Raw genomic sequence first — 57,671 nt, 5'->3', positions numbered from 1 at the left:
TCATTAAATAATTGATTGGATACAAATTGCGCTATTTCTTCTTCTGAGAACTTTTTCATACATATCCATCCTCTACGAGGTTGTGAGATACATTAGTCCTTCATAACGGTATCACAGACATTATACCACGCTTCACGCCACAACTTCATATTGAATACATCTTCGATGCATTTAACTTGTTTTTCCTGGTAGTAATTGTACCTATCGAGCACTTCATTGACGGCATTTGACATATGCTCAGGATCATTTTTAGTTTTTATTGTCGGTAAATCAGATAACCCGCCGACATCCGTTGAAACAACAGGTGTGCCGCATGCCATTGACTCTAGAGCGCTCAGTGACGTCCCCTCTCTTTCAATAGAAGGAATAAGTGTAACTTTCGTCTTCCTGTATAAAGACACCATTTCATCAGGATGTATAAATCCTAAAAATACTATATTATCTTCCAATTCATATTTTTTAACTAAATCAAAACATTCTTGATAATAATCACCCTCAAGAGGTCCTCCCGCAATATACATCTTAAAATTATTATTCTTTCTATGAAAAACATTAAAAAACTCTATGGCACTATGTATTCCCCGTGCATGACCAATATTTCTTGGAACAAGAATGCTATCTTCCTTGGAAACACTGTTATCAGGGCAAAATACTCCCGTATCCACACAATTTGGAATAAACCATACATTTTTATCTATTTGTTGATAATTCTTATCTTTAATTTTTGTCTTGTTGTATCCAAGATATGTTAGAAATGCTGAATCGTTTGCGACCAGAGGGATACTGTTTTCTCTACACATTCGTGCAGTTTTCATTCTATATCTATCTGCATACGTTACCTGCGGATGATGCCAATCAATACCATGGGACAACACTATAACACGAGGATGCCAGCTTACCGCTGGATAATGAAAGGGGTAATGAACAATAAGTATATCACTTTGTTTTAGATACTTCTTATTACACATTAAATCAATATTAAAAAGAAACCAACCGGCATCAGAAAAGCATTTATTAAATCGTGAAGTATACGGAAGAGTTATTACATTTTTTTCTTTAACGCCTTTTCTGTATATTTGTACAATTGACGTATTATCGTAACGTTCAGCCATTATTTTATCAATGTTTTCCGCGTAGGTCTCCTGCCCCCCCACTGTCCCCTTACAAAACATTGTCACTTGCGTTATTTTCATACTTAAATTTTCTATTTAAAGATGTTTCTTAACCTTGCAATATTAAGCGTATTGACAATTAATCGTACATTGTTTCTTGATTGCTTAAATAAACCTATGGATAATACTGCTATCCCATATGATATAACTGTAGCTACTGCCGCACCGATACCGCCATACAAGGGAATTAATATGAGATTTAGCGCCACATTACTTATTGCACCTAATCCGGTTCTATAGAAAACAATTTTTGTCATATTCTCAGTAAGTAAATAATGATACGTACCAACTCCTAGGAATATAAAAACAGCAGCCCATATATGAACCGCGAGTATTGGGCCCGCCCCAAAATATTTAGCACCATACAAAGCATGAATTATATCATAGGAAAAAAAGCTAACAATGACGGCGATCAAAATAGACGCCCACATTAAAATGTCGTATATTCTTTGAACCCTTTTCATATAGAGCGTTTTATCCCTGCTTTTCAACTTAATTATGGAAGGATAAACAGAACTTGTCAGAGCAACCGGAATAAAATAACATGCCTCCGAAATACGAACCGCAGCGGAAAATTTTCCAACAGCGGTATTGCCGATCATATGTCCAAGCATAATTTGATCTATCCGCATGTATATAACGACAAACAATCCAGAAAAGACAAGAGGCCAGCTGTCTTTTAAAAGCGAGTATGCAATATTCAGAGATGGCTTCCAATCAATTTTCTTCTTTTGCTCTTTTCTATATGCCCATACAAGAAAAACACTAAATAGGACTGTTTCTGCAAGAAACAACCACGCAAAAACAATAAGTGACGCATGGAGAAGTATAAGTATGATTTTTCCTGCGCTTACCGCAAGGAAAGATCCTGTAATACAATACACCGTATATTTAGACTGTACCTGAGACTGAAAATAAAAATCTATAACCTCAAAAGATTTAAAAATGAAGCCTGCTGCAATTATTATTATAATGAGTTTAACAATTCCTGTATGAGGCAACAAAACGGTAATAGCATAAACCGTAGCGGTAAAAACCAAGATACCCGCTATAAACTTTAGCAGAAAAGCAGTACTCAACACTTCTTCGCGGTTATAGTTATTCTTTACAAGTTCTCTCACCACGATACTGTCAAGCCCAAGAGTTGTCAACGCTCCGCAAATAACTATACAGGCAAGCGCATAATTTAAAATGCCGTATTCCGTAGGCCCCAAATAACGCGCGACCCATACACCGACGAAAAGACCTACAATAGAACGAATAACTCTTTGCGCTGACAGCCACATAGTGTTAGTAAAAACTTTTTGCAGCCCTTTATGATTTATTAATTCTGATAAACGTTCTATCACTACCAATAACTCCTCATACATAGGTTAAAACAAAAAGGTGTCCCGATTTTGATCGGGACACCTCATTATTACTTCGCAACGTTTTAACAATGTCTCACTCTTCTTTTTTAACAGGTTTCTCTGCCTCATCAACAAGCATAATGGGTATACCGTCGCGTATAGGATACTTCAGTCCACAATCGGGATTCGTACAGACTATCTTCTCACCTTCAAGCTTTACATCTGATTTACACTCAGGACATGCCATAATATCTAACAGTTCTTTATCTACCATATTACCCCCCCATAATTTACAGACAATATACCAAATATACTGTATAAAATCTATATAAAAGGCTAGAATAGAATTTGTTTCAATTCGAGATGCGAGATACTAAGTACGAAACACAAATGCAGAAATTATGCGGCTATATCGAGTGCCTGTGCGGCCTTCATTGTTTGGCTGAATGTAGCGCTGTTATAATTAACAGGCGGAAATATTTCTAATTTGCCGTCTTTAACCAATTCATTTATCCTGGGATCAATATTTACCAGAAGTTCAATTTCATCTTTACTCAGGTCTATCATCGTACCATCCGTACGAAAGACAAGCAAAGACAGAAGTTTCCCAACCCAATTTCTGAAATATTTATAATCATAGGTATGTGCGACCATACTTAAATTATCAGGGGTGATACTCTTCTTTAATTTCTGGTTAAATGACTCAACTATATACTTAACAATGTCTGTCTCTTTCTTTTCTCTAACAACAGAAATAACATTATTTTTCCTATTGATCATTAATGAATTTAATTCATTATCGATTTCAGGAATTGCCGGCAAAAGGATATTATCTTTAAAACTATCATAAACAACAACACCAGCTCCTTTGCCCGCATAAAAATCAAGCATCCTAATGTAAACATCGATTACAGCTGGAGGCTTGGCAATAAGATTGTTGTTCTTTAATTCATAGAAATTCCTCTTACTAAAGCCTACTAGACTTCCCCTCTCCACGGACTCTCCAAGTAAGACAAAATACCTTAGAAACTCAGGGGAACTTATTGTTGCCCTTTGTTCATCAGTCAACTTGTTTAAATCTTTTCCATACAACCCCAAGGCAACCGCATTAGAAGTTGCTTCATTAACAGTAGGAACTAAAACAGCCGCCGTTTCCATATCAACTGTATTGATCCTATTTTCAATCACATTTCTGTAAATATCGATATGTTTATCAGAGATTTTCCCGCCGTATGTTTCCGTTAAAAAATCATCGTAGATATCATCAACACTCACAGATTGATTCCTCATTTTTTGCATCTTATATTCACTGATAAATTTATTCCTATTTCTTAGTGCATTTGCGATATATTCTCTCGGCTGTGCCTCTGAAATGAATTCTTCCAGTATTTTATTATTCATAGCAAGCAAACCGTCTAGCATTATCGGTGCAAGCTCTTCTGAAACCATGCGCTTATTGCCTTCTTTTGGTATGTTCTTTAATGCTTCTTCTCTTTCAAATTCTGTAATATAAGACATCAATGGTTCATATAGCATACGAGCGATCGACGGATAATTATCAGGCGCAAGATAATCTTTTTGGAGATAATATTCCAATGTATTTTTTACAACATCGATTGAAAGGGTACTACCCTGCCGGCGATCGGATCCACCACCATCATCACGGCCACCCCATCCCTTAATCGTATCAATACTATTTAACTTTTGAGGCACATTGATAATTGACGGCATTTCACGGTAGTCTTCCTTGTAAAAAAGACTTATTACATACTTATTCGTCCCTTTTGCGCCAGCCGGAGGGGCCCGGGCAGAGATAATAGCTATTGGTTCTTTTTTACTTACAAAGTATTTTCTTTCTTTTAAGTATGCAATAACATTTGGATTATAAATCATTGGCCCTTCATCAGGAAATTCTACTGTAACGATACCGCTTTTCTCATCATATATAACCTTTCCTTCATTAATAGCTTTATCTACCATTTCTGCGGTATCCACAAGCTCTTTAAATCTGTTTTTGCTCATTTCTTCATAATCACTGAGACCTAATGGCAATACATTTGGATTATCTATCTTCAAGCCCTGCACACTGATCTTTTTGAGAAGGTCAGGTATCTTATCGGCATATATTTCAAATGCATTTTCCTTTGCTGGCCCTTGTTTATATATATCTTTTTGCATACCAAACAATATATTCGCAAACAACTTCATCTTATTTATAAATTCAGCCGATAAGACATCCTTCACCAATAGACCAAAATCAGTGTAGTAAGCAGTTTCATTAATCAGAGTAAGTAAAACATCATTATTTTTTATCTCATTCCAGTTTTTGAGCACATAATAGGCAAGCATACTGTCTGGATCAACGTGGCTGGTAATATAGCTCAATGATTTGTAATCGTCGAAAGGTATTTTCCCTGTCGATGGATCAGTATTCTTCTCTAAAAATTCAATCATCTGAGATGTCGCTGTTTCTCTCCGTAAATCTGGGTCAGCATAGTGGTGATCAGCGGTAATGATAGACTTGTTAAATATTTTTAGTATGGCCTTATTATTTTCGCCGCTGTCATCATAAAGATGGCAATCACTGATAAATACGGTATCTCGTCCTGCATATTTAATATACAAGTTATACAAACGTTCATTTCCTATAAATATATTCTTGGAAAGATCAAAGACTTTCGTCTTCTCGACAAAGGCACCAAAAAAAACAGACTCAACTGAATACAAACCCTGTAAATCGATAAGATAATCTTTAATATCTATCTTCTCTTTCGAAAGCAAACGCAGTGATAGCTGAACGCTTTCTTCCGATACCGCTTCCTCTATCTCGAGTCCTTTCATCTCGGATTCGTGGCGTAGTTCGTGAAATATACCTACTCCAAGAACAGTTCTTAAAATATTCTCTTTTTTCCCAAAAACATCAAATACGGCCTTATTAATACCGATAAAACCGTCTCCTATATGGTCCTCAAACACATTTGGTGATTTATCAAGAAGTGCGATCGATATATTTTTACCGCTGAGATTTTTAAGACGATCACGCCAATCCGGGTACAAATTTTTATAGTCTTCGAAAACGTCTGTAATTATTCCCAAGATATCAACTCCTTCAGGAACGATTTCGTTTAGACGCTTATCAATATTGAGAGAAAATATCACATCTTCAAAATGAATGGGGGTTGGTTCTGCCGTTTCACTTTTGATCATATCCCGCAACCCGCTAATTGTCTCTAAGGTATATTCTTTTCCACGCGCAACATAGGTGTTTGAAGAATATTCTCTATCTAAGCTTTCATTAAGACGTGCAGGAAAAGCCGCAACCGCAACAGCTTCCTTTATCGGCGTATCGACAATGTCTATGGGCGTATAGATAATGTCCTGTTCAAGTTGCTTGAGCTTCTTTATTCGCGGATCATTAATAAACACGCTATCGAGATGTGCAACATAAAGATTGTTTGATATCTCATCAAGCGCCGTACTCTCTTGCGGCAACGTGCTTTCATCATACATACCTGCGATCTTAAGAAATTCAATATAATCAATATCCCATTTTTTAAACGGTATTCGCTCAGCAATCTCACCCATTGTTTCGGAAGCATTTTTAATGCTCTCTCTGTAAGTATTCATCCTTTTCCATACAGCTTCTTTATAATCCTTAAATCGTCCATCCTGCAAAACCTTATAACGATCCCCCAACTGCTCTATTTTTGATTGCACCATTCTTTTCATATTCTCTTTAAGCAAGATAAATTCTTTTACATCTCCAAGCGTGAGTTGATTAGCGAGAAATGTGATATATGATATTTCTTCAACGCTGATATGAGGAAGAAAAAATAGATATGCCTGAGCGTTATCAACCATATGTTTCTTAATTATTTCATACGCAGGTTTCATATCATTCACTTTCAATTCTTTATCGCGGAAGGCAAGTGTCAGTTCATTGAGAAGTATTGATTGCGCCAGTGGCATATCAACTAAATGCGCACCTCTGACAACATCTATTTTGTTTAAATACTCATACAAATTTATCTGTAATATATTCTGACCTGCACGTTCTACTATGTCGGTATCCTTATCCACATACTTATCGTAAATAAACTCCCACTTCATATCAGGAACGGAAGAGTTTTCCAGAAAAGCATTAATAATTTTCTTTAAAGACGTGAGCCGAGATGTAATATCAGTAAATGACATACCGCTAGCGGCAATATCAGCTGCGAAACGCTTTTCTGGATTCTTTCTTAAATCAGGTTTTGGAGCATCATCCCACACAAGGTGCAAAGGATATGATTTCTGTAGTTTTGCGAACTTTTCTTTAGTGAGTTTTTTATTACGACTTTGGGAGTTATTCCACATGGATATTTTATTAAAATCATACTTATACTCTTCGGCCTTTTCTTTTGCGACTACAGGGTCAATGCCATAATACTTTGAAATCATAGCAGCAAATTTATTTCGATAATCAGTTTGCGCCTTTTGAGCAATATTCTCGATACGCCTTGCAATAAGCCTATTGTTCTCAATACGGTGCGCACTAGGTTCAGTTATAAACAAACCAGGAGGAATACCCTTTATCTCAATTTCCCATCCATTCTTTTCCAAAACATCTATCTTTAGTATTTTTTGCAGTGTTGTAGAAACATTATTTTTCAATTTTTCGACATTAACACCTCTAAGTGCGCCCTTATTAAATGTAAAAAGAAGCGCCTTGTTAGCCAACTCAGAATAATTTCCCTGACTTACCGCTCTAGCCATTTTAAGAATCTTATCAACTATAATTTTTTCTATTTCTTTCTGAGTGATGACTCCACGCCTGGATTTTGCTTCAATAAGAGTGTCATCCGTCACGGCATCAATTTCAGTATACTCTCTCCCTTTAACATCTCCCGGGATAGGCAGCGATGTGCTGACCTTAACGATAGTCTCTCCCACACTTTTCAGATGATACACATGATACAATTCATTTACAAGCCCCTGCAATTCTCCTTTACATTTGCCCTTTTGATTCATAACCTCTTTTATATGTATATTGGTAATGTGATATTCATCAATGTTGGGAATCTCGCGTACTACACGACCAATATTTTCTATATCTTTAAAATCAAAAAAGAAATCAAGAATCATGCCGACACCGTGTGATTCCATGATGTCAGAAGGAATGGAAATAAAGGGATCATTTGCAATCAAAATAAGATTTTTTACGCTATCAAGATCCCATTTTGCCTTAGAATTGTCTGCAGATAGTATCTCTTTAATTCTTTCATCTTGAATCAGGTTTTCACTAAAACACTCAGTCACAAAACTATTAATATAGGGATCATCAATGGCTTTAGTCCCTGGCACAGCAGTTTTCTGCTCAACAACCGGCGGGCCACGCTCTTGATAGCTCTTTAAATAAAGTAGAGAAAAAAGATATTGCGGATTTGTCTCAAAAAGCTGTATTAAACGATCCACTCCAAACTCTCCCCCAAGCTGTATTAGTACAGACTTAAGGTCAAGTTCCTTCAATTTCTTTATGAGAGGGTTTATCGTGTCTAAATCAGGTGACAGATTCCTAGTGATCCTTTGCGCAATAGTTTCAAGCATATAATCGTTCAAATCACTATAAATAGCATCCGTAACTTTCCCTGATTTTTGAGCCTTTTTTAGAATCGCAACAAAACCTTCTGCCTTTATATCCTTTCCACTTAAAAAGTCGGTAAGCATTTTCTGTCGCGGTTTATCAAGTGTTAAGAAATAATTAATGTCTGCAATATCAACTGCTATTTCTGAATCCTCAGGATTAAGATAATGATGAAATTCGTGGCGTAGTGTAAAGAACAATATTTCCCTGAATCCCTCAAGATTTTTCCTGTCGGTTTTTCCATACAATTCATAGAGCTTTTTATGGATTGAGATCACTGCGTGCTCGTCATCAGTATGGAAATCGGCTAAATGACCGCCATATATCATTTTTAATATTATTGTTTTATCATTTAAGACATCGTTTATCCGGCTTCTTTCCTCTTCAATTTTAAACCACTCTACCTCAAGTTTTTCTTTTTCAGCTTCTTTTTGATCAATTTTCTCTTGAGAAAGCATCCCTGCGTATATGTGGTATATGTGGCGTTCGGTCTTTTCTATATCTTTATACAACTTTTCGGATGTTTCATCTAACTCACTATTTAAGTGCCTCAAATATTTATAATAAGTATCTAGCAATTCCCGGGTAAACTGCTCATCAAACTTATCCAGATGTAGAGGTGTCATAGGAATGATATTCTCTGGCACCTTATCAATATTAGACGGCGGCAATGCCATTATATATTTTGATACCCATTCTTTGTTTGCTGTTTCCATATCTATAGGAGACATCCTGAAGCCTACCAAGTCAGCTAGCGATGAGTCCCATGACTCAGTGAGAGGAGGTTGCTTTTCATCCGGTATGATAATATCTTCTTCTTTGATACGTAACAGTATCCCTTCAGTCAATACGGTCTGTAAAGGTTCTTTGAGGCCTGAAATTCTTGTTACAGAGTTACCGTAATCTTCTGTTTCTCTTACGTCAAAACTATCAATTTCATTTTTCTTCTTTACTAGAGTGCATGTATAACCATCTATTTCAACAGTAACGCGCTCTTCATCTAGTGTCTTGAGAAGAAAATTAAGAAAATACACATATGATTTTAACTTCAGATAATTTTGGTGATTCATTTGCGGGCTCATCCTGAGCTCTGGAGCTAGCCGAGTGCCCACTCTATCAAGAAAGCGATCCAGTACGGTTTCCTTACTGCTCATGATATTCTGATACAGTGAGTCGTCATATTTCTCTGTCATACGCGGAGTAACAACCAGATAGGAATACCCTGCGTTTTTTATTTTTTCTATAATACCGTCTTTATGAAAACCACCGGTAACAACCACTGCTGTTCTTAGAACATTTCTTTTAAATTCTCTTATCATGTTATCAAAGATCACACTATCTCTTTTAATTGCAATACTGTAAAAATCTAATGCAAAAGCAATATCAAGTCCCCTATCTTCTCTGATGTTTCCAAGCATACTTTCAGATACAATTCCTCTTCCGTTATTCATAATAAAACTTATAGCATTCTTAAGGTCGCAGATGCCCGGATCCTTCATTATTTTTTGAGCTTCTGATCTGGTCATTTTGAGAGTAACTAGCTTCTCGGAGAGGAGAACATTATTCCATAAGCGGTCAAATTGAGCCTGTTGCGGGGTTTTTATAAGATTTTCTTTAATGACTTCAGTGAATTTTTCGGCTTCTTCATACAGTTTCTGAGCATCTATATGGGATTGCATTTCAATTACCCTGGCATATAAAAGCAAATTAAGATACTTACTCTTTGCTTTTAACTCTTCAGAGGGGAAAAGAGCATTTTCTTTTCCAAGCTGAATTAAATAGTTATAGTAATCAGAAGAAAGCATCCTTCCAGTCCTAAAAAGCAAACTTTTTTTAACTATATCTGCCAGCTCTTCTTTGACAAGGCGCTTACTTAGAACATTAATAAACGCTTCACGTTCACCATCCACTTTCTCTATAGACAACATCTCTTCCAATGCAATAGATTGCAAAACAATCATAATATTTACATATGAATCAATGTTTACATTCATTTCTAGTGCTTTTTGAGAAATATATTTACAGAACTCTGTAAATTTCATATCTCCTTTAATATATGCCTCTTCCTTTCTGTACAACTCATTCAAAGACCCCTTGCAGATCTTTTGTCTTATTATTGAAAATGCATTCTTTATAGGATTGAGTATCTCTTCATTTGTCTGTTTTTTAGCCGTCGCATTTTGGAAAGCGTTAAGATCCCGATAATACAATTCCCGATTCTCTACCCCATAGAGAGCCGCAGGCTGCTTTCGAGCTGTAGACGCGTAATACTCGCTTCCTGTTAAATATCCTATTTTTAGAAGATAATCCGATATCATTGTCCTTTTTACTGTATCAGATATTGAACGAATGAAACCGGCATCAAGAATCCCTTTTGCACCCTCTACAAACACCATTTGTGGACTAAAGGGAGAAATAAATGATGATAATATTGTGGAAATATTCTTCTGAGCTTCAAGATTTGCGTGGGAATCCTGTAAAACGATTATTGTTTTATGTGCATTGGATGTATCTTTTGAAATGTACTTTTCGGTAATTGATCCGAAATTTTCAGGAATTACAACTTTATTGAGATCAATTGAACTTGCTATGTCGGTCAAAGGTATCTTGGGAGTTATTGCGAAAGATTGGCGAGGAACTCCCACAAAAACTGATGTATAAAGGAATACACCTGCTATACACAGATTGATACATTTAAGATATACATTATATCTTTTTGTATTATACATACAAATCACCTCACGCAAATACACTTAACATGTTTACATAAAGTATTATAACTTATAAACTTAGGATTGTCAAGGCTTGCGCTGTAAAAAAAGGGACTAATAAAGACTATCTAAAATGTTAAATTACAGGTATTTACATATATTATGCAGGTATGAGAGGTAGATTTATAAAAGCGTCTTCACATATTCACTAATTGCTTCCTGCCAAGGTCTCATTGAAATATGTGCGTTATCAACAAGTTTTGCTGTATCAAGAACAGAATAATGGGGTCGAATCGCTATACGCGAGGATTTTTTCGATTGAATTGGGTTTATTTTTTCTGGGTCAAAACCAGCTATTTCGCAGATCTTTCGCGCTTGTTGATATCGAGAGCAAGCGCCCCCATTAACGACGTGATATATACCCGTTTGTGACCGGTTTACTAATTGGACAATTGTATCAGATACGTCTTTGGTATATGTCGGCGTGCCGATTTGATCGGCAATAACATATTGCATTTGGTTTCGTCTAGCTTTATCAACAATGTTACACGCAAAATTTGTCTTGTAATCTCCATATAGCCAGGCAACACGTACTATGAGATGCTTATCAGCAATACGTGCCATTTCTTCACCAAGCAGTTTGCTTTTGCCGTATTCATTAATAGGGTTTGGAGGATCCTCTTCGGTATATGGTGATTGTTTGCTCCCATCAAACATATAATCGGTACTGATCTGTACAAATGACGCAGATACTTCATTACACGCAGTTGCCAAATATTCTACCCCGTGGCCATTGACCGCATATGCAGCAACAGAGTTCTTTTCACACCAATCTACATCAGCCATTGCAACAGTGTTTACTACTACATCCGGAGAGACTTTGAGAATAAGTTCTCTTACTTTTTTCTCATTGGATATATCAATTCTATAAGCATCAGGATCAGATAACGCTGAGTGAGGACCATAGATAGGAATACAGTTTTTCCCGAGATAGGCTGTAAGCTGGGCTCCAAGAAGACCGTTTGCACCAAGAACAAGGTATTTTATCTCTGAAGATGTCATTTTGATGAAGCTTCTTTTATCCTTTTACCGTACATCTTTTTGTAATATTTCTTAAATTCACCGGATTTAATTTTTTTCCACCACCACTGATTATCGTTATACCACATGACGGTTTCTTTAATACCTTCTTCAAATCTCTTCTTCGGTTTCCATCCTAATTTCTTTATTTTATTGATCGAAAGAGAATACCGTCTGTCATGTCCTAACCGATCTGATACGTGACGAATAAGAGACGATGGCTTTTTGAGTGTTTTTAAAATAGTATCTACCACTTCCCTGTTTTGTTTCTCATTGCCCCCACCAATATTATAAATCTCTCCATTTTTTCCTTTTTTGATCACAAAATCTATTCCGTCACAATGATCAAGCACATAGAGCCAATCACGAACATTTTTACCGTCACCGTATAGCGGCAAGGGTACATCTTCGATCGCATTTGTCACAAAAAGAGATATAAATTTTTCAGGATACTGATATGGGCCGTAATTATTTGACGCGCGGGTTATAATGACAGGCACATTGTACGTAGCCCAATAAGAATACGCCAATCGATCACCACCGGATTTTGAAGCAGAATATGGGTTTGATGGAAGAAGAGGGCTCTCCTCTGTTGCAGATCCTTTTGCAATACTTCCATACACTTCATCGGTAGATATTTGGATAAATTTCTCAATGCCGCGTATTTTTGCCTGCTCTAAAAGGTTATACACTCCCATCATGTCTGTTTTAATAAAATCACTGGGATCCCCTATTGACCGGTCAACATGTGTTTCAGCAGCAAAATTGACCACAATATCAATACCACGGGAAAAAACCTTTTTTACATCTTTTTCGTTTGCAATATCACCTTTTACAAAAGTATGTCTGGAGTCTTTGCTCACACTTTTCAGATTATCCATATTCCCGGCATACGTCAGTTTATCAAAATTGATGACATGGATATTTTTATATTTTCCAAGCACATAATGCACAAAATTAGCACCAATAAATCCCGCCCCACCCGTTACTAACACTCTCTTGTTGTTCATATCATATCCTGTTGTAGCAATTATGTTTTAGTTTTTCGTATTTCGGTTTTTGCTATTTTATTCCTAATTTTTTTGTTACAAGATTGGTTGCCCTATATAATGACTCGAATGTTCCCGCATCAGTCCACCATCCTTTGAGCGTCCCGTACGTCATGTTTTTGCGCCGTATATACTCGTTATTAACATCGGTTATCTCTAATTCTCCGCGCGATGACGGTTTGAGATTTTTTACAATATCAAATACTGAGCTATCATACATATAAATACCGGTTACCGCATAATTGCTTTGAGGATTCTTTGGTTTCTCCTCAATATTTACAATAGTATCACCATCAAACACAGGGACCCCAAAACGTTCTGGATCTTCTACCTCTTTTAACAGTATTTTTGCTCCATCTTTTTGTTTTTTAAAGTCTTCCACATAACAGGTAATATCATCTTCAATAATATTATCGCCTAAGACAACCATTATTCTATCTCCTGCAACAAAGTGTTCGGTAAGTCCCAATGCCTGAGCAATACCGCCCTCACCTTCTTGATATGTATAATTAATATGCTTTAGGCCAAAATCTTTTCCGTTCCCTAAAAGACGCAAAAAGTCGCCCGCATTGTTACCGCCAGTCACAATAATAATATCCTTCACCCCAGCTGCAACAAGTGTTTCTATAGGATAATAAATCATGGGTTTATCATAAATAGGCAAAAGATGCTTATTGGTAATTTTTGTCAGTGGAGATAACCTTGTCCCCAAACCACCAGCTAATATAATCCCTTTCATAACATCTCCTTTTTTCTTTATCTATGAACCATGAACTATCCCCTACGGGGACTGTACCCAGAAAAATTTACTTATAAATTTTATGGGTGTGAACTACTAACGAAATTACCCATCTTTTCTCGCCCAATCATAAGGGATATCCTCTGAATCAGGGGGAATGCGAAACTCATCAGGGACTTTATAATCATATGCTTCTGTCGGTAAGTTTATAACAACAGCTTCTTTTTCACTGATACATTTAAAACCATGAACAACACCAGGAGGAATAGATAGAAGCATAGGGTTATGTTCACCCATAAAGAATTCGTTTACTTCTTCAGATGTTGGTGATTTTTCCCGTTGGTCAAATAAAACAACCTTCATCATGCCGGATATGACAACAAAATGATCAGTTTGTTTCTTATGGTAGTGCCACCCTTTAACTGCGCCAGGATATGCAGTCGTAAGATATACTTGTCCAAACTTGATAAACATTTCTTCATCATTTCTTAAAATCTCCATTAAACGACCGCGTTCATCAGGCAACACTTTTAATTTTTTTGTTTCCACGCCATCTATCATAATTCTGTATCCTCCTCAATAGTTTGATCTTCTATCTTCTCTACTTCCTCTAATTCTTCTTCTGATATTTTATTTTGTGGCAATAAAAGAAATATACCGCCAACAAGGCTCCAGAGCACCATTATAACACGCAACCCAAGCGCCATAGCGAGATACCTCGCACTTTGTTCATATATAAGATTAAAAAAGTACACATAAGCGCTCTCCCCGACACCTAACCCCCCTACTGATATGGGTAACGCTGAAACAACCGAAATAACGGGAACAAATACAAAATAATTAATAAACGGCACATGAACAACACCAAAGCATTTCCCCAACAAATAGACTGCAATAATTATAAACACCTGCATGAGCACTGACAATAATACTGTTATGAATAGTGTTATTTTATTATGCCGGTATATATAGAGCGCGTGATATATTTTAGTAATAGTATGCCGAAAAGGCAACCTATTATAGATGTTTTCAACAAATGGAATCTTTTTTAATACTTCTTTCTTCATAAAAATCATACCCAAAAGGAGGTATACCCCCAAAACAATAAATATGATATGAATCGCATGAGTAAAACGTTCATCACCATATAAAAACAATAATGCTACGCCACTTACAAAAATGAGTGCAAACATCCCCACAATTCTATCGACCAATACCGTTGTAACTGCTTCTGCTTTTTTTTCTTTCGTTTCCTTATAGACATAATATCCTTTTATAAGATCTCCACCGGTAAGACCAAGCATGAAATTATTAAAGAAGAGCCCTATAAAAAAATATTTTACAAGATGGAAAAAAGGTATCCGCACACCCTGAACCCTAAGCAATAAATCCCATCTAATCACACTAATAAACGGACAAAATGTAAACAATGCTAACGCAATAAAAAACCACAGAAAATGAGCATGCTTTATTGACTCAACAAAGCTGGATAGATCTCCCCTCATTTTGTAAAAAAGCACGGTGAAACACAGGATGGTTATCAGTACACGTACAATTGTAAATAAGGCACTCTTCTTCATTCCCGTCCTTTCAACGTATCACACTTCCCCAGCACAGCCTGTGCAAATTTTTCTGCAGATGCAGGGCCATCAGCAGTAATTACGTTCCCATCAATTTCAATGTCACTTTCATTATATATCGCGTTACACAGACGCAACTGTTCCCCATCACCTGAAAAACATGTCGCCTTCTTTCCCGCTAAAAGACCTGCGCGTGCAAATATTATCGGCGCACTACAAATAGCAGCAACTATACTGCCTAATGATAAGGCGTCACGTGCAATACTGTGGCACAAGGCATCGTCCCAGAAACCTTTAGACCCTTTGCCGCCGACAAATATGATGGCGCAATATTCCCTAACATCTATATCCTGAAGTGTTTTCTCGGCTATAACAACATGGCCTAATTTGCCAATGCATTCACCAGTACGAGTTGATGCAGTGACGATATGATATTCAGCGCTCTCGAAAATGTCTTTCGGAACAAGATACTCTTCATCACGAAATTCGTTCGGGGCGATTATCATTAATATAGCGTTATTCACTCCGGACATATTTCCTCTTTAAAGAATTGTAATCCCTTTTCTATATCACGAGCTGTTGCAGGCTGATGTATTTCAAATACTTTAATTGTTTCTTTATTAATATATTGTTTTAGCCTACGAAAATTAAAAGTACCTGTCAAAGGTGCTCGGTGATCATCGCTTTTTGCGATATCATGTATATGAACACCTATTATCCTGTCGCCATAACTCTTTAAATAATCATCATGTGTTTCAAACCCAAGATTTTCTCTAAATTGGGCATGTCCGACATCGTGCCAATAAAAAACGTTACTCCCTTTAAACCTATCGAGTATTTCACCTATTTCATCGAACGATGGAATCTCTCTGAGATAGTACCTGTTTTCAACACCTATCCTGATTTCCTGTTTCGTTGCATATTGATTAAGTTCTTCAAGGCTCCGAATAGCAGCATCAAGATATGGCTTTTTATGTTTTTCTCTTTTAGCTAAAAAAATACTTCTTACTAATGAGAACTGTTTTGTAGATGCTCTATCTGTTTCTAAGAGATGTATCAATCTTCTTGACCCATCAAAATGTATACCAACTCTTCCGAGGTGGATAACAACAACACGTGCGCCTACATCTTTAGCTGCATCAATAGTCTTTTTAGTAAAGCTCACAGCCCGCTTTCTTTCATCTTCATCTGGAGATGAAAGCAAAAACATATCGGGTGTTGCATTGATCTTCTCGGGCACAGTCGGTAATGGGCAATAATTATGAAGGCTGACAATGGAAGTTTTGCCAGCCTCATACATTTCTTTTAACTCATTGTAGAGCATTTTAGACAGGGACGAACCAAGCTCAATATGTGAAAAACCCATTGATTGTGCCTGATCAATTATCTCCTTGCCATTTTTTGCTCTCCAAGCGTTCCAGACCGTAGATAGTGCATACATAGTATACTTTATAGTTTAGAAATACAGTTCAAACGGTTATCTTTTTCGTGCATCTTTCGCCTTACGCCTTTTTTTCTGGCTAGGCTTCTCGTAATGACGATGCTGTTTAATCTGTTTCATTATTCCTTCTTTATCAACTTTTTTCTTTAAACGCCGTAACGCCTTTTCTATCGGTTCATTTCTCTTTAATGTCACTGTTGTCATGTATCCTCACCCCCTCCACACTTTTGGTAATGCTTTTAAAATATCCTCTAAAACTGAAAAAGTCAAGAATAAAACAACGACAATCCCTTCAACGGAATCATGTGTAAACATCATTCAAAGTGTATTTTAACGAGAAAAACAATCTCTTGCTCTTTACAGCTTGAAGGAAAAGGAGGGAAAAAGTGAGATGCTTTTTTTACCGCGCTTATTGACGCATTATTAAATGCTTTAACTGGGGAAATATGTTTCTTTGGGATACTCACTTTCTTAAGCTTCCCATTTCTATATACGACAAACGAAACAACAACTTCTCCCGTTATCCCTTTATCACGTTCTTCTTTCGGATACTCAAGAAACTGAATTATTAATTCTTGGAGCAGTTTCTTGTAACTTATTACCACATTTGCTGTACGAAGCTCACTTTCACTTACTTCAACCCATTCGATCTCTGTTTCTGTCCCGGTTTTCTTTCGCACCTCTTTTACTGGTCGAACCTCAATTTTTGGCTTTGGCAAGACACGAACACTACCGACGAGCGGCTTTCCGAATGGCACAGGGGCAACTTTAGGTGGAGTGACACGCGTAGAAGGAATTCGAACACTACCTGTGCTGCCTCCATGTCCCTTATTTTTATCAAATAAAGGGGCTTTTCGATAATGCATAAGGAGAAATTCAATATAGTTGATCTTTTTTGGTATTACACCAAAAAAATATCGCCATCCACCAAAAGCAATAAAATGGACGATGAGTGATATGGTTATTGCAAATATTAAAACTTTTTTCTTTAGCATCTTATTATCAACGGTAATGAAAATCGTACATAACAGCGTAAATGCCTTCTACTAGCGACAACGCCATAATGTGCTTTATTTTCTTTTATCAATCATACACTTTTTGACCCAATCTTTAATATAACGGTTTCTCATAAAATATTTCCATACCGTACCATAAAGATAATCATCTATCATCAGTACTGTTATCCCTTGATCTATTCCTAAATATTTCTTGCAAAACCATTCCTTATCGATGTTATAGGCGTCATAGAATCCATATTTCCCATAAACCTTGTTTCCAAACTGTCTATACATATATTCCAAAGCGTTAATACATATAGTCGGCGCGAAAGGTATCGAACCCGCAACAGCACACGGCGCTACTGTCCCATCCTGCAGACCTCTGCCCGGTCGTGATCCATACCCTTTATATCCGTACGGACCATAACTTGCCGTTAGTCCCCATGAATTAAGACCGTATGTACGAAAATCTTTTGCCTTCTTAATGCAATACTCTCGATTTAAGATTGTCGCTTTTATTGAATTATCAAAATAGTTTATGTCACCGTCATAGAGATACTTAAGGTCAATCCATGCATGCGAATACTGATAGACAAACAAACTACCCGTGAGACAATATATCATCGGCCCAATCTTAGAATCAGCCATTGGCCGTTCCCACTCACTCCAGGACTTCTTTGGGATCGAATATGTTGGGGAAGCGATCGCAAGTGCGTATAATAATATTGATTCGCTATAACTATCCCAATAATACGGCAAAAAACCTGTTTCAGGTTTCCACCCCATACAGAGTATCTTCTTGCCATTAAGCATCCATTTCCAATTCACTCTTCGGTACAGTTGATCTGCGATTTTCTCTACTTCCGTGCCCTTGTAAAATTCACCCGCAAAAAGCGCTCCTGCAATAAAAAGAGCCGTATCAATTGATGATGCCTCACTCCGCCACACCCTTTTGCCTGTTTTCATGCTGACAAAATGATAATAAAATCCTTTTTTGTGCTTAACTCGATCACGAAATGTATAGAGTGTATTAAGTACACGATTATACGCATCTTCGTGGGGTATCCATCCATGCGATTCAGCAATACAAAGTGCTGTTACACCAAAACCAACGGCGGCAATACTACAGGGAGAGTATGGATCAGAACTATCTTTTACAAGCCCATTATTCGGATTAGATTCATGCAGAAAATATTTAAAGGAATCTTTTTCTACCTTCTTCAAAAACTTTTTTACCTGCGAGTCCATTCCTTCTGAATAGGCATTTTCAGTACACACAGTATATAAAACAAGTGACATGCAGGCAAAAACAACACAAATAGAGGTAATAAATGGTTTTAGGGAATACTTCTTATTGACAACCCTGGCCATACGGAAACATCGACAATCGCAAGAAGTATTGTTAGAACTAGATTTTGACAGTCTTTCTATTTTCACATGTAAGAGTATACATGTTATCAACAAAAAAATCTACAAATTGTGGATCAAATTGTGTCCCTGAATTTCTTTTCAATTCACAAAGAGCACGTTCCTTAACAACACCCTTGCGATAAGGTCTATTATCCGTCATTGCATCAAATGCATCAACCACCGCGATCATCCTGGAAAACTGCGATATCTCATCCCCCTTAAGCCTATGAGGGTATCCCATTCCATCATATCGTTCCTGATGATGCAATACTACATCGATTGCGCTGTCATTAAACTCAACTTTTTTTAATATCTTATATCCTATAATCGGATGTTTTTTTACCTCATTATATTCGAATTTATCAAGTGAATCCTTCTTCCTCAAAATATCCTGCCGAATACCAAGCTTACCCAGATCATGGAGATAAGCCATCATCTTTAATTCATTAATTTTCTTATTATCTATGATATTAAAATAACTTTTTGTCATGCGTGAAAAAATATCTGACACACGCCGAGAATGACCTGATATAACTTGATCATTGTCATATATTTTTGTAAGCAGCATGTCTGCAAGTCTGTTATTTTCACGGACCACTTTCCCTATAATGCTGTGGACTCTCTGGAAAGAATTATTTTCTATACTTTTTTGCAATGCACTTTCAGCTTTATCTTTTATTTCTGTGACAGAAAATGGCTTTTCAATGACATCATGCACTCCGCTTTGCGACACATTGAGAATCACATTCTTATCTCGACATGCAGTTACAACAACACACTCTACGCGCGGAGCTATTCTTTTAATTTCTTTCAGAACATCTACACCGCTCATTTCATCCATCATCAGGTCAAGAAATACTATATCTATACTGTCAGGATTTTTCTCAAGAAAAGTAACTGCAACTGTTGGCTGGGTAAAAGTGTGCACACTAAAATCATCTTTAAGAACCCATTTAAGCGCTTCAATGCTTCCCTGTTCATCATCAATAATCATCGCTCTATACATTTTCTTCACAATAGTCTCCTTTTCTTTTCCATTTAGGGAGAATACATATAAGCATGTTTGTTGCCAAAAACAGGATAAAACGTACTTTGTTTGTATTGTAACGCTTTGCAACAACTTACAAAGATATCTTTGAGACTGTAAATACATGCAGATACTATAAATAAACTGCACACAAAACAATGTTGTAAGTAAATACTCCTCTCTGTACAAAAATGCACATTTTCCACTGTAGAAAACACTGGTAATTGAGAAGACATGTATGCTCATGTATGATTTGGGAAGACAAACAGCACCGTGCATGCTAGAATATAATTATTATTTATTCGGGGAATTATGAAAAAACTATCTCTTATCATTATTTCAATTGTTTCGTTATTGATTATCAACTCAGTAACGAACACATCATCTGCTCAGGACGAGACTGAAACAAAATCTATTTCGATAGGATTTATGGAAGCAGATAATGCGCTTACACTTGCACGTTCGCTCCTTTCCCCAAAGGGTGTTGCAGTCTTTAACCGAAGTAACAATACCGTTATCATTGTCGATTACCCAAAGAATATTACAACAATCGAAAAACTATTTAAAAATCAGCCTCGCCCAATCAATGTACGCATTGAAGTACGTTTTAGAGATAAGACTCAAAAAGATACCTCGATTTTAGGTTTTGGTGTCAGGAGCACTTCCGGCGACAGATCAGGTATACAGCATATAACAACTATTAGTGGAAGTGTCGCATACATAAATGTTGGAACAGAAGTCGCCGAACCTTACTGGTTTTATGAATATGGATATCGATACGGATATATTGTCACTGGAACAGTGTGGCGCGATGTAGGATCACGTCTTTTAGTAAAACCCGTAGTCTCGGGAAATATCGTAAAGGTATCGCTCATACCGGAAATAAGTTATTTTGACGGTAAGCGAAAACGCCGCATACAGTATAAAAACGCATCTACAACCGTTATGTGCGCAAGCGGACAATCCATTCAAATAGGCGGTGTTTCACAATCAAAAGACAGGAACGTTCGTGAATTCTGGTTTAATTTTATGCGCAACCAAAAGAATCAAAGTTTTAGCCTTGTGTTAACTCCGTATATACTAAAGAAATAATGCCCCACACAGTAAAGATAAAAACCGCATTCCTCAACGTATATTAAAGCTGGCTTTCTATATATTCTCTACGCTAAAGAATTTGTTAAGATCAATTTCTTTAACATCCTTTAATCTATCAATAGCGATAGTGAGTGCGCCCTACCGGGCGCACTCATAAAAAAAACCCCCCGATAAATCGGGGGGTTTTTGTGTTTCTTTATGTATTGTCAAAAGTTAATAAGGAGTTCTCCTCTAACTTCAATTGACTTTCCTTTCATAGATAACCTCTCATCAGTTTCATTCAAGCTTACTTTGATCGACCGTAACGACTCGATATTGATACCATCAAACTTCGAAGTATCCATAAGCGAATCAACGACTTCTTCTTTGCGGGGACTCAAGAGCTTTTCTAATTCTTCCTGAGCTGTTCTTCCCGCTGTTACAGTCGGTAAGGTTCTCTTGCTGAAACTGGATTCATTTTCGACGCGGATCTTCTTTAAAGTATCTTTGATCCCACCGTCAAGTTCTTTTAGATTTTGTACGCCGGCTATACTTACAGCGCCTGCAAAAAATACAAACATTACAGCCAGAGTACAGATAAGAGGGAATTTATCCATCTATCTCCTCCAGTTTCAAATCTCTTTTATTCAAAGAACAAATTAAATATATATAACCAAGGAATTACTTCCTTGTGTTTCACGATTTTACTTTACTTTTTATCTATACGTATCACCATGTTAATAGCTTAATGACAATATTCTTTTTTCCACCACCCTTCTTGTCTATTTAAAACTATCTATGATGTAATTTTCGGCTATTACGCCTTTTTTTAATTTAGTGTACACTACCAGAAATCCCAAAATTTGTCAATATAAAATCTATCTACCCCAAGGACTCACTACAATTGTTATTTATCTGGGTTACACTTTGAGCAGGATCGATACCCCTCATAGCGCGCACACGCATTATCCGGAAAGCTTACTACTTCCATGGGGTTTATGCGTTTGACCTCACTGCAGTGTTCATGATGATATATTTTATTCCCCTGGTCCCCAATATACTTATTATGCGTTACCAGCTGAAACACAGCGCAGCCATTCAGAAAAATAAATGAACTCACCAGACTTAATTGTATTATGCGACGTAATTGTTTGATCATAACTCAGCATTCTTTACTTACCGGATTTATTTTCTAATGTTTCTTTTACTTTATGCAATCTATACACAATATTGTTATACCATTCAGTTGTCGGATTTGATGCGAGTATTTTACTGTAAAGATTTTCTGCTTTATTAATATTCCCCATAAGTTCATAGCATAACGCAACATTAAAAGACGCCTCGTTATTCCATCCGGCCTCGGGATACTTGTCTAATACCTTTTGAAATGCATGTATCGCTTTACTGTATTCTTTCATATCGATATAGATATATCCCAGATCACATAATGCGCGTGACGCTAAGTAATTATTACTATAGTCTGCAGCAACCTGCTCATAATACTCAATCGCTTGGCTGTAATTTCCTTCATCAACTAATATGTGTGCAATGTTAATAAGTGAAGGAACATATACTCCGCTCTGAGGATATATTTTAATAATTTTCTCATAATCCTCACGTGTCTGCGCTTGTGAAAATGCAAAGGAAGCATTACTGTTCATTCTCTTCACACCGGCTTTCCTGAATGATGCCACACCAATTACAATGAGTACCACTATAAGTGCCGAGACTAATATAATCCAATGTTTCTTAATAGCGCTCCTGATAACAGAAAAAAATGAACCACGACTCACAAAAACTTTTTTTGCCATATTATTTCCTCGTTTCAATTTTTTTCACTAACCACTCAGCGTTCTGCCTCATGTTATCGAAATCTTTACTGCCCAGTCCAGCACCAAGCACAACTTTTTTAGCAAAATCAGATGTTATCAGGTCTGATGGCCCATGACTATCAGTATTTAATACGAGACGCGCTCCATACTTTTTTGCTAATTGTGCAACATGCCCATTTGTATAGCTGTGACCAGCTCTGGTTGTAATTTCAAGACATATATCTCTTGCGGCAGCTCGTTTAACATCGTCATCTGAGATCAACCCCGGATGAGCAAGGATATCAATATCGCATTCGAGTGCGGCTCTATTTGTGCCTGGTTCAACCGGCTCAACAATTGTCTGGCCATGAACAATAACCAATTGGCATCCAAATGAACGTGCACGATCAACCATTCCCGACAATAATTGTGGCGGGACATGGGTAAGTTCAACCCCGCATATAATCTTTATACCGAGCGTATCTCCCATCTCCTGACGTACTTTTAATAAAGATGTCGCCACATGCTCCAGGTTTGAGCTGTCGGCATGATCAGTAATACCGATAACGCGATACCCTATCACCTTGGCTCTCTGAGCAAGTTCCGTCGGTAGCAACACCCCATCGCTTAATAATGTGTGTGTATGTAAATCAATCATAATAATTTAAAAGGCAAAAGTTAAAAATCAAAACTATTGTCTTTATTCCTTATTTTTGCGTTTTTAGTTTTATATACTTACTTTTTACTTTTTCGTTTTTACTTTTAAATTGTACTAATTTGCCCCCGAGACGATTCGAACGTCCGGCACACGGTTTAGGAAACCGTTGCTCTATCCACCTGAGCTACGGGGGCTTGATAATCTAACTCGTTACCATTAAGCACATTACCTAAACCTACTCCCATTTTCTCCTTACCCCCAACATCTGACTGAGGCTTAAATGGGCATATCTTTCAGTGACTTACACTGATGAATGGCCCCATAACTCTGATACTGTCTTGAGATCAATCCCTGCCATTGCATATGTATGTCTCAAGTCATGGAAACGAAAGTCACTTATATTAGCTTTTTTTAACGCAGAATCAAAGCTTTTTTTGTTCATTGCTTCATTTAAATCCTCCCAAAAGTCATTCATATGTGTTTTCTTCCATGCAAAAACCCTTTGGAACTCAGGAACTTCATATCTCTTGTTGGAAAAAAGCTGCTTAAAAGTCGAGGAATCTGCTTGAATTAAAGTCATTTCTCCTACTTGTCGTTTATATATCTCATTTTATGGAATATATTATAACACTCATGAAGAAGTTGGTGCAATGGAATTAATTAAGACTAGCATGTACTCACTCCCGGACCTCCCTTCCTTATGGTCGGTCATGTCGTTCGTACTACCTGTATCTATTCTTGGCGTCAAAAACTGGGCTATAACCTATAGATAAAAGACTAGAGAGAGAAAAAGGCCCTGATATCTCTACCAGGGCCTTTATATATCTTTTGTTTTCATTTACAGCTTGCGTCTTTGTTTTCTCATCCACCCGCCAATCAATCCCAAAAGCCCTATGCCAAACAGCGCGTATGTTGACGGTTCGGGGACGGCAGAAAAGCTATCTGCGTAAACATTATCCTCCGGATCGATTGCTATGCCAATTGAACTACCCAGAATACCTCCTTTAAATGCACTAGGGCTTTCCCACCCTACATTAGTATCATATGTTTTTAAAGTTGACCAAGTATCACCGCTATTTTCTGAATATTGAGTTGCTATTGAAGTGGTACCGGCGGTATAAACTATCCTCACATGCCCACTGGTGTCACTAGTAATTGCCGTATCATGCCAATCCCCTCCTGCCGAGGTATAAATTCGTGAATCCCAATTTTTACTAAGAGTAGTTCCATCATGGGACAGTTTGAGAGTAACAGAAGCACAATCCGCATTATCCACCGGATTCGTAACATGTAATCCAAATTGAACAGACTGGTCAGCGACAGATAAACCGGGGTCTACGACATTTACTGCAAGAGTTAATGTCCAATCGTTATCATTATCACCGGTCTGGCCTTCACCATTTGTAAATTGCCATGCCGCGTTATTGAACCCAGCAGTATTTGAGTCAAAATAAACCCAATCGTTACCTGAATCGATATCTAATACTGCTCCAAATGCAATCCAACTTGTATTCCATTTGCTTTTATCTCCGTCAAAATTATCAAAACCATCGAAATTTGCAAATGCGTTCGGAATAATGCAAAGGCAGAAGAAAATAGTAATTAAAACAAATAACTTTTTCATTTAACCTCCTTCTAATTAGTTAAAAAGGATTTAAATCTTATGGGATTAGATTACTGCCGATATCTATCTTTGTCAATGAAAACTGGGCTATAACCTATAGGTAAAAGACTAGAGAGTAAAAAAAAGGCCCTGATATTTCTACCAAGGCCCTTTAATATATCTTTTTGTTTTTCACTTACAGCTTAAGGCTTACGGCTTATAGCATTTTTCCTCATCCACCCGATAATCAACCCAAAAATCCCTATACCAAAAAGTGCGTATGTTGACGGTTCAGGAACACATGTCAAATCCAAACTTGTATTACCAGCATTATAAGCTAGTGACCAATCTCCTGCTACACCTGTCTGATTATCCAATGTAAATTCACCTGCATCAAAATCCCCGGTCAGACTGGTAAAATTTGCTATGGTCCATGTCTGAAAACTAACGGGATCGCCTGTTATTTCAATAGTAAAATTCGTTGTCAAAAAGCCAAGATTTAATGCACCGCCTATACTCAATAAATCACAATCTGAATCATTAACCCCCCACGCATAATTACCGCCGTTGTTCCACCTTTGACCAGCTGAAGTCAACGTAGCAAGGTCACCTGTTCCGGGAGATATAGTACCCCCAGTATCTATTGTTACTGTTCCAACAGTCCCACCACCACCAAGCGTCCCAGTATTGTTTATCGTAGACGCACTTTCGGAATTATCATTATCAATAATAAGTGTGCCTACATCAATCGATGTTGTACCGGTGTAATAACAATTACCTGTAACTGTAAGTGTACCGTTGCCAGATTTAACTAAAGAACCTCCGGAAGCACCTATAATCTTGTTCATGCTAGTAGCACCTAAACCATCAACAGTTAGCGCATAGGCTTCGTTTATGGCATAAACAGTACCACTAAATGTTAATGAAGTTCCATTATTGGTGAAACTTTGGCTGTTTTCAAGATATACATTAGTTGCACTAATGGTATTCGTTAAACCCGCATTGTTGGTTATACCACTTATCACATTGATTCCCTCTACCCGACTACTAACATCAAAACCTGTCGAGGTAAACGTAATGGGACCATAAATGTTATTAAACAACGTATTGTTATAAGGTGTTAGACGTGTAGTCCCGGCAAAAGTCAGAGCATCGTAATTAGAGGGGGCAACGTTACTGGCCCAGTTTGCAGCGGTTGCCCAATTATTATCGGCACCACCGCCATCCCATGTGTGAGTATCGGAATAGGCTGTGAGAGATATACTCGTAAAGAAAATAGCTATAATTAAAACAAATAACTTTTTCATTCAACTTCCTTCTCATTAGTTAAAAAGGATTTAAATTTTATGGGACTAGATTACTGCCAATATCTATCTTTGTCAATGAAAACTGGGTTATAACCTATAGATAAAAGACTAGAGAGGAAAAAAAAGGCCCTGATATTTCTACCAAGGCCCTTTATATATCTTTTTGTCTCTAAGTCTTTAGTCTCTTGCTTCTCCTCATCCACCCGCCAATCAATCCCAAAAGCCCTATGCCGAAAAGTGCGTATGTTGAGGGTTCAGGGACGGCACCAACGGTAATATTGTCAATGCTTACAGTATTCGCATTCGTCGAGTCATTGCTAAAATAAATCTTCTCTAAAATTGGAACATCTAAAGCCCAAAACTCAAATTTAACGTTTTGATAAAGATTATAAATTATACCTGGTTTCGAAACTTGCACTGAATATGTCCCGTTCACCCCAACCTTGACATCTGTAATATTTATAGTATAAGTCGTACCAGCTACAGCCTCCACACCTTCACCAAGCAAATTCGTTGTTTCTGTCTCATAATCTCCCCTTGCAATAAGTGACTGAGTATCCGAGTTAAACGTGATGTAGGGCCCCTTATATCCAGCATTTGATAGAAAAAGTACGCTTCCGCATACACCGTCCAGCGGTGCCGGCCAGCTAGTAAGATTTAACTGAAATGTGATATCCTCATTAGTGTAGCCTGAAAAAGTTCTTCTGCCCAGGGTGCCTGCCGTTGTAGCCTGTCCCATTTTTGAACCGTCAACTGTTTGGCATTTAAAGTCACCAAGCGCTTCGTCCCAAGTAGTAGCCCAGCCACTGCCCCCGTTTCCAAGGTTCAAACTGTTTCCGGGAGTATAACTTTGAAAATCCTCGGTGACATAAATAGCATAACTTGTGGATATACCGGCAAAGAAAATAGCTATAATTAAAACAAATATCTTTTTCATTTAGACTCCTTTTAATTAAAGGATTTTAATTCTATGAAGCTAGACTACTGCAAGCACCTATCTCTGTCAATAAAAACTGAGCTATAACCCATACATAGGAGGGCCTAAAGCCAATTTCCTAAAAAATTATAGCAACGTGAGAGACGGCTTTCTACTCTTGACCTTACCCACCCCACCCCACGATGCGATTTTCTGGGCGGCTCAATTATAGTGGGGCGAATTTGGGGCAAAACAACAGGTAATAACAGTATAGCGACTTATAACAACTAGACATACTGATTTGTATAAGTTGTTGAGACTGAGTGTAATTAGGTCTAATTAGGAATGTTATGAATATTTATCCGAACGCATTAGGAAACCGTTGCTCTATCCACCTGAGCTACGGGGGCCCAACCAAGTAAAAAGTAAAAAATCAAAAAGTTGAAGTAATAATAATTCAAAATTAAAACAATACCTTACTTTTAACTTTTGACTTATCCCTTTTGACTTTTAAAGTTCTGACTTGTACTCAGAACTTTAATACTGTATCAAAGACCTGACATTAAATCCTTGCAACTTTTTGATACCGTTCAAGAATGTCAATTCGATCAAGAATTCAATACCTTCAATCGCCACTCCAAAATGTTCAATCAGTTTAGTCGTAGCTTCTACAGTACCACCGGTTGCCAAAAGATCATCGACCAGAATTACTTTATCATCCTGATTTAACGCATCGACATGCACCTCTAATGTATCCTGCCCATATTCGAGATCATAGGTTTCCTTATGGATTTCATGTGGTAATTTACCCGGCTTACGAACAAGAACAACACCAGCACCAAGTTTATATGCTATTGCGGAAGCAAAAATAAAACCGCGAGACTCAACACCCACAACCTTTGTTATCCCTTTACCAACATAGGGTGCAGCCATCTCATCTATTGCCATACCAAACAGATCTCCTTTATCAATCAACGTGGTAATATCCTTAAAAATAATACCTTTTTTAGGAAAATCAGGTATTTCCCGTATAGAATTTCTTAATTGTTCGAGTATTTCAACCATAACTCACCATCCTTTAAGCTACACATTATATTAATAGTCGTGAAAGTTTCTATTACTTTCCATAAGCACTTTTCTCAATTTTTTTACCGCTGATTCCTCTATTTGCCTAACTCGCTCTCTGCTTATCTCAAATTTCTTTCCAATTTCTTCGAGTGTATTTACTTTACCGTCACGTAGTCCATAACGCATATTAATAACATCAGCTTCTCGCACGGGAATTTGACTCAAGAAATCAATAACGTCTTCTCTCAGAAACACTTTTGCAACAAAATCATCAGGTGAAATAGAATCAACATCGGCAACAACATCTATAAGTTCACTTTCTCCGCTATCTCCAATAGTGGTATAGAGAGAGCTCGGCTTTTTGACGATATTTCTCATCTCTTTCACTTTTTTTATAGGGATATCAAGCTCTTTTGCAATATCCTCATCAGTCGGTTTTTTCTTGAGAGAATGAGTAAGTTCTACAATAACTTTATTGAATGTCGATAACCGTTCAACCATATACATGGGGATACGGATCGTTTTACCGAGATTTGCTAATGCACGAAAAATTGACTGTTTTATCCACCAGGTCGCATAGGTGCTAAATTTACACCCTTTAGACAAATCGTATTTATCAACAGCTCGCATTAATCCAAGATTACCTTCTGCGATCAGATCGAGAAAAGGCACACCATAATTTGCATAGCGTTTGGCTATTGATACAACCAATCTGAGATTAGCGCGAATCATATCTCTTCTGGCATTTTTGTTTCCCTTTTGAATCTTTTTTGCCAGTTTCACTTCTTCTTCACGTGATAAAAGAGGAACCTCACCAATATCTCTCAGATAAAGGTGTATCGATTCTTTGCCACTTCCTGGACTATTTTTCGGTGACATAATGACACTTTTCAGCTGGAACACACTTTAATGACATGTTCCAGCTGAACCAGTTATATTGTTAACTTACTTATCTTCTTTTATGACTGCTTGCGCTGCTGCTAAACGTGCAATTGGCACACGGAACGGTGAACAACTCACATAGTTCATTCCTGCACGATGACAAAACTCAACACTCGCAGGATCCCCACCATGTTCGCCGCATATACCAACCTTTAAATTCTTTCGTGCCTGACGGCCTTTTTCAATACCCATCTTTACGAGCTGACCAATACCTTCCTGATCTAACGTTTGAAACGGATCAGCTGCTAAAATGCCTTCATCAAGATATGCAGGCAAGAATCCGCCCATATCGTCACGGGAGAATCCAAAACCCATCTGTGTCAGGTCGTTCGTGCCGAATGAAAAGAACTCTGCGACTTCCGCAAACGTATCTGCAACGAGGCATGCACGTGGTATTTCAATCATGGTCCCAACCATATGCGGAATACTTTTCAGCTTCGTTTTCTTCAACACTTCAGCGTACACTTTTTTCACTATCGCGAACTGGTTTTTTAGCTCAGTATCAAGTGACACAACCGGTATCATTATTTCAGGAAACACTTTTTTCTTTGCCTGAAGAAGTTCGGCTGCTGCCTCAAGAATAGCGCGAATCTGCATTTCAGCTACTTCAGGAAATGTCACTCCTAAACGTACCCCTCTATGTCCCATCATCGGATTGCTTTCTTTCAGAAGTGAAGCACGATTTTTTATTTCTTCAGCGCTTACCCCAAGGCTACGCGCTAATTTCTTTATCCCGTCTTCCGTGTGAGGAACAAACTCATGGAGTGGCGGATCTAACAATCTGAAAGTAACCGGCAATCCATCCATTGCGGCAAGTGTTGCTTTTATATCTGTTTTGACATGTTTAAAAAGCTCATTAATTGCAGCTTGACGTTCTTTAACTGTTTTAGACACAATCATTTTACGTAGCATAAACAATGGTTTTTCCGAACCCTTACCGTAAAACATGTGTTCGGTCCTGAAAAGACCGATACCTTCAGCGCCAAAACCTCTCGCCTTTTTTGCATCTTCAGGTGTGTCAGCGTTTGTGCGTACTTTTAACACTCTTACGCTGTCACAGAACTTCATGATCTGCTGAAAATAAGGATTGTCTTCCGTGGTTTTTACCATAGGTAATTGCCCCATATATGCATATCCTTTTGAACCGTTTAAGCTGACCCAATCGCCCTGTTTTACCACTTTACCGCCTACAGTAAACTTCTTTGCCTTATTGTCAATATCAAGCGTACCCGCACCAACAATACAGCATTTACCCCAGCCACGTGCAACGAGTGCCGCGTGAGATGTCATACCGCCACGTGCAGTTAAAATAGCTTCTGCAGCACGCATACCTTCAACGTCTTCAGGATTTGTTTCTTCACGGACTAAAATGACTCTTTTACCTTCTTTTGCCCACTTTACCGCGTCTTGAGCAGTGAATACGACAACACCGGTTGCACCGCCAGGACCAGCAGGAAGACCTTTAACAAGGATTTTATTCTTCGCTTCTGCTTTCGGATCCAAAATAGGATGGAGTAACTCATCAAGCTGTTCAGGAGCTACACGCATAATCGCTTCACGCTGAGTAATAAGTTTTTCTTTAACCATCTCAACAGCCATTTTTACCGAGGCCATACCGTTTCTTTTACCTACACGGCACTGAAGCATCCACAAACGTCCTTCTTGAATAGTAAATTCTATATCAAGCATGTCATGATAATGCTTCTCAAGACCTTTTTGTATAGTGTCGAGTTCCTTGTAAATCTTCGGCATAGCACGTTCGAGAGATACAAGATGGTTTGAATGTTCTGTTTTACCTGATTCATTTATCGGGTTTGGTGTGCGAAGACCAGCAACAACGTCTTCCCCCTGAGCATTTGCTAACCACTCACCATAAAACACATTTTCACCGGTTGCAGGATTACGAGTAAAAGCTACACCTGTTGCGGACGTTTCACCCATATTACCAAATACCATTGCCTGCACATTTACCGCAGTACCCCACTCATCAGGGATTCCTTCGATTCTTCTGTATGCAATAGCACGTCTACCGTTCCATGACTGGAACACGGCTCTTACAGCACCCCACAATTGCTCTAAAGCATCGTCAGGAAATGATTTTTTGAGTACTTTTTTGATCTTTGCTTTATATACCGTTGTGAGTTCTTTTAGATCTTCTGCAGAAAGATCACAATCGTTTGTCACTTTACGTTTCGTTTTTATTTTATGCAATTCTGCTTCAAGTTGTTGACGAATACCGTGGCCTTCTTTTGGTTCAATACCAGCTGCCTTTTCCATAACAACGTCAGAATACATCTGAATCAATCTTCTGTATGCATCCCATACAAATCGCGGATTATTTGTTTTTGCGATAAGACCTTTGATCGTCTTTTCAGTGAGACCGACATTCAGGACTGTTTCCATCATGCCAGGCATAGAACTTCTTGCACCAGAACGTACAGACAGCAAAAGCGGATTCTTGGGATCACCAAAACCGGCACCCATCACTTTTTCTGTTTTGCGAAGATTCTTGATAACATCCTGTCTTAAAGCTTCAGGAAGTTTTCCGCCATTTTTATAATAGAACACACACATTTCAGTGCTTATCGTGAATCCTGGAGGTACAGGAATACCAATATTTACCATTTCAGCAAGATTTGCACCTTTCCCCCCAAGAGTATTTTTCATGCCACTTTTACCTTCAGCTTTATTACCGCCGAAGAAATATACATATTTACCTTTCATTGTTCCTCCTGATACTTTATTTCCCATCGTTAGCACCCCACCAGCCATAGTCACTACTCCTTCTTGTTATTAATTAATCACTCATTTACTGACATACTACCTGGCATAACATCATTGTTACTGTAAAGCAGTTGTCAAACATATATATTTTTGTCGTCTTCGACACATATTACCAAAATAGCAGATAAGCACCCGCCTGCTGTGTTGCCATTTCAAATTAAATTGAAACAGCCTTTTCAATGATGCCGATAACATCACCGATCGCATAACGTTCCTGTTTCATGCTGTCACGTTCCCTTATTGTCACCGTATTATCCTCTAAAGTCTGAGAATCTACCGTCACACAAAACGGGGTTCCTGCTTCATCCTGTCTTCTGTACCGTCTTCCAATTGAGCCGCTTACATCGTAAAAGACTTTGAATGTATTACGCATTTTATTGTAGAGATCGTATGCAATTGTATCCATCCCGTCTCGTTTCACCAGCGGCATAATTGCAGCCTTTATCGGTGCAATTTTTGGTGAAAGGCTGAGCACAACCCGTCCTTCTTCTTCACGATACGCATCGACAAGACAAGTCAGAAGTGTTCTATTCAAGCCTACTGATGTCTCTATGATATAAGGAACATACCGTTCTTTAGCCTCTTCATCAAAATAATTAATAGGCTTACCCGAATACTCCGTGTGACGTTTTAAATCAAAATCCGTTCTATTATGTATCCCCTCTAGCTCCTGCCAACCGAACGGAAACTCATATTCAACATCATATGCATCTTTAGCGTAGTGCGCTAATTCCTTTTCATGATGTTGTTTTAATCTCAGTTTCTCCGGGTTAACACCTAACTCCTTAAACCAATTAATACGTATGTCTTTCCACGTCTTAAGCCACTCGTCATCAGAGCCTGGCTTCACAAAATACTGCATTTCCATCTGCTCAAACTCACGCGTCCTAAACACAAAGTTCCCAGGAGTTATCTCGTTTCTAAAGGCCTTACCGATCTGAGCAATACCAAAAGGTATTTTTCTACGACACGCTGTCTGCACATTCATGAAATTAACATAAATACCTTGCGCAGTTTCAGGTCTTAAATAGACGATATTTGCCTCATCCTGTACCGGCCCGATAAAGGTATGAAACATAAGATTAAAGAGACGCGGTTCGGTAAGCTCTCCGCCACACTGTGGACATACATCTTCAATCTGATCTGCTCGAAATCTTTGTTTGCATTCTTTGCAGTCTACTAATGGGTCTGTGAAATTTTGGACATGTCCTGAGGCTTCCCATACACGTGGATGCATTAATATACTTGCATCGATTCCCTCAACATCATCACGTTTTAACGTCATTGATCGCCACCAAATATCAGCAATATTACGTTTAAGCTCAACGCCAAGAGGACCGTAATCCCAACAGCTGTTCAAGCCACCGTAAATTTCACTGGACTGGAATATATACCCCCGTCTCTTGCATAACGAGACGAGTTTGTCCATTATCTCAGGTGATTTATTCTCTTTTGTTTTTGTCATACAATCCATACGTACATAGAATCTCAATAGTAACCATGCACACAATGCACATGGTAAATATCGGCTCTACAAACATTTTTACATTTTTATCGTCTTTTCTAGAAAACTTAGTGATTTTAAGCTTTTTCCTACTAAAAAGTCAAGCCTGATTCTCAGAATATTTTTAATATCTACTATTTCTCTTGTTCGAGAAGAAATTGCCGTAACTTCTTCCACTGAACACTGTGAAAGATACAGCAAAGTCTGGAGCGTAGTGAGGGGATATTTTCGTCCCCTATTATGGACAGATTTGCACTTTTTGCATATGACGCCGCCTTGAACGGTCGATAGATATATTTCTGTTTTAGTATTATGAGGATGTAATTCTGTTCTATTGGCAGACGAAATAAGATCCCGAGGAACATTTTTCCCGCATTCTACACACTTCTGACATTCAAACATATGGCCATGAGCTTTGAGCATCTTCACTTCAAGGGCTATAACATATAACTCGGGATTGTCGCTTTCTGAAAAGGTGTTAATGTAAGCAATGCATTCAGTAAAAAAATCACGTGACCCGCCTTCGTCTGATTCAAAGAGGACCTCTATAAGTTCCAAGACATACATATAATAGGCAAATTTCACCAGATCCGTGCGCACTTTTGGGTACTGATCAATGATGGTTGCTTCAGAAAGCGTGAGTAGTTCTTTATCACTTTTATAATAAAATACTAATCGAATATAGGTCCCCGGTTCTGTAACCGCTTGAGTATTGCTTTTTTTACTCTTAGCGCCTTTTGCCATAACCTTGATCTTGCCATAATCTTTCGTAAAAATTACCGCTATTTTGCTCGTTTCGGAGTAGTCATATGTTTTTAACACTATGCCTTCGGTATGGACAATACTCATTATTATTCCTGGTTCTTTTTCTTCTGCTGCACTATTTTTTCAATCGTACTGGTTAATTGGGCGTATTCATGAATTGAAATTGTTTCAGGTCTTCTCATATAATCGATTGCGCATATATCAAGCGCACAATATAAATCATTTTTATCTATTTCTTTTAATGGCAACAGGGTAATAGTATTTTTGATAATTTTTCTTCTTTGAGAAAAACAAGCTTTTACGAGCATAAAGAGTAGATCTTTATCACACGCAACAGGCGGCGTTTTATACACATCAAACTTCACTACCGCGCTATCAACCTTTGGAACAGGATAGAACGCGCCTTTCTTTATTTTTCTTACAATTCTTGGTTGTGAAAAATACTGAGAAATCACCGAAAGAATACCATAGTCTTTTGTTCCGGGATCAGCAATTATTCGTTTTGCCACTTCTTCCTGCATAGTGAGAACCATCACATCAAGGGGTATCTCTGACTCAAGAAAGTGCATTATAATCGGTGTTGTAATATAGTATGGGACATTAGCAACAACTTTGATGTGTTTTAACCCTTTACAATATTCTGTTCGGACCAACGCCTTAAGATCAACCTTAAGAATATCCTGTTGCAATAACAGTAGGTTTTTCGAATCTTTTAAATGTATATGAAGTATCTCTGAGAGCTTTTTATCTATTTCAATAGCAACAACCTTTGCCCTACTATTCATAAGGCGTTCGGTAAGTGTCCCCAGGCCCGGCCCCACTTCAATCACAAGGTCGGTTGGTAAAATATCAGCACATAAAACTATATCTTCGAGAATACGTTTATCAGTCAGAAAATTCTGTCCCCACCTTTTTCTGAGATGAATGCCACTTTCTGAAAGGACTTCCTTTATTTCTTTGATGTTCATTGTATTTTCTCCTTAGGGGGTGAGAAATAATAATATCCCCAATTTGGCTGAGTCAATTTTGGAGCGAAACAAGGAACGAAGAGTGCCGCGTATCCCCTGCGATACGCAAGCGATAAGTGACACAGTTACAGCCCAAAAGCGACCAGCCCCTTCGGGGAGGCTCAGATTTAGCCATATGCTTCGTTGCTCCTCCTTGACGTACCGCGGAGGGTACGCCAGCGTCGTCACGCCTTGCATATGGCTAAATCTGAGCCTCCAAATTAGGGATATTATTATTTCTCACCCCCTTACGATCAAACATGTGTACAGCAAGCTTTATTGCTTCCGTTATGCTTCTTGGGTCAGCTATACCCTTACCGGCAATTGAAAAAGCTGTTCCGTGATCAGGCGATGTACGGATAAATGGCAACCCTACGGTTAGATTAACCCCTTCATCAAAAGCGATCATCTTAAATGGAATCAAACCCTGATCATGATAGAGTGCAACAACACAATCAAACTCATTGTTTTGCGCCCTGTAAAAGACAGTGTCGGAAGGTAATGGACCAAGAACATCAATACCTTGAGATCGCGCTTTCAAAATAGCAGGCGTAACAATATCTCTCTCTTCGGTACCTAAGACACTGTTTTCCCCTGCGTGCGGATTGAGACCGCATACTGCAATCGTTGGTTTTTCAACACCTAATAACCGAGTTGCACGATGAGCATGCTGCACAGTTTCACAAATCGTTTTTTCATCTAGTAAAGAAAATATCTTTTTTAATGGCACATGGATCGTGGCAAGAATAACCCTTAATCCCCCACCAACAAACATCATGCGATACGAAGTTGTTTTAGTGAGGAATGCCAAAAACTCAGTATGCCCAAGAAAAGTATATCCTGCCATATCCAGCGCTTCTTTACATACCGGAGCAGTAACTATAGCATCAATTTTACCACTTTGTGCTTCGCGTACAGCACATTCAACCGCAGTAAACGCCGCTTTTCCCCATTGGAAATCAGGCTTTCCACACACAACATCTTCAGGGTTAATTGACCCTGTACGGAACAAGTATACATTTCCCTTACAAACTGTATCCCGTTTAATATCAGTTAAGACTGTATACCTAAAATCATCCTTCAACAATTGTGCGGTATAATCAAAAATCTCACTAGATCCAAAAAGCACCGGGATACACACACCATGCCACCACATATCACGAAGTGTTTTAATGATAATTTCCGGTCCAATACCGGAAACGTCCCCCATAGTAATACCGATAATTGGAATTTTCATATTGTGCTCCACATATGATAATGATATTACAAATTGATAAAAAATTCTACATAAGGTTCTAGGTGATAAGTGCTCGGTTCTAGAAAAAGAAATGTAAATCACTGTGACGATAACTTGTTATGGGATTGGAATGATGATTCTCATTACTTTTTTCGAGATACGAGATGCGAGGAACGAACGACGAGTTTGTTATTCCATTACTTTTATGAATGCTTTTTTACGTAAATCGTCAACATATTCAGCTTTGAGCTTTTCAATCTTTACCTGAAACAATTCTCTTTCAACATCTTTTGAAACTTCTTGAAAGGGTATTTGTCGAGCACTGCGGCGCGCTTTGAGGTACAGAATATGATAACCAACATTAGTACGGATAATTTCGCTGATTTCACCTGCATTCATACTGAAGGCAGCCTCTTCAATTTCTTTCATCATACTGCCACGAGGGAAATAACCCATGTCTCCGCCTTTTTCAGCATTCGGCCCTTCAGAATATTGCTTTGCAAGCACTTCAAAGTCACCGCCATTCTTGATTTCCCGCAAAATATTATTAATCTTATCCCATGCCTTATCACTACCTTCATCATCTTTATCAGTATGCTTAATGAGAATATTACATAGATTTATCATCTCACCCTCACGAAATTGTTCTGTGTGTTTTTTATAGAATTCATTAACATCGTGTGGAGATACGATCGCTTTGTGCGCTAACTCGCGTTGGACAAGACTTCGCATAAGCAACTGTTCTCTGATATTTTTTTTCAGAATATCAACAGACATGCCATCAGCCTCTAGTGCTGAATAAAAAACCTCTTCACTTGGAAACCGCTCTTTTATACTATCTATTCTTTCCTCGATGAGATCTTCATCAACAGTCAGTTTTTTCGTTTTTGCTGCCTGAACAAGTAACTTATTGTTTATCAACTGCTTCAATACTTCATTGCGTGCGCGGATCATCTTATCGACTAGCTCATCACTTTGATATGTCTTCTCATATTGCGCATAAATGGGGTTAAGAACTTTCTTGAGTTCATTAAAGGTAACAATCTCATCGTTCACAATAGCAACAATCTGGTCAACAACCTCTGCATACGCGAAACAACATACATTAAGTGCTATTCCTACCAGAACAATATATTGAGCAAACCTTTTCATAAAAAACAACCTATTTTCCCTTTTCTATTATTTAAGCTCTTGTATTACATTATTGTTTATTTTAATTTCAGCTTTATTTTTCAAGCGTTCTATCAAGTCTTTGAACTGCGCAGCCTGTTTTTCCTGCATGAGTTTCTGCTCTATTTCTTTTTTTACTTCTGCAAATTCACGAGCTTGAGGAGCTTTCTTATCAACGCACTTTATTATATGAAAACCAAATTGTGTTTTAACAATACCAGATACTTCTCCAGGAGCAAGAGAAAATGCGGCATTTTCAAACTCTGGGATCATCCGTCCACGTCCAAAATACCCTAGATCCCCACCCTTAAGCCTACTGGGATCAATAGACATTTCCTTTGCTACTACAGCAAAGTCTTCGTTGTTTTTTATTCTTTTCATGGCTGCATGAGCATCCTTTTCATCTTTCACTAATACGTGTGCGGCCCGGACCTGTTCTGGTATATTGAATTCTTCCTTATGTTTTTTATGATATTCTTTAAGATCTTTATCAGTAATTTTTATCTTTTCGACAACTTCAATTTGGATATATCGCTGCACCAGAATTTGTTTTACAAGGTTTTTGAGTGATTCTTTAACTTGCGGATCATTTTCCAAATCCATTCTCTCTGCAGCTTGGAACAAGAGCTCCTGAGTAATCATATCATTTATAACTTTAGCTTTTTGATTCAGTATAGCTTGCTTATAATTAGGAGGAACTTTCCCCACAAGAGCCTGGAAATCTCCTACGGTTATTTCCTTATTATTCACTGAGGCAATAACACTATCAGGTTTAAGCGTTTGTACTTGGTTACTTGTTGCTGTGTCTTTTTTATTCTCTTGAGAATATCCATATACCGATACAGTAAATACACTCATAACCACTATTATAGATAGAAAACATTTTTTCATAATTCTCCTTTCATAAAGTAATAATTCTGCGGATTATAACAAACAAAAATACCTTGTGCAACTTATAATGAAACTGAAAAGTCAGTCACTAATTTTCACCTATCAAACATAAAGACGCATCTTTACGTAATAGTGTTCACTATTTTTAACACTTCCTCAACTATCCCCTCTTGACGCGTAGCGGTTATACGTGCATGGTGCCCATTAAAAAGCACTACTTCGTTATTGCGCTTTATGACACATTTACCCTGTTTTACTTCAATATAATGTATATTTTTTGAGCGAGCAATTATTTTAAGCATAGAAGTATCCATAAAAAGCGCGACCTCTTTTGGAAGAGGCCCGAATCTATCATTAAGTTCAGCATGTATTTCATTGATCTCAGCAACTTTTTCGCAGGACGCGATACGTTTATAAAGATTAATACGTATAGACTCATCTCCTATATATGAAAGCGGAAGATATGGCCGCATGCCTAATTTTAGAACGACTTCTTTTTCTGACATCCCCGCGCTGTCACCGCGTTGTCGAACAATATTTTGTTTTAATAACCGACAATACAGATCAAAACCGACTGCGGTAATATACCCATGCTGTTCCTTGCCCAAAATATTGCCCGCACCACGTATTTCAAGATCTTTCATTGCAAGCTTAAAACCCGACCCCATACCGCTAAATTCAGTTAATGCCCGCAATCGTTTTTTTGCCGCAGAGAGTAACAGTGCGTTTGGAGGAAACAAGAGATATGCATATGCACGCACATTATACCGCCCCACTCTGCCGCGCAACTGGTAGAGCTCTGAAAGGCCAAACATGTCCGCCCTCTCGATTATGATCGTATTGGCATTCGGGATATCAAGCCCTGATTCAATAATGGTCGTACAAACCAGCACATCAATTTTACCATTAACAAATAAATGCATTATTTCTGCGAGCTCGTCTTCATCCATTTGCCCGTGTGCAACTGTTATACGTGCTTCGGGAACAAGTTTTTGCAGGCGTTCTTTCACCCGGTTAATGGTTTTTACCCTATTATGCACATAAAACACCTGTCCCTCACGTGCAAGCTCATGAACAATCGCTTTTCTTATAACCGTTTCATGATATTCAATAATATACGTCTCTATTGGAAGTCTGTTTTCGGGAGGAGTATTAATCGCACTCATTTCTTTAACACCAAGAAATGACATATAGAGTGTCCGTGGTATTGGTGTAGCTGTAAGCGTTAATACATCAATAAGTTTTCGTAACTGCTTCAGCTTTTCTTTATGACGCACACCAAAGCGCTGCTCCTCATCAACAATCACTAGTCCAATATTTTTAAACGCTACATCTTTTTGCAATAAACGATGCGTGCCAATTACTATATCAACGGTACCTGCACTCAGCTCATTTACAATATTCGCCTGCTCACGTTTAGATCGAAATCGTGAAAGCATCTCAATTTTTATGGGATAATCCTGCATACGCTCACAAAATGTTCTAAAATGCTGATCGGCAAGAATGGTCGTTGGGACAAGCACCGCTACCTGGCGGTTATCCATCACACATTTGAAGGCCGCACGGATAGCAACTTCTGTTTTCCCGTAGCCAACATCACCACATATGAGCCGATCCATCGGTTTTCGTGATTCCATGTCTCGTTTAACTTCATCGATTGTACGCATTTGATCAGTTGTCTCTTCATATATAAATGCGCTTTCAAATTCTCTCATCCATGAATTATCCTTTGAAAAAGGCGTTCCCTCCAATATCTCTCTAGCCGCTTGCACATCAAGGAGATCTGCCGCAATACCTGCAGTCACGATTTGGACTCTTTTTTTAACCTGTTTCCACCGGCTCGATCCAAGTTTATCCAGCGTGGGTCTTTTCCCGACACCGATATACCGTTCAACAAGGTTTATATTTTCAATAGGGACATACACATATGCTTTTTCAGCATATTCAAGGGCCATAAACTCCTGCATTATCCCGTCTTTTTCTATCATCTGAAGCCCTTTGTATTTTCCAATGCCATAATTAATATGAACAACATAGTCACCGTTTTTTATTTCAGTCAGTTCTGCAATAGGATTAACACCCTTGAATTTTTTCTGAATTGATCGCACTTTGTATCGATTAAAAATATCCTGATCAGCAATAAGCGCGATTTTACACTCGGGAAAAATAAAACCTGTATGCAGTCTCCCCAAAACAATCGGTATTTTTTTTAACTTTTCATATCCTTTCTCATCTATAATCTCAGTATAACGATCTTTTTCCCCAGCATTATTACATACTATGCATATCTTATATTTCTTATCAACTAAGCGCTCAATTTCACCAAGCACGGTATCTTGTTTATCCTCAAATAGCATTTTTCTTTCAGCAGCATCACTATCACATGCCGATACTTCTGAAAACGGGACTGTTGTTTTTTCTGAAAGAGATTCCGCTCTTTTGACGTTATAGTGAACTTTTGACACTTGTTTGAACTCAGGTGAACTTTGCTCAAATAAATTAAAAAAAACTTTTTGATACTCTGCAACCCCTCCATAAAAATTATCAAATGGTATATATAATGAATTAGTTTTAAAATCATCATAGAATTGAGCTGTATTTCTTTTCAGTTCGAACAGCTCATCAAAAACAATAAGAGGTTTATCAGACAGTTCACTGATATACTCAACCAAAGTCGCATTTCCTTCTTCAATACATTCTTTTTCTTTGCACGGTACAATAACGATATGATCAATAGATTCCGTAGATTTTTGTGTGTAGGCATCAAAAACTCGTATTGATTCAATCGTATCTCCAAAAAATTCTATTCTGTATGGATCATCTTCAAGAATTGAATACACATCTATAACACCGCCCCGAACTGAAAAATCACCTTTTTTTTCAATCATCGGTGTAGGCTCATATCCGAGATCTACAAGTTTTTTGCACAACTCATCGCGAGAGATAGACATCTGTGGTTTTATTTCTATACGAGATACATCAAGGACTGCACGCCCAACGACATGTTGACTGATCGAATGTGATGTTGCTATAACAACAGGCAGAAACTCTTGTGGTTCAAGTAACGTCTCCAAAACTTTTAGCCGTTCAGATGTTATCTCAATTTGTGGATGAACACCCTGCCCGGGAATAAAATCAAGTGCAGGGAACGAATAGACCGGTCGATCTAAAAACAGTTTACAGTTTTCAGCGGCAGTATCCTGTTCTTTTGGACCTTTTACTATATAGAGAATAGGTTTTTGAAACTCACGAACAATCGTTGCTATAATGCACTCTTTTAGTGATGCTTCACACCCGGTAACAAGAACATCTTTCCCTTGATGTAACACGTTCAGCGTCTCAATAAAAGATTCAGATTCTTTAAATCTTTTATGTATATGGATCATCTTTATCTCTTATGTATATTGTATAGTGTATATACCATTAACTATCACGTTCTCGTCGTGTTCACTACTGCCAATATAATACTATAATAAACACATAAGTAGTTAAAGAAAGAAAGGATATAAAAATATGTGAATGGGGATTCACGGGCTGGTATTTACGAAATTGTTTCTATCAACTCTTTTACCGATAATGCGGATTGCGCGAGCGCGGCATTTTCCTCATCAGACAGATCAAGTTCGATAATTTTCTCAACACCGTTTTTGCCCAATATGACGGGCACACCTAAAAAGCTGTCTGTAACACCATACTCGCCTTTTAAAAATACTGAACAGGGCAATGTTTTCTTTTTGTCATATAGTATAGCCTCAGCCATTTCAATAGCAGCACATGATGGTGCATAATAGGCGCTACCCGTTTTAAGCAGGTTTACTATCTCGATACCTCCTTTACGGGTCCTCTCCACGAGAGCACTCAACTTTTCTTCAGACAGCATTGTTCTAATGGGAATTCCGGCAATATTTGTGTAACTCAGAAGAGGAACCATGGTATCTCCATGACCACCTAATACCATAGCATGTACGTTTTCTACCGACACATTAAGTTCTTCGGCAATAAATGATCTAAAACGCGCCGTGTCAAGAATGCCTGCCATCCCAATCACTTTATCTCTACTAAAACCACTTTCTTTTAGAGCAACATGTGCCATAGCATCAAGCGGATTAGATACAATAATAAGTATTGCCTCAGGAGAATATTGAGCTATTTCTTTCGTTACACTTTTCATTATATTCGCGTTTGTTTTTAACAGATCATCACGACTCATCCCGGGTTTGCGCGGCAGACCAGCAGTAATAATGACAATATCAGAATCTTTGGTCACACTATAATTATTTGATCCGGTAACCTTGAGATCAACTCCTACAATCGGTAACGATTCTGCCATATCAAGTGCCTTGCCTTGCGGAATTCCTTCTGCAATATCAATAAGCACAACATCGCCAAGATTCTTGGTTATAGCCCAATGAGCACATGTCGCACCAACATTTCCCGCACCAACAATACTTATTTTATTTCGTTTCATTGCTACTCCTTGTGTATAGCGTTTAGTGTACAGCGTATAGTTTAATATTTTTTATTGAGTAAAACCTAAACGCTAAACGCTACGCGCGTTACATATTCCCTATTATCTCATCTGCATATTCAGAACATTTCGCTAATGTGGCACGATCCATATGTCGTGCAAAATCATAGGTAACAATCTTTTTTTGGATCGTTTTTGCAAGCGCTTTATCGATCAATTCTGCCGCTTCATCCCACCCCATATGTTCAAACATCATAATGCCTGATAATATAAGACTACTTGGGTTAACTTTATCCTGACCGGCATATTTTGGCGCCGTACCGTGTGTCGCCTCAAATACCGCTGCTGTATCACCAATATTAGCACCCGGTGCAACGCCGAGACCGCCAACCTGTGCCGCCAATGCGTCAGACATGTAATCACCGTTAAGATTAGGCATAGCAAGGACACTAAACATTTCTGGTCTCATAAGCACCTGTTGGAACATATTGTCAGCAATTCTATCTTTAATGAGCACTTTACCTTCAGGCACAGTGCCACGGTAATGTTCATACACTTCAGATTCAGAAATGGTTTCCTCTCTAAACTCCTCACGGGCAACTTCATACCCCCATTCCTTAAAAGCACCTTCCGTAAACTTCATAATATTTCCCTTATGCACAAGTGTAACACTATCTCTTTTGTGGTGTATCGCGTGTTCTATCGCTTTTCTGATAAGCTTTTTTGACGCGTATTCACTCATAGGCTTAATGCCAATACCAGAATCTTCTCTAATGGAACAACCCATCTCAGTATTAAGAAAATTAATAACTTTTTTAACCTCTTCAGTCCCAATCTTCCACTCTAATCCTGCGTACACATCTTCAGTATTTTCTCTAAATATTATCATGTCAACATTTTTAGGATTCTTCATTGGAGATGGAACCCCAGGGTAGTATTTCACCGGACGTATACACGCATATAAGTTTAGTTGTTGCCGCAAAGCAACATTAACGCTCCTAAAACCTCCACCTATCGGAGTTGTGAGCGGACCTTTAATAGCAACAACATATTCTCTAATATCATTGACTGTTTCTTCCGGCAGCCAGCTTCCATAATATTTATTAGCTTTTTCACCGGCAAAAATTTCTTTCCAAATAATCTTTCGTTCACTGTTATAGGCAATTTCAACAGCACTTTCGAATACACGTACCGCTGCACTCCAAATATCTGGACCAGTGCCATCCCCATCAATATAGGGAATAATCGGATGATCAGGAACCTTAAGTCCTCCGTCTTTTTGAATAATAATCTTTTTACCTTTTTTGATTTTTGAATTTGTTGATTGCATAGCTAAACCCTTTTTCTCGTTTTTTTATTTAACCCAATAATCTAGTAAAAACAGTCATTAGAACAACTAACAACATTTGTAAATTCCAATTACCAATTTCCAAGTAAATATCTTCTAAAACCAAGAACTACAGACCTTGTTATAATTCATGGTTTAACGATTCACGATTCACGAACCACGAATCACGAGTTACGAGATCCCATATATGCCAGAATCCCGCCTGATAACAAAACGTTTCTTTCTCTTTCAGAAATATCGCACTTCACGTAAAAACGTTTCTTATGTGCCAACTCAACAGTTATCTTCACGCCGTCCTTTAACTCTTTTTGAATGTTTGGAAACGATAAGGCTTCGCCTTTTTTAATAGTTTTATATATTGGTCCATTCTCAAAAGTAAGAGGAAGAATACCAAAATTTATAAGGTTTGCTTTGTGAATACGGGCAAAAGAAAGGGCAATCACTACTTTTACTCCGAGATACATTGGGCAAAGTGCAGCATGCTCACGGCTTGATCCCTGTCCGTAATTATTTCCACCAATAATAATACCAGCTATGCCTTTTGATTTAACACTCAATGCATTTTGCGAAAAATCTTTATCGACTGATTGATATACAAATTCAGACAATTTAGGAACATTTGACCGATACGGTAATACCTTTGCACCTGCAGGACAAATATGATCAGTAGTAATGTTATCTCCCACATGTAAAAGAACCTCACCCTTAAATGACCTCGGCAATGTACCGCATTTTGGAAGTGTTGCAATATTCGGGCCTTTCACAACCTTTACTGTCTTCGGTTTCTTTGACGGAGAAATGATCATTGAGTCATCTATAAGAAATTGTTTCGGCATAACAATACGAGAAGATTTTCCTAGTTTTCTCGGATCAGTGATTACGCCTTTTATTGCAGATGCTACCGCAACCTCAGGTGATACTAAATATATATCTGCACTCGGGGTTCCACTTCTCCCCTCAAAGTTGCGATTAAACGTTCTGAGAGAAACTGCTTTCGTTTGTGGGGACTGCCCCATACCAATACAGGGACCGCACGCAACTTCTAACACACGGGCACCAGCCTGAACAATATCAAGAAGTGCACCATTACGCGAGATCATCTCTAATACCTGACGTGACCCGGGGGCGATACCAAAACTCACCTGGTCGCTAATTTTCTTATTCTTCAGCATAGAGCTAACAGTCATAAGATCTTTATATGATGAATTTGTACAGCTGCCAACCAATACTTGATCTACTTTCATTCCCTCAATATCTTTTACAGAACAAACCCTATCCGGCATATGCGGTTGTGCGGCTAAAGGAACAAGTTTTGTTAAATCAATTTCAATTACTTCATCATACTCGGCATTTTTGTCGGCACAAATATTTTCCCACAAATGTTCGCGATTTTGTGCTTTTAAGAACTTTAGTGTTTGGCTATCACTAGAGAAAATTGATGTTGTAGCACCTAATTCTGCACCCATATTTGTGATAGTTGCACGTTCAGGAACCGTTAGAGTTTTTACTCCTTCTCCCGTATATTCAAAAATACGCCCAACACCGCCTTTTACCGATAAACGTCTTAAGAGCTCTAAAATAATATCTTTCGCAGAAACCCATGGCCGTAATTTTCCTTTTAATTTGACTCCTACAACAACAGGCATAGCAACGTTAAACGGTGCACCAGCCATTGCACAAGCAACATCAATACCACCTGCTCCAATAGCGATCATACCTAGCCCACCACCCGTAGGTGTATGGCTGTCTGAACCTAATAATGTCTGGCCGGGAATCCCGAATCGCTCGAGATGAACTTGATGGCAAATACCGTTACCTGCCTTTGATAGATATATTCCATATTTTGATGCAAACGTTTGGAGAAACAAATGGTCATCTGCATTTTCAAAGCCTGTTTGCAATGTATTGTGGTCTATGTAGCTTACCGATAACTTTGTTTTAACACGTTCAATCCCCATTACCTCAAATTCAAGATAGGCCATTGTCCCTGTCGCGTCTTGAGTGAGTGTTTGGTCAATCTTTAGTGCGATTGACTGGCCGGGAGATATGTTTTTTATATCGCCAGTGGCACTATGTGAAGATAGTATTTTTCTTGTAACATTCATACCCATAAGTATCCCTCAAAAATAAATGCCAGAAACCTGACAAAAAATAAGCGCTCTAAACACTGAACGTCTTTTTTACCGGCACCTGGCATCATAATATTTTATATAGATTCCAGATATTTCTCTATACGATCAAGGCCTTTTTCAATGTTCTCCATTGATGTTGCAAACGATAAGCGAATATTTTCATCCCGGCCAAACGCAACACCGGGAACTACCGCTACATGTACACTATCTAAAAGCTCACCGGCGATCTCAGTTGACGTTTTACCCGTCTTGGCAATATTGGGAAATGTGTAAAAAGCCCCAAGAGGCGTTACACACGATAAATTTTTCATATTCTCAAACCGGCCCATCATATAATCTCTACGCTTTTTAAATTCTGTTACCTTATTTGTTATGCAAGACTGATCACCCATTAACGCTTCTACCGCACCATATTGCGCAAACGACGTTGGATTAGAAGTGCTGTGACTCTGCAAGTTACTTACCGCTTTAGCGATTTCAACCGGCGCAGCAATATATCCTATGCGCCAACCAGTCATTGAATACGTTTTTGATACTCCGTTTACGATCACAAGTAAATCTTTTATCTTCTGCCCATACGAAGAAATGCTGGCATAAACATTATCTTCATATATGATCTTGTCATATATTTCATCAGAAATAACATATATATTCTTTTCAATCGCAAAATCGGCAATTTTCATGAGTTCTTCTTTAGTGTATACCGATCCGGTCGGATTTGACGGGCTGTTTAATATGAGGGCTCTTGTTCTTGGGGTGATGGCTTTTTCCAATTGTTCTACCGTTACTTTGAACTCAGCATCCTCAGAACCGTCTACAAAAACAGGAACTGCTCCCGCCATTTTGACCATTTCCGGGTAGCTCAACCAATACGGGGATGGAATGAGAACCTCATCACCAGTATCACACAATACAAAAAAAACATTGAAAAGCGAATGTTTTGCGCCACAAGAAATAATAATTTGGTTTTGCTCGTAGGAAAACCCGTTATCACGTTCAATCTTTTTTATTACAGCATCTTTGAGTTCGGGAATACCGCTTGCAGCGGTATACTTGGTGAAACCTGCATCAAGCGATTTCTTTGCCGCGTCTTTAATATGTATCGGCGTGTCAAAATCAGGTTCACCTGCTCCGAAACCTATAACATCAACACCTTCTTTTTTCATCATTTTGGCTTTATTTGAAATAGCCAGTGTTTGTGATGGCGATACATCTGATATGCGTTGTGAGAGTCTCATAAACTTTCCTTTTTATGTGGTTTTGTAAAATTCTTCTATTTCTTTTTTAAATGTATTGTCTTCAATTCTTATTATTTTCATTTCACGCAGTGCATTATACATTGAGTCAGACGCATGCGCGGTATTTACCATGATATTTGATCCAAACTCTCTTCGAACAGTTCCATGATCAGCTTTTTTGGGATCCGTTGTACCTAAAATACTCCTGATTTTTGATACTGCGCCAACACCCTGATACACTAAAGCAAGACACTTCTGAAGCCCCGGTTTTTTCTTCTCTTCAGGATCCATTACTTTCTTCGGGGCTAACCCGGTCATAAATGTAATAATTTTATTAAACTCGTGCTCCGCATTAAGGATATTCAATTCATCTAAAAACGAGTCTTTAGTTTTTTGAGGTATTTCAAAGTCAAATTGGCCTGAAATCGCTGATTCTGCCCTTGAAACAAAAAGGTCTTTTAATTTTGTTTTAAAGACCTCTTGTACCGGACCATAAAACTCATGCGCCTGAGCATAACTCATACGAATCACCTGTGAGGCAATTATGTACAATCCGCTCCTTGAAAGCATATCTACAATATATCCAGCACGACTCGATGGCCCAATAAAATTATCGGGCTTTATGAGAACAAGCGTTGTTTCGGGGGTCTCACTGCCCTGATAGCGAACAACATCATCTAAAAGACCTCCATCAGTATCTGAATATTTAGCCCATAGTTCGAGTGTTTCTTTCGCATTACCACTCTTCGGAATAACCACAACAGCAGGCTCAAAATATTTCACCTTACCGTTAAAATCAATAACATAATCACCGTAGGTATCTCGTATAGTTTCACCCGCAACAGATTCTTTGGTTATACTTCCAATGACTTCAGATCGTATTTTTTTTATCACATCATCACCTTTAAAAAGAAGCACCATTAAACGTCCCTTAGCTCCGGTGACTCTGTTTTGGGCGTAATTATCCTGTATATACTGTATTAATAGATCAACAATTTTAGCACCATCTTTTGTACGGTCCTCATCAACGATCTTACAGTACTCATCAACAAGTTCTTGGCTTGGAGAAAACATTCGAGCAGCAACTAATTCATAGGTCCCACGCGAGAGAAGACGTGAAATAACACCACCGGTTCTTGACTTCGCCAGCGTATATTGATTAATAATTACAAAACCCAACTCTTCCGCCATAAAATTAATCCTTATCGTAAACAATATGTATTAGGTCTCAACTGAAAACTTATGATGAGAAAATATGTATAAACATCAAACACAACGAGCTTTAATATAAAGTGTAGGTTGAGATTAAACACTAACAATGAGGGCATGTCAAGGAAAAATACTACCCCTAATAGGCAGGCTATCAAGCATCTACAGCATTTATGCGGGGTTTTTGGACGACTGAACTTTTAACAATTTATTGAGCAAGGGTTCAACATTATTTAATTTTATCTTCACAATAACAGCATTGCCCCTCTTCACAATACGATAAGTGCAACCAATATTATCAACCAACATCTTTCGTTTAAAAAATTCTGCCATAAATCGTGCGTCAACAACAATCTTCTTGAGACTTTCCTCGTTTTTTCCTTGAAATAGAATTCGTGCGTTTATGGCGTTTTTATTGACAATATCAAAAAAGATGCCCAAAAACTCTATCACATCACCCGAAAGCAAAAGCGGTATCCTTAGAACTTCTTCTCTTACACGAATAAAATTTGTAAAATAACCACTTTTGTTATCAATATAAAAATACCCGTCATCATTCTTATCAAGATTGCGAAGAAACTCAGCATAATTTTTCTTTTGAGACCCAATAATAGCTCCAGGGAGCGAACGCGTTTTCGCTTCTTTCACAATACCGTAGTTACTGCCAATAATAACGCGGTTTTTAAAAAATGCGTACGATGATATTTCCCCTCTACTTTCACGAAGCTTACTGTATAGAATACCTTCATCATCCTTACGTATATCACTATCATCAAGCCATGTATCTAAAAGCGCTTTAATAATACCTTGCTGCAAACCTTTTTCATCTTTTCGTTCTTTAATATTTAATTTTAAATTAACATTCTTATATTTAAAGGTAACACTCGCATCCTTTTCGCTCATATCACCGATTGCGAGATATGTCGGCTTTCCTTTTTCATCAGGAATCAGACCCAGCGCAATTTCATCAAATTCCAATACATTAAAATCTTCAACAACTGTTCTGGCATCCGCCCCAAGCTTCTCATTTAAAAACCACTTCTTATACTTATCTAGTATCGCGTGTATACCAGGATCATCACTTTTCACTTTTAGCATGAGCACACACACCGCTTTTTCCGGAAGAGTATATGAGGGTGATTCCGCCTGAGCAATGCCAAGACTGAGCGCATAAACAAGTATACTAATAATAATTTTTTTCATTCGTTTACTCTTCTTCTGGTAAAGATTCAGTTTGAGATGGTTCATGAACAATATCTTGTTTAATTATTTTCCCATCGCGATATATTTCTTTATAATCAACTACCCCATCATTGTCCTGATCAACATCCGCACCAATGATCTGGCCGTTACTGTCTACACTATATACTTTTGTCATATCAGCAATACCATTTCCGGACACATCAATTTCTAATTTATCTTGCTGTCCGTTTTTGAAATATGTCCAACTGTCCATACTCCCATTCCTATCGGTATCATTTTCTTCTGTTACAATATTTCCCGCAACATAATAGGTAATCTGATCTGGCGTTCCATCATTGTTATCGTCAGTTTCAATCTTTTGTATTTCACCCTGCCCATCATAGATATAATTACTTATACTATCGGGAATACCGTCATCAGTAATATCTAACTCCATTCTAGTCTTTTTTCCGTTATCAAAATAGGTCCACGTATCCATTGTGCCGTCATTATTAGAATCGGCTTCAATGACATATACACTTTTCAATAAATTCTTATTGGCCCGATTAACTTGGTCGGCATCAATGAGTAGTATTTCCCCTTTTTGTTCCATCATCCCATAATATGATTGATCATCATACAATGCGCTAACAATTAAATTCTCTTTTACACCATCATGGTTGATCGTTACCGTGAGCAGTGGCACGTCAAAACCATAATCCACTGTTTCATTTTCAGCAACAAACCCTTGCACCGAAAGCTCCTTAAAAAGATCCAGTAAATCATCCACCACTCCCTGAGTGATTTTACCCTTAAGGGGAGAAACCACGTACCACTGACCGTCTATCTTTTCGGCATCTACTTTCTTTCCCTTTCGGGTTATTGAGAATGAAGCGACCTTACCGTGGTCTTTCACATGAAAGATCTGCTTGGTCCGATAATACGCAATATCACTGGACAAATACTCCATAATATCTTCTTTTGTCTTACCTATACAATTATGGTAATCATCCCGCAAAAAATAGACCGCATTATCAATGATTTTCCCAAACGCAAGGGTAATCGCATTATTCACTTTCACCATAAATTGCACTGGCACCAAACCATCATCATGGGCAACATTTTCACTATAATGAACAAAATCAGTAATAGAATTCGCTGTAAGATGTTCTACAAGTTTCGAAATTAATTCGGTCTTTAATTCAACTTTTAGATCTCCACTGACCTGCCACGTATCATTAACCTTTTGAAGAGTAAAAGAATGTTCATTATTACCAATGCTCAGTGTATTGACGTCCTGCTTATTATAGGAAATAAGTCGTGCATCAACAAAATCAGTTACTGAACGGCCAAAACGTTCAAAAAGTTCATTTTTTACAATATATCCATCTTTGCCAATAAAAATATAGGTATTCTCAAGATTACCTTCAACAGGTTTCCCAAATAAAATATTATAGCGGCTCTTTTTACCATTTTTATCCATTTCCATCAACGTCAGTTCATTTTCTTGCCCGCGTTTTCTGTACAGTTTCTCTATCTTTAATTCTCTCTTTATAAAATCCTCGGCTTCAATATTTTTAATTGACCGTATGAAACGAGCCATTTTTTTCTGATCACACACTATTGTTACTGGTGTTGTCATATACCATTTCTGACCTTTTTTCTCGAAACGAAACTGCTTGAACCGAATACGAACAAGATCCTCTGCGTGAAGACGCAACACTACTTTACTGCGCAACGCTTTTAGGTCAATATCAATGCGAGGATAATCGGCACTGGGCAAAAGAAGAATGTCGCTGCGGTCTATCCATTTTACAAAAAACCCATCATTTTCTTTCGATTTTTTTCCGACAAGCAGGGTTTTTTCTCTATTCGAATTATTAAAAAACTTCCACACAATATGCGGTTTATCAAGACCATATTCGGACAACAAAACAGGTAATTCTTCACCATCTTGACGAATAGTTTTCTTTATTTTTATATTTTCAAACAAATCAAATACTCCACCAAGAACTTTTTTATCAACCGACCCATATATGGGCGACTTAATTTTAAATGTTCCTCTTTTCCTTTTTTCTGCAACCACAATTGTATCGTCTCTTAACAATTCGAATTTTCTAATCTCTTCACGATCAAATGGCATGGAATCCGCTTTTACCGGTTCCCTATATAATACAGGCATTCTTGACGGCGCTTCCCTCATAGAATCGTAGAATAAAAATCCTATTATAAGCGCCAGTAATGTGAGTACAATTATTTCTCTTTTCATACAAACTTACCGTTTTTCTGAAAAACGCGCCCATCAACATGAAATTCTCCACCGTCACGTAAATCCTTGATCATATCCCAATGCAGAGCAGATTTATTCTTTCCGCCTGTTTCTGTGTACGATTTTCCAAGGGCAAGATGTATACTTCCCCCGATCTTTTCATCAAATAATATGTTTTTTATAAATCGATCAATACCATAATTTGTCCCTATCCCTAATTCACCTATACGTTTAGCACCAGGATCAATATCAATCATTTTCTTGAGAAAGTTTTCATTAGAGCCTGCACGCGCTTCTATTACTTTTCCATTCTTAAAACGCAAAAACACATCTTTTATCTCATTTCCTGATAAACACACCGGATACGTAAAATGGATATACCCGTTAGCAGAAGTTTCAACCGGTCCGGTAAACACCTCGCCACATGGCATATTTCTGTGACCGTTGCTATTAATAAACTTTCGCCCTGCTACAGATAGAACAAGATCGGTATCTTTTGCCAGAATTCTTACTTCACGCGCCTTTGCCAATCCTTTAATTATTCGGTCTTGCCTTTTCGACAATGCTCGCCACTCACCAACAGGGTCAGGCTTATCCGCAAAAAGTGCTTTCATGACAAACTGCTCGAAATCAATTCGTGACATACCCGCATCTTGAGCATAGGCTGATGTGGGAAAAAGTGTTAGTGTCCAGCGCACTCTTTTCATTATTATATCGCTTATGTGTTTACGCATCTGTCGGGTAAGAGCTATCTTTGCTGGATCAATTTCTGAAAGACATTTAGTGTTTGATTCACTCTGCACATATATCGCAGCATCTATGTGCTTAGCTTCATAAAGAGCTATATCACTTACATGCTTGAGCTGATCATCATTTGCATGAGTATAAAACATATGTTCCGCCTCAGGAATGGTCATACGCACAAGAGGATATGCCCCATGCTCTAACACCCTTTTATACAATGCACTCAGTAGCGGTTCTGCCTGTATCGATCCCGATAAAAGCACTGTTTCTTTCGGCTTGATTTTAGCAGAATAATCGCATAAGACATATGCCATTTTTTCATATGGCGAAAGACTGCATAACGATATCTTTTTCATATCCCTCCTACTGTAAAAAAATGGAGAAAAGATCAAACTATAATTGCTTATACACAATTGATCTTTTACTCCATACCTGTCTGCTTATATCATTTAATCCAAAAACGCTTCAACGTTAATGAAGGCATTGTTCAACTTTTCTACAGACTCATCCTTGGTCTTAGAGACACCGCTTGTTATATCGGTGCTGACATTCTTAACGGCTTCCGTAACACTGTCTAACGCTCCCGCGCCATTATCTCCCGCCTTTGAACTTATATTAAAGAGACCGTTTAATACTATCTTAAGTTCGCTTTGTGCAGGTATTACCGCGCCTTTTTGCACATAATAAATGGCATTCTGAAGACCGATTCGTATCTTTGACGCTTCAATATTATTATATAGTCCATCAAGTCCCTTATGGATATTTGCGATTTCAGCTAAAGCAACATCCGCTGATCCATCGACAACAGCTCTTTTTGCCTTCACAATATGTTCTTGAGTTTTCTGATAATTAACATGTGTCCCGGTATTATTAATGAGATCCTTTGCAGCTGAAATCGATTTTTTTGCTGTTTCACTAGAACCTTTAGCTATATCCTGTTGCGCCTGATTAATATATGCCCTCAATTTTTCCATTGTATCGCTACTATATCCCTTCATCTTATTTACTTCACGAAGCGCGTCATCTAAGGAATTATTAGCATGGGCCATCGCATTTTTTCCTATAAACACCTCCGCATCTTGTAACAAGGAATACACTTTTTCAAGTGGTAAGCTTTTCCCTAAAAGACGCACATCTTTTTCCAATATATTAATGCTCGTACCTGCAAGCCGAAGACTTCCCTCTGAGACTTCCCGGGATGCCATTTCAGCACTTGCGATCGCGCCTTGAATCATATCACTGATTTCGTTCTTTTTATAATGTGTATTCTGCGCATTTACCGGTGAAGAAAATACCGCAATAACAACAGCACACACTAGAACACATACACATATATGAACCTTCTTCATCAATCCTCCTTTGCTGCTCACACCATTGATTAAAAACCAAATCTCTTTCTTTTATGAAGATTATCTCGCCTTTTTTGTTTTATAAGTCTCTTTTTTTTCTTACTCTCGAATTTTTTTCTTTTATGGATCTGTCTTTTACGTTCTGCATGCTTAGTGTTTGCGCTTCTGTTAAATTTGCGAATCCCTGAAGAAGATGCTGTTTCATTAGCGAAAACATAAGACATAAAACCGCTCGCAATGATTACTAAAGCAATAATAAAAGATATAACGCATTTTTTCATATATTAAAGTCTTCCTTGTACGCTAGATTGTACATTGGCAGGAAGTAGAACGTCAAGTGAAATTGGTAAACACTTACACCTACTTGTAGAAGTAAGTATTATAGTGATACGGTATATACAAATGGAGAAAGATATGCCTGAATTACGACAGAATGTTGCCACGCGTGAATGGGTCATTATTTCTACAGAACGTGCTAAGAGACCGGAAGACTTTAAAAATAAAAAAGTTAAAAAAGATGTTCCTTCACATATTGACTCCTGCCCTTTCTGTACGGGAAACGAAACTTTAACGCCACCGGAACTATTCAGAATCCCTGATAATGCTCCATCATGGAGTGTGCGTGTAACACCAAATAAATTTGCTGCACTTACAGATGTTGGGAATAAAGATGTATGGAAACTAAACGGTATTATGTCAAAAGCAAACGGTGTTGGTCATCACGATGTCATTATAGACAGTCCGCGCCATAATGGTTATATCCCCACACTTACTTCAACTGACATGAATAACCTTTTCAGTGCTTATGTAAGGAGATTTAAAGAAGTTTCACAGGATCCCCGTACCGAGCATGTTATTATTTTTAAAAATCATGGGAAAAATGCAGGAACTTCTTTAGAGCATCCACACACACAGATTGTCGCGTTACCGGTTGTCCCTTCACATGTCAGACAACGAATAGAAGAAGCAATGCAGTATTATGATAGTCACGGGCAATGTGTATTTTGTACTATACGTGATGAAGAATTAAAACTTTCAGATCGCGTCATTCATGATAGTGAACATTTTACCGCCCTTGTCCCCTACGCGGCTTACAGTCCTTTTAATATATGGGTAATTCCGAAACGGCACGCTGCGTCATTTGGGGATATTTCCCAAAATGAAATATCTGATCTTGCAAAAATAATGAAAATCATTATAAGTAAATTACATTTTGGATTAGATGATCCCGATTACAACTATATAATCAGGACTGTACCGGTTGGCGGATGTAACAGTAAATACTTCCACTGGTATATTGACATAGTCCCGCGGCTGACAAAAATGGCAGGTTTTGAGTTAGGTACGGGTATGTTTATTAATGTATCTCTACCAGAAGAAAATGCTGCGTTTTTACGATCAGTAAAGATACCAGATTAACCACCTAATCTTCACTATGAGGTTGTTTTTCTTCCGCAGCTTGTTCGAGAGATGCAATTATTTCTTTTTCCTTTTCAATTTCTGGTGCTTTCTCTTCGTCTTCTTGTGCTCTAAAAAGCTCTATTATACAAAAAATACCTAGTCCGATTATTAATATCCAGGCCGACACCATAAAGATTATTCCAGAAGTTGTCATTCGAGTCTCCCTGCCGCTTTATGCAGTTTCCATGCCACTTTAATTAAAACAAATCCAACCATAACAAGTGCAATTATCAAAAACCGTGCTAACCACAGATACGGAACATTTTCTGCAGGCACATTCTTCATAAGAAGAACATCAATTCCTGACTGACAAAACCAGGCTACTAAGAGAATGAGTAAAAATAACGGCGTTACATATTTAATTATGTAGTAGAAAATCTTATGCACTTTAATATCTGCGCCAAGGTTTATTTCGTGCCACCCTCTCTCCATACCGAAAATCCATGCAAACATTATTGTTTCAATGAAGGCAAACGCAACGAGACCAATAGTTCCTGCCCAAAAATCAAGTTCGTCAAGAAAACCATATTTCAGGAAAAATACCACCATGCTACCCCCTATAAAAAGCACCGCACCGACACAATTTGCGGCTTTACGTAGAGGAATTTTTAATTCATCCTGCAGAAATGCTACTGCAGGTTGTGATAATGCAATAGATGAGGTAATACCAGCGAGAAAAAGCAGGAAAAACCATAAAAAGCCAAATATGTTTCCTAAATACAACTTCTGAAATATGAGCGGCATCGCCTGAAACCCTAGATCAAATGATCCGCTACTTGCTATAGCCTGTGTTTCACTTACACCAAAAAAAGCTACCGCAACAGGTATAGCAATAGACCCCCCGATAATAACTTCGGTAAATTCATTAAGTGTCCCTGACGATAAACCTGAAAGAGCGATATCGTCTTTTTCTCTGAGATAACTCGCATATGTCTGAATAGCACCAAAACCGATACTCAAAGTGAAAAATATTTGTCCCGCAGCAGCAATCCAGCAGGAACTATCTTTCAGCCTGCTAAAGTCCGGGTTCCACAAAAAATTAAAACCACTCCACACACTCCTTTCAGGGAATGCTGGATCTGGGGTTCCAAGAGTAAAAACTCTCACCACTAAAACGATCGCAAAGAAAAAAAGTATCGGCAAAGCAAACTTTGCGCATGTTTCAATACCTTTCACGACACCTTTTCGCAAGATATGCACATTGATAATAATAGTAATGATAAAAAAGATGTATGCAGTCCAAATACTTGAAAAATGGGTGCTGGGAAATTTACCCTGATAACTTGATAGAAACGATCCCATAGCTTCACGGGTTTCAACCCCTTGGAATTTATTGAACAATGAAAATATACTGT

Annotated in this window: 47 protein-coding genes and 1 tRNA gene (2 of these 48 cut by a window edge); 2 read left to right on the top strand and 46 right to left on the bottom strand. The window is 38.1% G+C overall.

Features of this window, described 5'->3' with window-relative positions:
- The 16 genes from P9M13_01115 to P9M13_01040 all read right to left on the bottom strand — a co-directional run.
- Positions 1-59, bottom strand: partial view of a glycosyltransferase family 2 protein gene (locus P9M13_01115; GenBank protein MDP8261887.1) — the 5' portion only. 856 nt of this gene lie to the left of the window's left edge; the window shows 59 of its 915 coding nt (coding positions 1-59); the start codon lies at positions 57-59; the stop codon falls past the left edge of the window.
- Positions 60-92: 33 nt separating this feature from the next.
- Positions 93-1,193 carry a glycosyltransferase family 4 protein gene (locus P9M13_01110; protein ID MDP8261886.1) on the bottom strand — a complete coding sequence of 367 codons (1,101 nt, stop codon included), beginning with the start codon at positions 1,191-1,193 and terminating at the stop codon, positions 93-95.
- Positions 1,194-1,204: 11 nt separating this feature from the next.
- The gene (locus tag P9M13_01105; GenBank protein MDP8261885.1) at positions 1,205-2,521 is read right to left on the bottom strand and encodes a flippase; all 1,317 of its coding nucleotides are present in this window, start codon (positions 2,519-2,521) and stop codon (positions 1,205-1,207) included.
- A gap of 94 nt (positions 2,522-2,615) precedes the next feature.
- Entirely contained in the window at positions 2,616-2,795 is a 180-nt protein-coding gene (locus P9M13_01100; protein ID MDP8261884.1) for a Trm112 family protein, read from the bottom strand.
- A 125-nt stretch (positions 2,796-2,920) separates the two neighbouring features.
- Positions 2,921-10,873 (bottom strand): hypothetical protein, encoded by a 7,953-nt coding sequence (locus P9M13_01095; GenBank protein MDP8261883.1) that lies wholly within the window; start codon positions 10,871-10,873, stop codon positions 2,921-2,923.
- A gap of 165 nt (positions 10,874-11,038) precedes the next feature.
- On the bottom strand, positions 11,039-11,917 hold the full coding sequence (gene rfbD / locus P9M13_01090) for a dTDP-4-dehydrorhamnose reductase (protein MDP8261882.1): 879 nt from the start codon (positions 11,915-11,917) through the stop codon (positions 11,039-11,041).
- Entirely contained in the window at positions 11,914-12,945 is a 1,032-nt protein-coding gene (gene rfbB, locus P9M13_01085; GenBank protein ID MDP8261881.1) for a dTDP-glucose 4,6-dehydratase, read from the bottom strand. Before rfbB ends, rfbD begins: the two co-directional genes overlap by 4 nt.
- A 52-nt stretch (positions 12,946-12,997) precedes the next feature.
- A complete protein-coding gene (locus tag P9M13_01080) occupies positions 12,998-13,723 on the bottom strand; it encodes a sugar phosphate nucleotidyltransferase (protein MDP8261880.1) in 726 nt (241 codons plus the stop codon).
- A 105-nt stretch (positions 13,724-13,828) separates the two neighbouring features.
- Positions 13,829-14,284: a dTDP-4-dehydrorhamnose 3,5-epimerase family protein gene (locus tag P9M13_01075; GenBank protein MDP8261879.1), complete on the bottom strand. Its 456-nt coding sequence runs from the start codon at positions 14,282-14,284 to the stop codon at positions 13,829-13,831.
- Positions 14,281-15,303 carry a lysylphosphatidylglycerol synthase transmembrane domain-containing protein gene (locus P9M13_01070; protein MDP8261878.1) on the bottom strand — a complete coding sequence of 341 codons (1,023 nt, stop codon included), beginning with the start codon at positions 15,301-15,303 and terminating at the stop codon, positions 14,281-14,283. The genes P9M13_01075 and P9M13_01070 overlap by 4 nt, the downstream gene beginning before the upstream one ends.
- Positions 15,300-15,836 carry a DJ-1/PfpI family protein gene (locus P9M13_01065; protein ID MDP8261877.1) on the bottom strand — a complete coding sequence of 179 codons (537 nt, stop codon included), beginning with the start codon at positions 15,834-15,836 and terminating at the stop codon, positions 15,300-15,302. The genes P9M13_01070 and P9M13_01065 overlap by 4 nt, the downstream gene beginning before the upstream one ends.
- Positions 15,824-16,744 carry a sugar phosphate isomerase/epimerase family protein gene (locus P9M13_01060; GenBank protein MDP8261876.1) on the bottom strand — a complete coding sequence of 307 codons (921 nt, stop codon included), beginning with the start codon at positions 16,742-16,744 and terminating at the stop codon, positions 15,824-15,826. Before P9M13_01060 ends, P9M13_01065 begins: the two co-directional genes overlap by 13 nt.
- A 36-nt stretch (positions 16,745-16,780) precedes the next feature.
- Positions 16,781-16,948: a 30S ribosomal protein S21 gene (gene rpsU, locus P9M13_01055; protein MDP8261875.1), complete on the bottom strand. Its 168-nt coding sequence runs from the start codon at positions 16,946-16,948 to the stop codon at positions 16,781-16,783.
- A gap of 110 nt (positions 16,949-17,058) precedes the next feature.
- A complete protein-coding gene (locus tag P9M13_01050) occupies positions 17,059-17,739 on the bottom strand; it encodes a TonB family protein (protein MDP8261874.1) in 681 nt (226 codons plus the stop codon).
- A gap of 75 nt (positions 17,740-17,814) precedes the next feature.
- On the bottom strand, positions 17,815-19,113 hold the full coding sequence (locus tag P9M13_01045) for a glucoamylase family protein (protein MDP8261873.1): 1,299 nt from the start codon (positions 19,111-19,113) through the stop codon (positions 17,815-17,817).
- Positions 19,114-19,150: 37 nt separating this feature from the next.
- Positions 19,151-20,158, bottom strand: a complete 1,008-nt coding sequence (locus P9M13_01040) for a response regulator (GenBank protein ID MDP8261872.1) — start codon at positions 20,156-20,158, stop codon at positions 19,151-19,153.
- 333 nt (positions 20,159-20,491) lie between these two features.
- On the opposite strand from P9M13_01040, the gene P9M13_01035 reads away from it, so the two are divergent.
- Positions 20,492-21,271, top strand: a complete 780-nt coding sequence (locus P9M13_01035) for a hypothetical protein (protein MDP8261871.1) — start codon at positions 20,492-20,494, stop codon at positions 21,269-21,271.
- A 209-nt stretch (positions 21,272-21,480) separates the two neighbouring features.
- On the opposite strand, the gene P9M13_01030 is transcribed toward P9M13_01035, so the two are convergent.
- The 28 genes from P9M13_01030 to P9M13_00895 all read right to left on the bottom strand — a co-directional run bounded on the left by P9M13_01030 (position 21,481) and on the right by P9M13_00895 (position 55,136).
- Positions 21,481-21,870, bottom strand: a complete 390-nt coding sequence (locus P9M13_01030) for a hypothetical protein (GenBank protein ID MDP8261870.1) — start codon at positions 21,868-21,870, stop codon at positions 21,481-21,483.
- Between the two features lie 555 nt (positions 21,871-22,425).
- A complete protein-coding gene (locus tag P9M13_01025) occupies positions 22,426-23,064 on the bottom strand; it encodes a tetratricopeptide repeat protein (protein ID MDP8261869.1) in 639 nt (212 codons plus the stop codon).
- A 1-nt stretch (position 23,065) separates the two neighbouring features.
- On the bottom strand, positions 23,066-23,722 hold the full coding sequence (locus P9M13_01020) for a histidinol phosphate phosphatase domain-containing protein (GenBank protein ID MDP8261868.1): 657 nt from the start codon (positions 23,720-23,722) through the stop codon (positions 23,066-23,068).
- Between the two features lie 120 nt (positions 23,723-23,842).
- Positions 23,843-23,916, bottom strand: a tRNA-Arg gene (locus P9M13_01015).
- A gap of 107 nt (positions 23,917-24,023) precedes the next feature.
- The gene (locus P9M13_01010; GenBank protein ID MDP8261867.1) at positions 24,024-24,302 is read right to left on the bottom strand and encodes a DUF262 domain-containing protein; all 279 of its coding nucleotides are present in this window, start codon (positions 24,300-24,302) and stop codon (positions 24,024-24,026) included.
- 258 nt (positions 24,303-24,560) lie between these two features.
- Complete coding sequence (locus P9M13_01005; protein MDP8261866.1) at positions 24,561-25,346, bottom strand: PEP-CTERM sorting domain-containing protein; 786 nt, start codon at positions 25,344-25,346, stop codon at positions 24,561-24,563.
- Positions 25,347-25,528: 182 nt separating this feature from the next.
- Positions 25,529-26,632, bottom strand: coding sequence for a PEP-CTERM sorting domain-containing protein (locus tag P9M13_01000; GenBank protein MDP8261865.1), 1,104 nt, complete (start codon positions 26,630-26,632; stop codon positions 25,529-25,531).
- Positions 26,633-26,801: 169 nt separating this feature from the next.
- Positions 26,802-27,569: a PEP-CTERM sorting domain-containing protein gene (locus P9M13_00995; protein MDP8261864.1), complete on the bottom strand. Its 768-nt coding sequence runs from the start codon at positions 27,567-27,569 to the stop codon at positions 26,802-26,804.
- A gap of 516 nt (positions 27,570-28,085) precedes the next feature.
- Positions 28,086-28,613, bottom strand: coding sequence for an adenine phosphoribosyltransferase (locus tag P9M13_00990; protein ID MDP8261863.1), 528 nt, complete (start codon positions 28,611-28,613; stop codon positions 28,086-28,088).
- A gap of 30 nt (positions 28,614-28,643) precedes the next feature.
- Positions 28,644-29,495 (bottom strand): sigma-70 family RNA polymerase sigma factor, encoded by an 852-nt coding sequence (locus P9M13_00985; GenBank protein ID MDP8261862.1) that lies wholly within the window; start codon positions 29,493-29,495, stop codon positions 28,644-28,646.
- Positions 29,496-29,561: 66 nt separating this feature from the next.
- A complete protein-coding gene (ppdK, locus tag P9M13_00980; protein ID MDP8261861.1) occupies positions 29,562-32,330 on the bottom strand; it encodes a pyruvate, phosphate dikinase in 2,769 nt (922 codons plus the stop codon).
- Positions 32,331-32,499: 169 nt separating this feature from the next.
- On the bottom strand, positions 32,500-33,807 hold the full coding sequence (locus tag P9M13_00975) for a glycine--tRNA ligase (protein ID MDP8261860.1): 1,308 nt from the start codon (positions 33,805-33,807) through the stop codon (positions 32,500-32,502).
- 78 nt (positions 33,808-33,885) lie between these two features.
- On the bottom strand, positions 33,886-34,695 hold the full coding sequence (recO, locus tag P9M13_00970) for a DNA repair protein RecO (GenBank protein ID MDP8261859.1): 810 nt from the start codon (positions 34,693-34,695) through the stop codon (positions 33,886-33,888).
- A 2-nt stretch (positions 34,696-34,697) separates the two neighbouring features.
- On the bottom strand, positions 34,698-35,579 hold the full coding sequence (rsmA, locus tag P9M13_00965; protein ID MDP8261858.1) for a 16S rRNA (adenine(1518)-N(6)/adenine(1519)-N(6))-dimethyltransferase RsmA: 882 nt from the start codon (positions 35,577-35,579) through the stop codon (positions 34,698-34,700).
- A 241-nt stretch (positions 35,580-35,820) separates the two neighbouring features.
- Positions 35,821-36,855, bottom strand: a complete 1,035-nt coding sequence (gene pdxA / locus P9M13_00960) for a 4-hydroxythreonine-4-phosphate dehydrogenase PdxA (GenBank protein MDP8261857.1) — start codon at positions 36,853-36,855, stop codon at positions 35,821-35,823.
- Positions 36,856-37,044: 189 nt separating this feature from the next.
- Complete coding sequence (locus P9M13_00955) at positions 37,045-38,007, bottom strand: peptidylprolyl isomerase (protein ID MDP8261856.1); 963 nt, start codon at positions 38,005-38,007, stop codon at positions 37,045-37,047.
- Positions 38,008-38,034: 27 nt separating this feature from the next.
- Positions 38,035-38,916: a peptidylprolyl isomerase gene (locus tag P9M13_00950; GenBank protein MDP8261855.1), complete on the bottom strand. Its 882-nt coding sequence runs from the start codon at positions 38,914-38,916 to the stop codon at positions 38,035-38,037.
- Positions 38,917-39,038: 122 nt separating this feature from the next.
- The gene (mfd, locus tag P9M13_00945) at positions 39,039-42,302 is read right to left on the bottom strand and encodes a transcription-repair coupling factor (protein ID MDP8261854.1); all 3,264 of its coding nucleotides are present in this window, start codon (positions 42,300-42,302) and stop codon (positions 39,039-39,041) included.
- A gap of 155 nt (positions 42,303-42,457) precedes the next feature.
- A complete protein-coding gene (gene mdh / locus P9M13_00940) occupies positions 42,458-43,384 on the bottom strand; it encodes a malate dehydrogenase (protein MDP8261853.1) in 927 nt (308 codons plus the stop codon).
- Positions 43,385-43,472: 88 nt separating this feature from the next.
- The gene (icd, locus tag P9M13_00935) at positions 43,473-44,714 is read right to left on the bottom strand and encodes an isocitrate dehydrogenase (NADP(+)) (GenBank protein ID MDP8261852.1); all 1,242 of its coding nucleotides are present in this window, start codon (positions 44,712-44,714) and stop codon (positions 43,473-43,475) included.
- A gap of 182 nt (positions 44,715-44,896) precedes the next feature.
- Positions 44,897-46,837 carry an aconitate hydratase gene (locus tag P9M13_00930; GenBank protein ID MDP8261851.1) on the bottom strand — a complete coding sequence of 647 codons (1,941 nt, stop codon included), beginning with the start codon at positions 46,835-46,837 and terminating at the stop codon, positions 44,897-44,899.
- Between the two features lie 101 nt (positions 46,838-46,938).
- Positions 46,939-48,102, bottom strand: a complete 1,164-nt coding sequence (locus tag P9M13_00925; GenBank protein MDP8261850.1) for a pyridoxal phosphate-dependent aminotransferase — start codon at positions 48,100-48,102, stop codon at positions 46,939-46,941.
- 12 nt (positions 48,103-48,114) lie between these two features.
- Entirely contained in the window at positions 48,115-49,293 is a 1,179-nt protein-coding gene (locus tag P9M13_00920; protein ID MDP8261849.1) for a nucleoside-diphosphate kinase, read from the bottom strand.
- A 189-nt stretch (positions 49,294-49,482) separates the two neighbouring features.
- The gene (locus P9M13_00915) at positions 49,483-50,514 is read right to left on the bottom strand and encodes a hypothetical protein (GenBank protein ID MDP8261848.1); all 1,032 of its coding nucleotides are present in this window, start codon (positions 50,512-50,514) and stop codon (positions 49,483-49,485) included.
- Positions 50,515-50,518: 4 nt separating this feature from the next.
- Positions 50,519-52,762 carry a DUF4340 domain-containing protein gene (locus P9M13_00910; GenBank protein ID MDP8261847.1) on the bottom strand — a complete coding sequence of 748 codons (2,244 nt, stop codon included), beginning with the start codon at positions 52,760-52,762 and terminating at the stop codon, positions 50,519-50,521.
- Entirely contained in the window at positions 52,759-53,862 is a 1,104-nt protein-coding gene (locus tag P9M13_00905; protein MDP8261846.1) for an aminopeptidase, read from the bottom strand. The genes P9M13_00910 and P9M13_00905 overlap by 4 nt, the downstream gene beginning before the upstream one ends.
- Before the next feature lie 93 nt (positions 53,863-53,955).
- Entirely contained in the window at positions 53,956-54,855 is a 900-nt protein-coding gene (locus P9M13_00900; GenBank protein MDP8261845.1) for a hypothetical protein, read from the bottom strand.
- A gap of 29 nt (positions 54,856-54,884) precedes the next feature.
- The gene (locus P9M13_00895) at positions 54,885-55,136 is read right to left on the bottom strand and encodes a hypothetical protein (GenBank protein ID MDP8261844.1); all 252 of its coding nucleotides are present in this window, start codon (positions 55,134-55,136) and stop codon (positions 54,885-54,887) included.
- A 133-nt stretch (positions 55,137-55,269) separates the two neighbouring features.
- Between P9M13_00895 and galT the strand changes: the two genes are divergently transcribed.
- Positions 55,270-56,274, top strand: coding sequence for a galactose-1-phosphate uridylyltransferase (gene galT, locus P9M13_00890; GenBank protein MDP8261843.1), 1,005 nt, complete (start codon positions 55,270-55,272; stop codon positions 56,272-56,274).
- Positions 56,275-56,278: 4 nt separating this feature from the next.
- Here galT and P9M13_00885 read toward each other — a convergent pair whose 3' ends face one another.
- The gene (locus tag P9M13_00885) at positions 56,279-56,470 is read right to left on the bottom strand and encodes a hypothetical protein (protein ID MDP8261842.1); all 192 of its coding nucleotides are present in this window, start codon (positions 56,468-56,470) and stop codon (positions 56,279-56,281) included.
- Positions 56,467-57,671 carry the 3' portion of a sodium-dependent transporter gene (locus P9M13_00880; protein MDP8261841.1) on the bottom strand. Its footprint extends 373 nt past the window's final position, so only the last 1,205 of its 1,578 coding nucleotides appear in the window; its start codon lies beyond the right edge, outside the window — the gene reads right to left on this strand; the stop codon is at positions 56,467-56,469. Before P9M13_00880 ends, P9M13_00885 begins: the two co-directional genes overlap by 4 nt.

This window comes from Candidatus Ancaeobacter aquaticus (assembly GCA_030765405.1).
GTDB lineage: Bacteria > Auribacterota > Ancaeobacteria > Ancaeobacterales > Ancaeobacteraceae > Ancaeobacter > Ancaeobacter aquaticus.
Note: the sequence above shows the minus strand (reverse complement) of the source record. Positions and strands in the feature narration are given on the sequence as shown.

Bases quoted from the DNA above. Each gene is read 5' to 3' on its own strand.
- galT (MDP8261843.1), top strand. From the start codon at position 55,270: ATGCCTGAATTACGACAGAATGTTGCCACGCGTGAATGGGTCATTATT.
- P9M13_01065 (MDP8261877.1), bottom strand. From the start codon at position 15,836: ATGTCCGGAGTGAATAACGCTATATTAATGATAATCGCCCCGAACGAA.
- P9M13_01040 (MDP8261872.1), bottom strand. From the start codon at position 20,158: ATGTATAGAGCGATGATTATTGATGATGAACAGGGAAGCATTGAAGCG.
- ppdK (MDP8261861.1), bottom strand. From the start codon at position 32,330: ATGGCTGGTGGGGTGCTAACGATGGGAAATAAAGTATCAGGAGGAACA.
- rfbD (MDP8261882.1), bottom strand. From the start codon at position 11,917: ATGACATCTTCAGAGATAAAATACCTTGTTCTTGGTGCAAACGGTCTT.
- P9M13_00985 (MDP8261862.1), bottom strand. From the start codon at position 29,495: ATGTCACCGAAAAATAGTCCAGGAAGTGGCAAAGAATCGATACACCTT.
- recO (MDP8261859.1), bottom strand. From the start codon at position 34,695: ATGAGTATTGTCCATACCGAAGGCATAGTGTTAAAAACATATGACTAC.
- mdh (MDP8261853.1), bottom strand. From the start codon at position 43,384: ATGAAACGAAATAAAATAAGTATTGTTGGTGCGGGAAATGTTGGTGCG.
- rpsU (MDP8261875.1), bottom strand. From the start codon at position 16,948: ATGACAACAGTGACATTAAAGAGAAATGAACCGATAGAAAAGGCGTTA.
- P9M13_00995 (MDP8261864.1), bottom strand. From the start codon at position 27,569: ATGAAAAAGATATTTGTTTTAATTATAGCTATTTTCTTTGCCGGTATA.
- P9M13_00905 (MDP8261846.1), bottom strand. From the start codon at position 53,862: ATGAAAAAGATATCGTTATGCAGTCTTTCGCCATATGAAAAAATGGCA.
- P9M13_01080 (MDP8261880.1), bottom strand. From the start codon at position 13,723: ATGAAAGGGATTATATTAGCTGGTGGTTTGGGGACAAGGTTATCTCCA.
- mfd (MDP8261854.1), bottom strand. From the start codon at position 42,302: ATGATCCATATACATAAAAGATTTAAAGAATCTGAATCTTTTATTGAG.
- P9M13_00895 (MDP8261844.1), bottom strand. From the start codon at position 55,136: ATGAAAAAATGCGTTATATCTTTTATTATTGCTTTAGTAATCATTGCG.
- P9M13_00900 (MDP8261845.1), bottom strand. From the start codon at position 54,855: ATGAAGAAGGTTCATATATGTGTATGTGTTCTAGTGTGTGCTGTTGTT.
- P9M13_01035 (MDP8261871.1), top strand. From the start codon at position 20,492: ATGAAAAAACTATCTCTTATCATTATTTCAATTGTTTCGTTATTGATT.
- P9M13_01060 (MDP8261876.1), bottom strand. From the start codon at position 16,744: ATGTATGCACTATCTACGGTCTGGAACGCTTGGAGAGCAAAAAATGGC.
- P9M13_01100 (MDP8261884.1), bottom strand. From the start codon at position 2,795: ATGGTAGATAAAGAACTGTTAGATATTATGGCATGTCCTGAGTGTAAA.
- rfbB (MDP8261881.1), bottom strand. From the start codon at position 12,945: ATGAACAACAAGAGAGTGTTAGTAACGGGTGGGGCGGGATTTATTGGT.
- P9M13_01010 (MDP8261867.1), bottom strand. From the start codon at position 24,302: ATGACTTTAATTCAAGCAGATTCCTCGACTTTTAAGCAGCTTTTTTCC.
- P9M13_00955 (MDP8261856.1), bottom strand. From the start codon at position 38,007: ATGAAAAGGTTTGCTCAATATATTGTTCTGGTAGGAATAGCACTTAAT.
- P9M13_01045 (MDP8261873.1), bottom strand. From the start codon at position 19,113: ATGGCCAGGGTTGTCAATAAGAAGTATTCCCTAAAACCATTTATTACC.
- icd (MDP8261852.1), bottom strand. From the start codon at position 44,714: ATGCAATCAACAAATTCAAAAATCAAAAAAGGTAAAAAGATTATTATT.
- P9M13_00925 (MDP8261850.1), bottom strand. From the start codon at position 48,102: ATGAGACTCTCACAACGCATATCAGATGTATCGCCATCACAAACACTG.
- P9M13_00990 (MDP8261863.1), bottom strand. From the start codon at position 28,613: ATGGTTGAAATACTCGAACAATTAAGAAATTCTATACGGGAAATACCT.
- P9M13_01050 (MDP8261874.1), bottom strand. From the start codon at position 17,739: ATGCTAAAGAAAAAAGTTTTAATATTTGCAATAACCATATCACTCATC.
- P9M13_00915 (MDP8261848.1), bottom strand. From the start codon at position 50,514: ATGAAAAAAATTATTATTAGTATACTTGTTTATGCGCTCAGTCTTGGC.
- P9M13_00920 (MDP8261849.1), bottom strand. From the start codon at position 49,293: ATGGCGGAAGAGTTGGGTTTTGTAATTATTAATCAATATACGCTGGCG.
- P9M13_00930 (MDP8261851.1), bottom strand. From the start codon at position 46,837: ATGAATGTTACAAGAAAAATACTATCTTCACATAGTGCCACTGGCGAT.
- P9M13_01070 (MDP8261878.1), bottom strand. From the start codon at position 15,303: ATGAAGAAGAGTGCCTTATTTACAATTGTACGTGTACTGATAACCATC.
- P9M13_00910 (MDP8261847.1), bottom strand. From the start codon at position 52,762: ATGAAAAGAGAAATAATTGTACTCACATTACTGGCGCTTATAATAGGA.
- P9M13_00950 (MDP8261855.1), bottom strand. From the start codon at position 38,916: ATGAAAAAATGTTTTCTATCTATAATAGTGGTTATGAGTGTATTTACT.
- P9M13_01025 (MDP8261869.1), bottom strand. From the start codon at position 23,064: ATGGCAAAAAAAGTTTTTGTGAGTCGTGGTTCATTTTTTTCTGTTATC.
- P9M13_01005 (MDP8261866.1), bottom strand. From the start codon at position 25,346: ATGAAAAAGTTATTTGTTTTAATTACTATTTTCTTCTGCCTTTGCATT.
- P9M13_01110 (MDP8261886.1), bottom strand. From the start codon at position 1,193: ATGAAAATAACGCAAGTGACAATGTTTTGTAAGGGGACAGTGGGGGGG.
- P9M13_01020 (MDP8261868.1), bottom strand. From the start codon at position 23,722: ATGATTGATTTACATACACACACATTATTAAGCGATGGGGTGTTGCTA.
- P9M13_01000 (MDP8261865.1), bottom strand. From the start codon at position 26,632: ATGAAAAAGTTATTTGTTTTAATTATAGCTATTTTCTTTACGAGTATA.
- P9M13_01095 (MDP8261883.1), bottom strand. From the start codon at position 10,873: ATGTATAATACAAAAAGATATAATGTATATCTTAAATGTATCAATCTG.
- P9M13_01030 (MDP8261870.1), bottom strand. From the start codon at position 21,870: ATGGATAAATTCCCTCTTATCTGTACTCTGGCTGTAATGTTTGTATTT.
- rsmA (MDP8261858.1), bottom strand. From the start codon at position 35,579: ATGAACATCAAAGAAATAAAGGAAGTCCTTTCAGAAAGTGGCATTCAT.
- P9M13_01075 (MDP8261879.1), bottom strand. From the start codon at position 14,284: ATGATAGATGGCGTGGAAACAAAAAAATTAAAAGTGTTGCCTGATGAA.
- P9M13_00975 (MDP8261860.1), bottom strand. From the start codon at position 33,807: ATGACAAAAACAAAAGAGAATAAATCACCTGAGATAATGGACAAACTC.
- P9M13_00885 (MDP8261842.1), bottom strand. From the start codon at position 56,470: ATGACAACTTCTGGAATAATCTTTATGGTGTCGGCCTGGATATTAATA.
- pdxA (MDP8261857.1), bottom strand. From the start codon at position 36,855: ATGAAAATTCCAATTATCGGTATTACTATGGGGGACGTTTCCGGTATT.